54 protein-coding genes (1 of these 54 running past the window's edge) are annotated in these 57,671 nt (G+C 53.6%); 44 read left to right on the top strand and 10 right to left on the bottom strand.

Features of this window, described 5'->3' with window-relative positions:
* From DM826_RS07460 to DM826_RS07435, 6 genes are all read left to right on the top strand, one after another.
* Positions 1 to 483: the 3' portion of a hypothetical protein gene (locus DM826_RS07460; protein WP_120102778.1), read on the top strand. The gene continues 90 nt to the left of window position 1, outside the view; 483 of the gene's 573 nt are visible here — the last part of the coding sequence; the start codon falls outside the window, past its left edge; the stop codon is at positions 481 to 483.
* Between the two features lie 2 nt (positions 484 to 485).
* The gene (locus tag DM826_RS12855) at positions 486 to 1,238 is read left to right on the top strand and encodes a hypothetical protein (protein ID WP_133304662.1); all 753 of its coding nucleotides are present in this window, start codon (positions 486 to 488) and stop codon (positions 1,236 to 1,238) included.
* Between the two features lie 194 nt (positions 1,239 to 1,432).
* Complete coding sequence (locus DM826_RS07450) at positions 1,433 to 2,128, top strand: hypothetical protein (RefSeq protein ID WP_120102776.1); 696 nt, start codon at positions 1,433 to 1,435, stop codon at positions 2,126 to 2,128.
* Complete coding sequence (locus DM826_RS07445) at positions 2,128 to 3,162, top strand: carboxypeptidase-like regulatory domain-containing protein (protein WP_120102775.1); 1,035 nt, start codon at positions 2,128 to 2,130, stop codon at positions 3,160 to 3,162. The genes DM826_RS07450 and DM826_RS07445 overlap by 1 nt, the downstream gene beginning before the upstream one ends.
* Complete coding sequence (locus DM826_RS07440) at positions 3,152 to 3,340, top strand: twin-arginine translocase TatA/TatE family subunit (RefSeq protein WP_120102774.1); 189 nt, start codon at positions 3,152 to 3,154, stop codon at positions 3,338 to 3,340. Before DM826_RS07445 ends, DM826_RS07440 begins: the two co-directional genes overlap by 11 nt.
* Positions 3,341 to 3,348: 8 nt before the next feature.
* Positions 3,349 to 4,506, top strand: a complete 1,158-nt coding sequence (locus DM826_RS07435; RefSeq protein ID WP_120102773.1) for a hypothetical protein — start codon at positions 3,349 to 3,351, stop codon at positions 4,504 to 4,506.
* 108 nt (positions 4,507 to 4,614) lie between these two features.
* Here DM826_RS07435 and merA read toward each other — a convergent pair whose 3' ends face one another.
* Entirely contained in the window at positions 4,615 to 6,072 is a 1,458-nt protein-coding gene (merA, locus tag DM826_RS07430; RefSeq protein WP_120102772.1) for a mercury(II) reductase, read from the bottom strand.
* Between the two features lie 74 nt (positions 6,073 to 6,146).
* Between merA and DM826_RS07425 the strand changes: the two genes are divergently transcribed.
* Positions 6,147 to 6,494 carry a winged helix-turn-helix transcriptional regulator gene (locus DM826_RS07425; protein ID WP_120102771.1) on the top strand — a complete coding sequence of 116 codons (348 nt, stop codon included), beginning with the start codon at positions 6,147 to 6,149 and terminating at the stop codon, positions 6,492 to 6,494.
* On the opposite strand, the gene DM826_RS13035 is transcribed toward DM826_RS07425, so the two are convergent.
* On the bottom strand, positions 6,495 to 6,656 hold the full coding sequence (locus DM826_RS13035) for a hypothetical protein (RefSeq protein WP_165853272.1): 162 nt from the start codon (positions 6,654 to 6,656) through the stop codon (positions 6,495 to 6,497). It abuts the gene before it with no gap.
* A 105-nt stretch (positions 6,657 to 6,761) separates the two neighbouring features.
* Between DM826_RS13035 and DM826_RS07420 the strand changes: the two genes are divergently transcribed.
* The 11 genes from DM826_RS07420 to DM826_RS07375 all read left to right on the top strand — a co-directional run bounded on the left by DM826_RS07420 (position 6,762) and on the right by DM826_RS07375 (position 22,151).
* On the top strand, positions 6,762 to 7,184 hold the full coding sequence (locus tag DM826_RS07420; protein WP_120102770.1) for a hypothetical protein: 423 nt from the start codon (positions 6,762 to 6,764) through the stop codon (positions 7,182 to 7,184).
* A gap of 7 nt (positions 7,185 to 7,191) precedes the next feature.
* A complete protein-coding gene (locus DM826_RS13030) occupies positions 7,192 to 7,362 on the top strand; it encodes a hypothetical protein (RefSeq protein ID WP_165853271.1) in 171 nt (56 codons plus the stop codon).
* A 2-nt stretch (positions 7,363 to 7,364) separates the two neighbouring features.
* Entirely contained in the window at positions 7,365 to 8,495 is a 1,131-nt protein-coding gene (locus tag DM826_RS07415) for a hypothetical protein (RefSeq protein ID WP_120102769.1), read from the top strand.
* Between the two features lies 1 nt (position 8,496).
* Positions 8,497 to 11,265 (top strand): VirB4 family type IV secretion system protein, encoded by a 2,769-nt coding sequence (locus DM826_RS07410; RefSeq protein WP_120102768.1) that lies wholly within the window; start codon positions 8,497 to 8,499, stop codon positions 11,263 to 11,265.
* A gap of 118 nt (positions 11,266 to 11,383) precedes the next feature.
* Positions 11,384 to 13,024, top strand: coding sequence for a hypothetical protein (locus DM826_RS07405; RefSeq protein ID WP_120102767.1), 1,641 nt, complete (start codon positions 11,384 to 11,386; stop codon positions 13,022 to 13,024).
* Positions 13,024 to 13,566, top strand: coding sequence for a metal-dependent hydrolase (locus DM826_RS07400; protein WP_120102766.1), 543 nt, complete (start codon positions 13,024 to 13,026; stop codon positions 13,564 to 13,566). The genes DM826_RS07405 and DM826_RS07400 overlap by 1 nt, the downstream gene beginning before the upstream one ends.
* 82 nt (positions 13,567 to 13,648) lie before the next feature.
* A complete protein-coding gene (locus tag DM826_RS07395) occupies positions 13,649 to 14,176 on the top strand; it encodes a hypothetical protein (RefSeq protein WP_120102765.1) in 528 nt (175 codons plus the stop codon).
* A 124-nt stretch (positions 14,177 to 14,300) separates the two neighbouring features.
* Positions 14,301 to 15,080 (top strand): hypothetical protein, encoded by a 780-nt coding sequence (locus DM826_RS12850; protein WP_133304659.1) that lies wholly within the window; start codon positions 14,301 to 14,303, stop codon positions 15,078 to 15,080.
* A gap of 53 nt (positions 15,081 to 15,133) precedes the next feature.
* Positions 15,134 to 16,891 carry a hypothetical protein gene (locus DM826_RS07385; protein WP_120102763.1) on the top strand — a complete coding sequence of 586 codons (1,758 nt, stop codon included), beginning with the start codon at positions 15,134 to 15,136 and terminating at the stop codon, positions 16,889 to 16,891.
* Positions 16,892 to 16,893: 2 nt separating this feature from the next.
* Positions 16,894 to 18,711 carry a hypothetical protein gene (locus DM826_RS07380; protein WP_120102762.1) on the top strand — a complete coding sequence of 606 codons (1,818 nt, stop codon included), beginning with the start codon at positions 16,894 to 16,896 and terminating at the stop codon, positions 18,709 to 18,711.
* A 2-nt stretch (positions 18,712 to 18,713) separates the two neighbouring features.
* A complete protein-coding gene (locus DM826_RS07375) occupies positions 18,714 to 22,151 on the top strand; it encodes a type IV secretion system protein VirD4 (RefSeq protein ID WP_120102761.1) in 3,438 nt (1,145 codons plus the stop codon).
* Between the two features lie 4 nt (positions 22,152 to 22,155).
* On the opposite strand, the gene DM826_RS07370 is transcribed toward DM826_RS07375, so the two are convergent.
* Both DM826_RS07370 and DM826_RS12845 read right to left on the bottom strand, forming a co-directional pair.
* On the bottom strand, positions 22,156 to 22,851 hold the full coding sequence (locus tag DM826_RS07370) for a hypothetical protein (RefSeq protein ID WP_120102760.1): 696 nt from the start codon (positions 22,849 to 22,851) through the stop codon (positions 22,156 to 22,158).
* A gap of 330 nt (positions 22,852 to 23,181) precedes the next feature.
* Entirely contained in the window at positions 23,182 to 23,634 is a 453-nt protein-coding gene (locus tag DM826_RS12845) for a hypothetical protein (RefSeq protein WP_133304658.1), read from the bottom strand.
* Between the two features lie 631 nt (positions 23,635 to 24,265).
* Here DM826_RS12845 and DM826_RS07365 point away from each other — a divergent pair.
* From DM826_RS07365 to DM826_RS07325, 9 genes are all read left to right on the top strand, one after another.
* On the top strand, positions 24,266 to 24,541 hold the full coding sequence (locus DM826_RS07365) for a hypothetical protein (protein ID WP_120102759.1): 276 nt from the start codon (positions 24,266 to 24,268) through the stop codon (positions 24,539 to 24,541).
* Positions 24,542 to 24,773: 232 nt separating this feature from the next.
* The gene (locus DM826_RS07360; protein ID WP_120102758.1) at positions 24,774 to 25,184 is read left to right on the top strand and encodes a hypothetical protein; all 411 of its coding nucleotides are present in this window, start codon (positions 24,774 to 24,776) and stop codon (positions 25,182 to 25,184) included.
* A 5-nt stretch (positions 25,185 to 25,189) separates the two neighbouring features.
* Positions 25,190 to 25,471 carry a hypothetical protein gene (locus tag DM826_RS07355; RefSeq protein WP_133304657.1) on the top strand — a complete coding sequence of 94 codons (282 nt, stop codon included), beginning with the start codon at positions 25,190 to 25,192 and terminating at the stop codon, positions 25,469 to 25,471.
* A 68-nt stretch (positions 25,472 to 25,539) separates the two neighbouring features.
* A complete protein-coding gene (locus tag DM826_RS07350) occupies positions 25,540 to 25,821 on the top strand; it encodes a hypothetical protein (protein WP_120102756.1) in 282 nt (93 codons plus the stop codon).
* Between the two features lie 128 nt (positions 25,822 to 25,949).
* Positions 25,950 to 26,945, top strand: coding sequence for an ArdC-like ssDNA-binding domain-containing protein (locus DM826_RS07345; protein ID WP_120102755.1), 996 nt, complete (start codon positions 25,950 to 25,952; stop codon positions 26,943 to 26,945).
* 98 nt (positions 26,946 to 27,043) lie between these two features.
* On the top strand, positions 27,044 to 27,487 hold the full coding sequence (locus DM826_RS07340) for a hypothetical protein (protein WP_120102754.1): 444 nt from the start codon (positions 27,044 to 27,046) through the stop codon (positions 27,485 to 27,487).
* A gap of 105 nt (positions 27,488 to 27,592) precedes the next feature.
* A complete protein-coding gene (locus DM826_RS07335; RefSeq protein ID WP_120102753.1) occupies positions 27,593 to 28,402 on the top strand; it encodes a hypothetical protein in 810 nt (269 codons plus the stop codon).
* Positions 28,403 to 28,507: 105 nt separating this feature from the next.
* Positions 28,508 to 29,005, top strand: coding sequence for a hypothetical protein (locus tag DM826_RS07330; protein ID WP_165853270.1), 498 nt, complete (start codon positions 28,508 to 28,510; stop codon positions 29,003 to 29,005).
* Between the two features lie 136 nt (positions 29,006 to 29,141).
* A complete protein-coding gene (locus tag DM826_RS07325; protein ID WP_133304656.1) occupies positions 29,142 to 29,552 on the top strand; it encodes a hypothetical protein in 411 nt (136 codons plus the stop codon).
* Between the two features lie 119 nt (positions 29,553 to 29,671).
* Here DM826_RS07325 and DM826_RS12840 read toward each other — a convergent pair whose 3' ends face one another.
* Positions 29,672 to 29,899 carry a hypothetical protein gene (locus tag DM826_RS12840; protein ID WP_133304655.1) on the bottom strand — a complete coding sequence of 76 codons (228 nt, stop codon included), beginning with the start codon at positions 29,897 to 29,899 and terminating at the stop codon, positions 29,672 to 29,674.
* A 738-nt stretch (positions 29,900 to 30,637) separates the two neighbouring features.
* Between DM826_RS12840 and DM826_RS07315 the strand changes: the two genes are divergently transcribed.
* Genes DM826_RS07315 through DM826_RS07305 form a run of 3 tightly spaced genes read left to right on the top strand, consistent with a single transcriptional unit; the run spans position 30,638 to position 31,917 of the window.
* Entirely contained in the window at positions 30,638 to 30,937 is a 300-nt protein-coding gene (locus DM826_RS07315; protein ID WP_120102749.1) for a hypothetical protein, read from the top strand.
* 11 nt (positions 30,938 to 30,948) lie between these two features.
* Entirely contained in the window at positions 30,949 to 31,350 is a 402-nt protein-coding gene (locus DM826_RS07310; RefSeq protein ID WP_120102748.1) for a YodL domain-containing protein, read from the top strand.
* 6 nt (positions 31,351 to 31,356) lie between these two features.
* Positions 31,357 to 31,917 carry a zinc finger domain-containing protein gene (locus tag DM826_RS07305; RefSeq protein WP_120102747.1) on the top strand — a complete coding sequence of 187 codons (561 nt, stop codon included), beginning with the start codon at positions 31,357 to 31,359 and terminating at the stop codon, positions 31,915 to 31,917.
* 19 nt (positions 31,918 to 31,936) lie between these two features.
* Here DM826_RS07305 and DM826_RS07300 read toward each other — a convergent pair whose 3' ends face one another.
* Entirely contained in the window at positions 31,937 to 32,383 is a 447-nt protein-coding gene (locus tag DM826_RS07300; RefSeq protein WP_120102746.1) for a hypothetical protein, read from the bottom strand.
* Positions 32,384 to 32,469: 86 nt separating this feature from the next.
* The gene (locus DM826_RS12835) at positions 32,470 to 32,850 is read right to left on the bottom strand and encodes a hypothetical protein (protein ID WP_133304654.1); all 381 of its coding nucleotides are present in this window, start codon (positions 32,848 to 32,850) and stop codon (positions 32,470 to 32,472) included.
* Positions 32,851 to 33,322: 472 nt separating this feature from the next.
* On the opposite strand from DM826_RS12835, the gene DM826_RS07290 reads away from it, so the two are divergent.
* From DM826_RS07290 to DM826_RS07260, 7 genes are all read left to right on the top strand, one after another.
* The gene (locus DM826_RS07290) at positions 33,323 to 33,712 is read left to right on the top strand and encodes a hypothetical protein (protein WP_120102744.1); all 390 of its coding nucleotides are present in this window, start codon (positions 33,323 to 33,325) and stop codon (positions 33,710 to 33,712) included.
* Positions 33,713 to 33,735: 23 nt separating this feature from the next.
* Positions 33,736 to 34,374 (top strand): hypothetical protein, encoded by a 639-nt coding sequence (locus tag DM826_RS07285; protein WP_120102743.1) that lies wholly within the window; start codon positions 33,736 to 33,738, stop codon positions 34,372 to 34,374.
* Between the two features lie 1,319 nt (positions 34,375 to 35,693).
* A complete protein-coding gene (locus tag DM826_RS07280) occupies positions 35,694 to 38,999 on the top strand; it encodes an ATP-binding protein (RefSeq protein ID WP_120102742.1) in 3,306 nt (1,101 codons plus the stop codon).
* The gene (locus tag DM826_RS13400; protein WP_120102741.1) at positions 38,996 to 39,613 is read left to right on the top strand and encodes a DUF7680 family protein; all 618 of its coding nucleotides are present in this window, start codon (positions 38,996 to 38,998) and stop codon (positions 39,611 to 39,613) included. Before DM826_RS07280 ends, DM826_RS13400 begins: the two co-directional genes overlap by 4 nt.
* On the top strand, positions 39,522 to 42,494 hold the full coding sequence (locus DM826_RS07270) for a DUF1156 domain-containing protein (protein WP_233735706.1): 2,973 nt from the start codon (positions 39,522 to 39,524) through the stop codon (positions 42,492 to 42,494). The genes DM826_RS13400 and DM826_RS07270 overlap by 92 nt, the downstream gene beginning before the upstream one ends.
* Complete coding sequence (locus DM826_RS07265) at positions 42,494 to 46,123, top strand: DEAD/DEAH box helicase (RefSeq protein WP_120102739.1); 3,630 nt, start codon at positions 42,494 to 42,496, stop codon at positions 46,121 to 46,123. Before DM826_RS07270 ends, DM826_RS07265 begins: the two co-directional genes overlap by 1 nt.
* 72 nt (positions 46,124 to 46,195) lie before the next feature.
* Positions 46,196 to 47,251, top strand: a complete 1,056-nt coding sequence (locus DM826_RS07260; RefSeq protein ID WP_120102738.1) for a Cdc6/Cdc18 family protein — start codon at positions 46,196 to 46,198, stop codon at positions 47,249 to 47,251.
* A gap of 464 nt (positions 47,252 to 47,715) precedes the next feature.
* Here the strand turns inward: DM826_RS07260 and DM826_RS07255 are convergent, their stop codons facing one another.
* The 3 genes from DM826_RS07255 to DM826_RS07240 form a co-directional block, all read right to left on the bottom strand.
* The gene (locus tag DM826_RS07255) at positions 47,716 to 48,657 is read right to left on the bottom strand and encodes a hypothetical protein (RefSeq protein ID WP_120102737.1); all 942 of its coding nucleotides are present in this window, start codon (positions 48,655 to 48,657) and stop codon (positions 47,716 to 47,718) included.
* A complete protein-coding gene (locus tag DM826_RS07250) occupies positions 48,650 to 49,756 on the bottom strand; it encodes a hypothetical protein (protein ID WP_133304653.1) in 1,107 nt (368 codons plus the stop codon). The genes DM826_RS07255 and DM826_RS07250 overlap by 8 nt, the downstream gene beginning before the upstream one ends.
* Before the next feature lie 475 nt (positions 49,757 to 50,231).
* A complete protein-coding gene (locus DM826_RS07240; RefSeq protein WP_120102793.1) occupies positions 50,232 to 50,480 on the bottom strand; it encodes a helix-turn-helix domain-containing protein in 249 nt (82 codons plus the stop codon).
* Positions 50,481 to 50,731: 251 nt separating this feature from the next.
* Here DM826_RS07240 and DM826_RS12830 point away from each other — a divergent pair, with 251 nt between their 5' ends.
* From DM826_RS12830 to DM826_RS07205, 7 genes are all read left to right on the top strand, one after another.
* A complete protein-coding gene (locus DM826_RS12830; protein WP_133304652.1) occupies positions 50,732 to 51,175 on the top strand; it encodes a hypothetical protein in 444 nt (147 codons plus the stop codon).
* Complete coding sequence (locus tag DM826_RS07230) at positions 51,168 to 51,692, top strand: hypothetical protein (protein ID WP_120102733.1); 525 nt, start codon at positions 51,168 to 51,170, stop codon at positions 51,690 to 51,692. Before DM826_RS12830 ends, DM826_RS07230 begins: the two co-directional genes overlap by 8 nt.
* Positions 51,685 to 52,905, top strand: a complete 1,221-nt coding sequence (locus DM826_RS07225) for a hypothetical protein (RefSeq protein WP_133304651.1) — start codon at positions 51,685 to 51,687, stop codon at positions 52,903 to 52,905. The genes DM826_RS07230 and DM826_RS07225 overlap by 8 nt, the downstream gene beginning before the upstream one ends.
* Entirely contained in the window at positions 52,898 to 53,317 is a 420-nt protein-coding gene (locus DM826_RS07220; protein ID WP_120102731.1) for a hypothetical protein, read from the top strand. Before DM826_RS07225 ends, DM826_RS07220 begins: the two co-directional genes overlap by 8 nt.
* The gene (locus DM826_RS07215) at positions 53,314 to 53,568 is read left to right on the top strand and encodes a hypothetical protein (RefSeq protein WP_120102730.1); all 255 of its coding nucleotides are present in this window, start codon (positions 53,314 to 53,316) and stop codon (positions 53,566 to 53,568) included. The genes DM826_RS07220 and DM826_RS07215 overlap by 4 nt, the downstream gene beginning before the upstream one ends.
* Before the next feature lie 121 nt (positions 53,569 to 53,689).
* The gene (locus tag DM826_RS13155; protein WP_205738814.1) at positions 53,690 to 54,070 is read left to right on the top strand and encodes a ribbon-helix-helix domain-containing protein; all 381 of its coding nucleotides are present in this window, start codon (positions 53,690 to 53,692) and stop codon (positions 54,068 to 54,070) included.
* Positions 54,071 to 54,543: 473 nt separating this feature from the next.
* Complete coding sequence (locus DM826_RS07205) at positions 54,544 to 57,381, top strand: helix-turn-helix domain-containing protein (protein WP_120102729.1); 2,838 nt, start codon at positions 54,544 to 54,546, stop codon at positions 57,379 to 57,381.
* Positions 57,382 to 57,671 lie beyond the last annotated feature (290 nt).

Below are 57,671 nucleotides of genomic sequence, written 5' to 3'. Positions count from 1 at the left end.
AGTCCTGCGGCAATGCAGGCGATTCTTGATGCATTGGACGCTGAGACAGTACCAGCCATAGACAGTCTTGATGACCTCGAAAACGTCGAGGGTTCGGATCTCCCCTACGTGATCAAAGGCAATAATCAATCGCCGGGTGAGCTGCCAGATCAGGCGATTCCGACCGGCAAGCAACTCAAGACGTTATCGAGTTCCGTCTCCGATCAAGTTCAATCGGTTTCTGATGAAGTGCAGTCCGTCAACGCTCAAACGCTCAATAGCGTCGGGACGATCGCCGATATTTCAGAACCTGAGGACGGAGACCGCTACTTCGTCGCCGAGCTCGATACAGCTGTCCAATACGATGGGGACGGCGGGAAGTTCGAGATCGAGGGGCGGGCCACAACTGACGGGTCTGGGAAATCGGCTCTCCCGTCACCTGATCACTTCAAAACAGGCAGCGAAATCAAAACCCGTGGTGACGGGAAAACGTGGGAGGTCTAACTATGGCTGAATGGAATGAAAAAGAAACAAGCTCGACGGTTGGGCCTATTATTTCCGATACACAACCATCTAGTCCTTCGAAAGGTGATGAATGGGTTGACACGAGTTATCTGTCGCCAGCGAAAAAAATTTATTTGGGAGATAGCGGGTGGGCGACACTTATTACAGGTACTAATGTTCCGGATACTCAAACATACACCTCTAATGCTGAGGTTGATGTATCGGGTATAAATGAGACTGTTCGGATCGGAATAGTCGGAGAAAGCGGTGAGGGAACTGGACGTTGGTCTCCGGGAGGAGAAGCCGGTAGAGGTACCATCGAAGTCGATCTTTCTTCGTATAATACACTAAAACTACGACCTGGAAGTCTTGAAGGCGAGACTTCGAGCCAAGAGGATCAATACATTGATAGATACAGCTATTCAACCGGTGCGGGTGGTAGTGGAACTGCTATTCGGGATGGGCAAGGCAATGTGATAGCCATTGCTGGTGGCGGTGGAGGGGAAGCTGACTACGGAACCTACACAGATGATGGCTACGGCTGGATTAGGGGGGCTTCAGGTGGTGAAGGTGGGCCAACTGGGACTACAGCTGGTGGCAATGGTGGTTCGTATACAACATACTGGAATCGTGGGCAGAACATTAACACTCATGATGAAGCTGAAGATGGGGGAGTAATCACTAGACAAGACGCTGCGACTGTAGTATCACAAACCACTGGTGGCCCTCAAAATTCTGTTACGCTATTCAAATAATCACAAGAAGGCGTCCCATTCCCCCAAAATCGACCACCACGATCGAGGCGAGTGGGGTTGTTGAAATAAACTGCCTCAGTACCGGATTCTGAGGTGCTTCCCTCTGACTTTGAAAATACTCATATCATAAACTAACAAACAACTGTGTTTGAATACAGAAAATCGTTAAGCGGAATCTGTTTCGACCACCGGGCATGTCTGAACATACCCTCACCCGCCGGGACGCGCTCCGTGCGGGCTTCACCGCGAGCGTACTTCTCCCGACGGTCGCCACGCCGGTCGCTGCGGCCGACGACGGCCTCACTGCCTCAGATACGGCGACCTTCGATATCGAGCACCAACCTGAGCAGATGCAGGTTGCCGAAGATACGGCGATCTCGATAGAGTGGGGATCGATCCCCAGCAACGAGGAACTGACCGTCATCTTCGATGTCCGGCCTGCTGGATCGAGCGGGAGTTGGGAAACCCTCGATACCTACTCGTTCACACCAGGTGGCAGCAACGACAGCCGCACGGTGACCCACGACGAACTCTTCGCGAGCGGCGGCGACCTCACACAGCATTCAGAGATATCGACTGCCGATCTCGCGATCACCCCTGGCGTTGACCCCCCGTGTAAGGCCCGAACCTACGATGCCCGCGTTGAGGTGCGTGCGTCATCGCTCGGTAGTGTTGGGTACCTCACCGATTCCTTCCAGGTCCTCAATATTCTCGATACCGGGATGGGGTACAATCTTGGTGCCAACTTCGGGCTTCGCTACCCCGATTTCTCCCGCAAGGATCACGTCGATTTCGACGGTGAGTGGAGCGACTTTGCGATCCAAATCGATTCCTACAGTGCTGGGGTTGAAGCGATGAACGAGCTGCTCCCACAGGAAGGGGATAGCTGATGTCGGATATCTACACGCCCGAGGATATTGAGGCAGAAACCCGACACGAAATGGTCTGTCCCCGGTGTTTCGAGCAGGGTCTTGCGCCGTATCCAGCCTTCGCACGCGACTACGACGACCCACGCCAGCAGTTGATTCACGGGACGAAATGCCCGCAGTGCGATGAGCGGGTACCACCCGAAACGGTACGAACGATGCTCAAGCCGAAGCAATTCGGGATCGGGAGCCTCTCGTTTGACCTCAGCTGGCTTCGAGGCTCAGTTTCGCGTTCTGCACTCAAGTATGCAGCCGGCTTCTTTGCGGCGATCTTCGTGTTCGTCGTCATCCCGACGGTCGGGATGGCAGCTATCGACGGTGGCGGGGCGGGATTTCAAGATGGAGGTGATACCCCATACGACGGTACCCAAGTCGTGAGCACCGAGGGCGGCTGGAATGTCGTCGATCTTGGCGATAGGGCTGGCGGCGGCGACGGGTACATTATCGCCAACGAGACAGCGATTCTCTGCCATGATGGTGTTCGAGAGCTCCCTGAGAACCCAGCAGATATCGCGTCGGTCTGTACGTATGAGTCGCCTGAAGTTGGTGGCGACCGCTTAGAAGCGTACCTCAGTGGAACGGAATGGCAATTCAACGAAACCGACCTGAATATTTCTGACGGTGGCGAGCGATTGTCGACGATCAACTATCTGCATGGTACCATCGTCGACGAAGACGAGAATCCTTACTCCGGCGGCACCATCGTGTTTGCCGACGACGGCCGTACCATCGAGGCCGATAGCAACGGGGAGTACGAGCTTGAGGAACACTTGGAAGCCGGCACCTACGAGATCTATGCCTACACCGATAGTGCATCGACAGTCCCCTTCGAGATCGAGGTTGATGAGAACGGCCGCGTCAGCGTGGCCGGGAATCCAGACAGCGCGTTGTACGTCTCGGATGAAGATGGGACACTCGCTCAGAACCGGTTGAACTTCATCGCCACGTCACAGTACGATATCGGCGCGAGTGGAGGTGTTGAAGTCGATGTTGAGTGATTCGGTCGTGTTGTTTGCGGCTCCACCCGAGCTCATCATTGTCCTCATCCTGCTCCTGTTGCTGTTCGGGACAAGCCGACTCCCGAAACTCGGCCATGCTCTCGGGAAGGCCATTCCCGCATGGGAGGAGGGCCGATCAAACGCACCTGCTGGTGACACCTCGGAGGGAGAGGAGTAATGTCTTCCATGCCGTATCGGGTGGTTCTGTTTGGGTTGCTGGCAATCGCTGTAGCTGGGTTCGTGATGGTTCCTGCTGTCGCTGCCCAGTCTGAGAGACCCGTGTCGCTCGTCGATTCAACAACGCCTGACGATGCCACTGTCGGTGAACCTACACCAATTGAGCTGACCGTTGGGAATACACAATCTCATCCGACGAATGTCACGGTACAGGCCGCCGGGGCGACAAAACATACCGTGACAGTCGAACTCCGGCCAAACTCGGAGCGAACCGTCACGTTAGAACCCGAGGCCCCACCGAAACGTGGAGCCTTTGACGTGGCTGTCACTCTCTGGGAGCGTGATGGTGGGGTTCCCTTCGTCGCCGATCGCCTCACAGTGGATGCGACAACACTCCAATCAGGCAGCCAGCTTACTGTCCGTCCACTGACGGCGAGACAGGCAGTTGCCGCCGGCGAACCAGCGACTGTGGGCTTCGAAATTATCAATCAGGGCGACACCGAAACGACGGCCACGTTCGAGCTCGACGACGGCGAATCGACTCGCAAGCGAACCGTCACCCTCAGCGGTGGTGAGAGCACTGTCGAATCGGCAGCAGTGACAGCCCCTCAAACCGGTGAGACAACAGTATCGCTGACGCGGCAGTCGGGGAGTGACGGGGCTGAGGCGACCGTCATGGCGACTGAGGCACCTGTGACGGCGTCGATTGTTGCCTACGACCCATCCGATGACCAACTCATCCTCACACTCAAGAACACTCGCGAGGAGCCAGCACAGGCGTTCCTCCGACTCACTCGTGATCCTGGTGTCGGGGCTGCCACCACCAACGTCGCACAACAGGCTATCGATCTTGATCCAGGAGCTACAGAACGGGTGAACGTTTCGACCACCGATTTCGAGATCGGGCGTGGTCACTGGAGCCTGTCGCTAACGAATCTGATTGTCGACGGTGAAGCGGCTGCCTTTCCGAACACAACGACGCATACAATCCACGATACGTTCATTGAAACGAGCGACAATCTTGCGCCGAGTAAAGATCTCCCCCAATCAAATCCTCCTCAACAGGAATCCAGTGGAGACGGTTTTCCTGTATACCCGTTGCTGGGAGTCATGGTTCTGATTGGCGGATTCGGTGGAGGATATATCATCGGCTCCCGCGCTCTCTAATTGAGTGAAACAACAATCAGATTGGCGATATTGTTATTGGTTCACTTGCAAGATGGAAGGCGCGTATCTTGCACAGAATTAGTGGAGTGAGTAGTCGCTCCTGATACGCTATTCAACACAACAACTCATCGTGGACGTATCCCGGCGGAAGGCTTGACAGGCGTGTTTGAATGCCTCACTGAAACTCGGGAAAGGATGGATAGTGTCGATTATATCGTCAACTGTGAGCCCAAATTTCACAGCAAGCGTCGCCTCCGGTATCATATCGGCAGCCCGAGGCCCGACCATATGAACCCCCACAATTTCGTCTGTCTCGTGATGTTTGACGACTTGGAGTAATCCTCGCGTGTCTTTCACTGCTTTCGCTCTAGGTACATCCTCCATCTGAACCGTCCGGCATGAACACGTCCCATGTTCATCCATATATTCGAGTTCCGTTGTCCCGACCGCAGCAACCTCCGGACTCGTAAATACGACCGCAGGCACGGCGTTATAATCGATAGTTTTTCCCTCATTTCCGAAGGCATTCTTTATTGCGTGATTACCTTCTTTGGCAGCGACGGTCTCCAACTCTGGTTTTCCGATGACATCGCCCGCTGCGTAGACATCTGGATTCGCTGTTTGGAAGTGATCATCGACGACTATTGAGCCACGCTCGTTCGTTTCAATGCCGACAATATCCAGCCCGATATTTTCGCTATTAGGCTTGACACCAGTCGCAACGAACAATTCTTCTGCACAAAATTGTCGATTTTTACCATCAAGCGTTGTTTCGACAACCACACTTGTTTCAGTATCAGTGACGCCAGTATCCGCACTTTTGGACCGAACTTGTTGGAAATTAGTTCCGGTGATTACATTGATTCCTTCCTCATGGAAACACCGCTGTATTTCCCTGCCAAGTTGGCCTTCCATCTGTGATAGCACACGCTCGGAACGCTGGAGGATCGTTATATCGACGCCAACACGATGGAGAATCTGTCCCCACTCCAGTGCAATGTATCCCCCGCCGATAATAACAATACTCTCTGGAAGTTCACGACGCTCAAGAATCGTCTCACTTGTCTCATAATCAATACTGTCAAGCCCATCAATAGGGGCCGCCTGTGGGGAACTTCCCGTTGCAATCAATGCTTTCTCGCCTTCAATGCGGGATCCTTCATCTTCTCCATCAGTGATTTCAATTGTTGTATCGCCGACAAGCCTTCCATATCCCTCGTAGATATCTGTCTCGAAGTGCTCAGCGACGGAGACGTAGTTCTCTTGTCGGAATTGTTCAACCAGACGATCTGTCCCGTCAAGTGCTGCTTCCCAATTAACCGATGGTTCTCCCTCGGTATACTTGATAGCATCAAAGGGGTTGTGAGCCGGGGTAGATGCGGTCTCAGCCAGTGCGAGTAAGTGCTTGCTTGGAACACACCCAACGTTGACACACGTCCCACCGAGCGGGAGGCCTGTATTGACGAGCGCAGTCGAGAGGCCTCGTGAACTGGCTTCAGTAATTGCTGCGAAGGCAGCTGCTCCGCCACCGAGAATGATAAGATCATATGACTGCTGTTGTGTCATGAGAGGACTTTGGAGAGTGAAGTGTTTATACTGTGAAGTCCAAAGCTATAGAGTAGGTTCGAGGCCTCAAAGAAATGGCAGATTCAACCCCACAGCAGTCGCCAACATGTGATGTTGATGGAATGTGTTATTGTCCACTAACGGGGATTATCAACACATTAAGTAGGAAGTACGCAATGCAACTGATCAGCATTATTGGCGCACATCAAACTATGCGGTTTGCTGAGATCGAAGCCCATCTCTCAGATGCGAGTACATCAACGATATCGAAGCGGTTGGATGAGTTCGAAGAAGCAGACCTTGTGACAAGAACCCAGTACGACGAAATTCCGCCTCGGGTTGAATACGCCCTTACGAAGGAAGGAAATGAAGTGCAAGAGCGACTTGAATCACTCTTAGAGTGGGCCACAACCAGATCATAGCTAAATGGCAAATAGGCAGTTGTAGTAACCTGCTGATTTACCACACTCAGTCAGAATAACCAAAATTGGATTACTGTATTGATACTCTTCATCTTGCACAGCTTGATTACCCAAATTTGGAACAGATACAGCTGGTTCACTATCTTCGGGAAGAGCCTCCATCGGCTCTCGCGCTCTCTGAATTATAATATTTCTGTCTATTACATTTAGCCCCACAGAGTCGGCAAAAGTTCTTATATTGTATCATGGATCGCTGCTCCCAGAGGTATGATCCAATCCCAAATCAGTTTGTTCGCTGCCACAATTCGGTCGTGGCTGTGGACGCGACAGTCAATTACTCAGGTACGGTTCGGGACAGGGCTGCTTACCCTCGCCGTGGTTGCGGTATTCGCCATCGATCCTGCGATGGCAACAACTGCTGGCGAAGGTAGTGTCGATGTCTGTGATACCGACGTGGCGGCCCTGTTCAACAACTTCATGTTGCTCATGAGCGGGTTGGCTCCGCTTGGAACTGGGGCGTTTGTCTCGTGGCATATGTTCCGGGCTGGAACGACCAGCAAGAGTGATAAGACGAAACAGCACCGGGAGAACATCACTCAAGCAATCGTCTACGGCGCGGGTGCGACGCTCGTGTTCGGACTCCTAGCCCTTGGCAGTGGGCTGATCCCTGGCGGCGTCGCCTGCGTCTGATAGACAGATGGATGAAAGCCCACCGCACCGGGTACTGGCTGAGTTCTACGATACTGAGCGGTACCAAACGGTGTATGATCGCTACGAGGAGCTCGATGCTGGCTGGAAAGAGGTGCTGGAGGCCGGTGTCGAATCGCTTGCGACCGATACTGCACAGACAGAGTCGACTACCCACTGAGCATGAGTGCCCAACGGAATCAGACACAGCCGATCCCCCAAGAGGAAGAAGATTCATTCACGATCTTCAGGGGATACACGGTCAAAGACGCACTGTTGTTCGCCCCCGCTGGACTGGTGTTTATCGCGTCAGCTGTGTTCATCCCCGAGATCATCGCTCGGCTTCCGATCAGTGTCAACCAGTACATCCTGCTCGGGCCAGGAATCGGCGTTTCGGTTCTGTGTGCGCTCATCGGCGTGGTAACGCTCCTAACAACGCCATCGCACTATTCCCCGCGTGAGTGGGCTTCGCTGCACCTCCGACATCGGGTACGGCCGAGTGAGGTGATCCACCAGGAGGCCAACTATGATCAAAAGAACCGGGAGACGACTGAAGACCAGGAGATGGGCTTCATCGCAAGTGCGGTCGGGAGTACCCAACGGACACAGGATGTCACCCATGTAGAGGAGATCCTCCCCGCTTCCGTTAGTGAATCATCCGGCGTCGTTCGTCTCACTAATGGCGATGTCGCTGGTGCAGTCAAAGTCGAGCCGACGAATCTCTCATTGGCAACCGGGCAACAATGGGGCAGTGTCGTCGGCGAGCTCACTGGAATCGTCAACACTGTTGATCACTCTATCAAAATCTACCACACAACGCGGGATTTCGATGTCGAGGAGTATCTCGACCCGTTCGTCAATCGCCTCAATGATGACGATGTCCGCTCCTCACCAGTCCTTGATGCTGTCCTGCGTGATTTCCTTGAGTGGTATCCTCGAGAGCTTGAGATGCAGGGCACCAAGCAGTCAGAGTTCTACGTCGTTGTTGGGGTCTCCGAGGCTGAGGTCAAATCGACTGCTCGATCTGAGGGCGTCATTGACCAACTCGCCGACATGCCGGGCTTCTCGTTCATTTTCTCATCCGATGATGAGGAGCTCCACGAGTCGGTGATCCGCGGACGACAACGCGAGCAACTGTATCGCCGGTTAGAGGCTGTCGAACAGCAGGTACGAAAGATCGAGGGCGTTGAAGGAACGATCCTGCCGGCCGAAGATCACGCCGCATTGATCGCTGAATCATGGCAGCGAACCGACTACGAACCGGGTGGGGAACTCGAACCAACACCGACGGGAACGAAACTTTCGCCTGACTAATATGCACCTTCTAGCAACGATCCTTCCGGGTAGTATCGAGGCACTCCCAGTATCGCCATCGACGTTGTTGATTATCGGGTTAGGTGTCGTCAGTCTCATCGCTGGGATCGGGATTGCGATCATGCGTCAGTCCGATACGGAATCAACTGACACGCCGTCGCCCACTCCACCGTCGACGGACACACCCCAATTTCAGCATACCGAAGCCGATGACCAACCGTTGTGGGGTGACAGCCCCGCTAGTGATCCTGATAGTACGCCGCCCTCCGAGCAGCAATCTGAATTGGACACTGAATCTTCCGAGACGCCGGCGGAGACCACACCTACGGGTGAGGCAACATCACCAGAAGTCGTCGCGACCCCAACGTCTTCTGAATCCGGGCGCGTGCTTGACGAGCCAGCTGAACGGCATAAATCCGCACTCGCCCCAAGTTACGTCGAGGAAGATCCGGACAATCACGAACACCTCCAACTTGACCGGTCGTTCACCCGTGAGTATTTCATCGCCGAGTGGCCCGAACGTCTCCGCGCCGGCATCATGGAGGATTACTTCACACAGAGTGGCTTGGACGTTGATACGGCCATCCAAGTCGATCCTGTCGATAAGGAGCAGGCTCTTTCCGATCTCAAATCGACGATCGGCGATCTACGAGCTGAACGTGATCGACTTGACGACGACGGGAACAGAACGGCAGCGAAGGACATCAATCGGAAGCTCCAGGAATACGAAACCCTCCGCGATTCGGTGCGAGATTACGGCAAGCGGATGGTTGATGTCGGGTTCTACATCACCGTTGAGGCGTCGTCACTGGACGAACTTGATCGGGTCAGTGACGAGGTCGAACAGAAGCTCCGCGATAAAGGCTTCAAACCGGTTCTGAAAAAGAAGGATCAGGAGGCAACCCACCGGTCTGCATCGCCCGTTCCAGTCGATGAGATCGACATGAAGCGGTCGATGATGGACGAACACGTTGGGGCGTTGTTCCCCTTCGTTGGGTCGACGATCCTGCAAGAGGGCGGGATTCCACTCGGTGAAAACGCACAGAACCGGACGCCGATTCTCTACGACCGATTCACCCACGGCAATGGGTACAACTGGTTGACCATCGGGAACATCGGTGCCGGGAAATCATTCTCGACGAAGACCCACCACGTTCGTCGACGCGCTCGCGATGACGATACGATTCTCATTTGGCTCGATCCACTGGAAGGGTTTGCTGGGCCGTGTGAAGCCTTAGACGGCCAGCATATCCTTGTCGGCGGGAATCTCGGCCTCAATCCGCTTGAAGTTGAACCCGTCTCCGAGGAGAAACTTGAGGCGAACCCACAGCTCGATCCTGGTGGGGCCAAGCTGAAAGACCTCAAATCGTTTTTCACCTCTCACTGGGAGATGCGTGGCCGGGACAGCGGGCTTGGCGAGCTCTGGAACACGCTGGAGTCTGCGATTCGTGATGCGTACGCCCTCCAAGGGATCAACCTCGATGATCCGACGACCTTCGACAATCCCAACCCCACGATCAGAGAGCACCTGATCCCGGTGTTGCTAGATCGGATTGTCGACGTCAAAGACAACAGTGCTGTGCGAGATCTCATTGCTGGTCGTGAGGGCTACGACGTCGAGGCAATCATGGATACCGAGGGTGTGGAGGCTGCCTTGGACGAGGAACGTCGCCGAGCCGTCCAGCTCTTGCTTGGGATGCAACCCTTCGCCGAGGGTGGGGCGATGGATCATCTCGGCGGGGAGTCCGAGTTCAATATTGGCGAGGAGGACATCGTCTGGCTCGATCTCCAGCTCCAGGAGGGTCGAGACACCCTTGGACTGATGATGAAACTGCTGTTCTCGTCGGTCTATGAGCGGGCGAAAACCACCGACAAGAAGGTGATCTTCGCAATCGACGAGGCCCGCTACATCATGAAAGACAAATCCGCGCTCTCGTTTATCGAACAGCGGACGCGTCACTCCCGGCATCACAACCTCTCGATCCAACTGATCACACAGACTGTCGATGAGTTCTTCCAGCACGAGGAGGCGAAATATATCGCCGATAACTGTGCCCACAAGCTGATCTTCAGGACGGAAGGGCTCACCAACGAGTACGCTGATTTGATTGGGATGAACCCTGCTCAGGCCAACTTTGCGCGGACAGCAAAGGAGGGCGACGAGGAACGTGGGTACAGTGAAGGCGTCCTCGGTATTTCAGGGCATGGCTGGACGCCGATTCACATCTCAGCGAGCGATACCGAAGCGGCAGTCGTCGACTGGGAGCCTGGTCAACCGGCGAGTGAGCTACCGGGGATGAACGATGTTGACGAGATCCCGCCGCAGGTCGAGGAACTCACCAGACAGATCAGCGAGCAATACAGCGAGACAATTCAAACCCGTGTTCACAAGACTGAGGGCATCCCTGAGGTGGTCTTTACCGATGCAGACGGTGACGAAGTGGCTGTCGTCGACCGCGAGCGGATCTTCAATGCGGATGGGACGTTCGCCGAGATCGCTGACGAACTCGATGTGGAGATCGAGGCGGTCGAGAATGAGGTACCAGTCCCAGATGGCGGCCAGGATACACACGATGCTGATTCTGATCGATCTGCAGTTGATTGGACGGCTGTACCGTACGTCGACGATGTCACGGCAGCCAACCTTTCAACAGCCGGCTATACGACGCTTGAATCGATCCGGGAAGCGACTGACGCAGAGCTCGAAGCTGTCGACGGTGTTGGCCCGGCAATTGTGAGCAACCTACGGGAGTACAGCCGTGCTGGGTAATCAGCAGCGGCGACTTCTCGTCACACTGGTTGGGATCGCGCTTCTTCTTACGGTCACTGTCGGGGCTGTTGGAGCCGCTAATTCAGCGTATGTCCCACCGTCTGAGCCACGAAATGGCTTGAATGAGTCGGCGTTTCATGCACTTTGGTCGCTAGAGGCCGAGGGAAGCGTTGAGTCGCCCGAGACTGTCGCTGAAGAACGTCGCAATCAGACTGATAGCACGTTCGTCTCCCCGCCAGAAACGCCTGCAATCTGGAATCGAAACGAGATTGAGCGGTTCAAAGGCGGCGATGATACTGATACGTCGATCTACCCACCTGATGCAACGCTCACCGATGGACAGTGGATCAAAGACGGCTACGTCTCCGTGTTCGCGGTACAACCCTCGACGGTGTTACATCGTGCGACAGACCAGACGACACATTACGTCGGTGCTGAGGGAGAATTGCTCGCTACTTCCGACTACCGCATTGAGGTTCCTGACGGTAGCTCCTCACAAGAGCGGCGTGTGAGTTGGTCGATTGATAGCCACGAGGTCGAGACGGCTCGTATCATGATCGGTGGGAACGTCGACAATTCGTTCGGCCGCCAACGCCTCGACGACGCCACTCCTGGGCATACGATCCACGGCAATTTCACCGGAGCTGAGCGAGGAATGACTGAACTCGGTGTCGAAGCCGAGATTACTGTCACACTGGAGAAACATGTCGAAACCCGGAGCTGCAGTACTGACGACGACGGAGATACCACGTGTTCGGACTGGTCAAGCTCCTATTCGTATCCGTCCGAGAGTGTCGTCGTCGACGACTACGTTGATGCGACCTACTACACAGTGCAGTCGAACAACTACTACACCTACAACCCAATCGACCAGGAGTTCAAAGTTGTTACCGGAACCGGGACACCCTTCAACAGCATCCGGCTCCCTGAAGGTGATCGCGCACTCGGAGTATGGAATTACTACACAGCTCGGGATACGACGTGGGACGCATTGACTGTCTCAGATCGTGGCGATACGTCTCAGTTCGGGACGACAATCCTGCCAGTCCAAGTCCACGCCTACCCGTCTCGCAGTGGGATTGGCACAATCGGTGCCCATCACACGAACACGACGATCGATCCCGGTGAGGCGACTATCTACTATCGGTCTGGCGGCAGCTATATCGCACCGACGCTTCCAGATACCGTCTCTGTCGACGTTCCAAATGGAACCTACAACACGTCCAGTGAGATCGCTGTCTCACACCCTGTCAACGACCCCGACGCCGTCGAGATCGAGGGTATTGTGAGAGGGACAGACGCCGATCTCTCGCCTGGCGATACGTTCTACCGGGAGATACCGACGAAAGAACCGACGATCGACGTTGAGACAACAGCACTTGAGGAGTCCCCGAACGTCCGCCTCGATATTAGCCTGAGAGAGCCGGATGGCACGCCGATCCAAACAGATCTTACTGATGACTCTCTCACGGTCGCCGGCGAGGCCGTTGAGACTGACGCCAATGGTGAGGCGTCGATCACGCTCCCGCAGGGTCAGCTCCCGACCCAGGTCTACTACCAACCGACGTACTTCTGGGATCGTGGCGAGACAGCCTACACTGCAGCATCGACACGGGTCGGGAGTACGCTGTCGCTGTCGTTTTTTGTGAGCCCTATCATCCGGATTATCGGGCTACTGGTCTTCTTTTGGACGCCGTTTTGGCTCCTCGATCGAGCGTTTGCTGGTGACTATTGGCCGCCGTGGCGGGGGATCTGGTGATGTACCGAAGTGGCCATCTCGGCGTTGCGCTTGTTTTCGCGGCGGTGACCGTGGGGATCGCCCCGACGCCAACCGGTTTTGTGATCGCTCTGTTGATCGTCGCGACGGAGCGAATCCCCGACTACGACCTCCGAACGGATCTGTTGAGCCATCGGGGGTTCAGCCACACCGTGTGGTTCGCACTACTGGTGGCTGTGATCTTCGGTGCCATGGCTGCAGTTGTCGCCGCTGTTGGTGACATCTATCTTGCCGGCTTCCAGCGGGCCGAGTTCGTCACAGACCTTCGAGCGGTGTACCCTGAACCATGGTATCTGTTCGGTATCGTCGCCGGTGGGACGGTGCTCGGGATAGTGAGTCACTTGGTGGCTGATTTTCTCACTGTTGGCGAAGGGGAATATGGTGTTCAACCACTCTGGCCTGTCTGGCCGAACTATGAAGTGCCGATTCAACTGTGTCGGGCCGACAGCTATGTGGCGAATTTGCTGCTATTAGCGTTAGGTGTAATAACGACAGTGAGTGTTGCAGCTCTTCGATTGCTCTAGGTTGGGTAAATATATCAGCCGTATCGTTGTTGATTTATGTCACTGCAGTAGTTATTTTCCAACAAAACTCCCAGCTATATTCATGACTGACAATCCCCCTGAATCTACCCTCGACAAGTACCATCCCAGAGCCAGTGAGTATCTGACCTATTCTGGCGACTACAATGAGATTGACAAAGGTGTTCGTGAGTTCATGCTTTGTCTATGTGATCTTGAAGATGATTTGGTGGAGCTGGAAGCCGATGTATCAAAACACGAGCTCGATGCCACTGGATGGCGTGCAAGTAAAACGCTGTCTGCCTTGGAAACCCGCCAACTTTCTCTTGCCGAGGAGATTCGAGAAACGCATTCAGCGATCGTCAAAGGCAAGGCAAACCGCCTCGACCGAAATCCAGGAGAGGATTGGCACCACCGATCTCAACAACACCTCTATCGGCACCAAGACGATTTCATGAAGATTCACCAGCGGTTAGAGGAAGTTTCCGCGCGTATCGGACAACGAATCGACGCGAAACGGAATACGGCAAATACCAGGTTGGTTATTACAGTATCATTGTGTGCTGTCGTGATCTCGATTCTTTCGCTCGTCGTATCTCTAATCTACCAGTGAAATACTAACCAACATTCGGCAGTGACCGTTCTATTTTGTTGGTTAGCTTGTAGCTAAGAGAATGTGTGAAATAGCACACTATCTCTCCAGTGGGTTTTTGTATAATATATTATTTGAATGACGCATGAGTGACACAACACGTCGAAGCGTGCTCACTACTGTCGTTGCTGCTGGAACTGTCGCCCTTGCCGGCTGTTCCACCGGGGGTGGCGGATCGCAGGGAAGCAACGTTATCACTGGTACTGAAGTCGTTGAGGATGAGCAAATCCCTGATCAACTCAATCTTGCTGTCGATCTCGTTGATGAGCATGGTATCGATGAACTCACGCTACAATCTCCGGACGGTGATGTTGTCGCTGACGCTACTGTCGATCCTGCACAGACCCAAGCTGAGCTGTTCATTCACGGACAGGGCCGCTCAGTTCGTGATGATACGTACACAATCGTTGCCTACAGCGGGGACAGTGTTGTAGATCAGATAGAGTGGACACCTGAGACTGGAATCGATATCACTGGGGGTAGCGTTGGTAACTTCAATGAACAGCTAATTATCGAAGTTGAGCCAACCGGATCTATCCCTCTTACCCCAACCGCTGCATACCTTACTGATGGTTACGTTGTTGGTGAAGAGGATGACCGAGCTGGTGAAGCTCTTGGCCTTGCTGAGATTGATCCGTATCGAGACAACAATGTTGTGTCTATAACGGGGAGCTCGGGAACCCTACTTCGCCCACCAGAAGGCAGTTGTGATGGTTCTGACTACCAACTTACTGGTGCTATTGAGTTCGAGAACCGTAACCCAGTTACTTTTGAGGTAACCCTGACGATGGGCGGCGAAGTTGATCCCACCCCAAGTGGTGATGTCTGTTCTGAGGCAGCTGTTCAAAATATAACTAAACTGTGAAGTGGTACACAATCCACAAAATCATTTTAAATACTGTTTAGGAAGCCATCTCTATGACTGAAGGTGGCGAAGGGGGATTATACAAAGCCCTGACAGGGGCATTTGACGGTTTCTTGGAAACTGTCGTATCTGCTTTAGATACGGTTCTTGGCCCTATCATCAACTGGGCAGTTGGGATTATGACGGGCACTCCGTACCCTTCGCCCGCTAGCGGTGGTATCTTTGGAGCTCCCCCAACGGACAGCTCATTCTACAGCTTGTATAATATCTACCACGATGCTATTCTCCCGATCTCGACGCTGTTAGTGATGCTTGGTCTGGCGGTGTTCTTGTTCACTGGGATCTGGTCGGCGAAGAAAGAGCGGGTAACAGCAATTCGACGGCTAATGTTTGCGATTCCAGCGATCCTGATGTGGTGGTACATTGCGGGCTGGTATTTGCAGTTCGTCCAGGCATTCACTGATTTACTCATGCAGATTGGGATGCAACAATCCGCGACTGACAATCTGCTCATCAACGATCCTGGGGATATTGCTGGCGGCGTAGTCGTAGTCTTAGTTCTGTATGTCGTGGGAATCCTGCCGATCGCTGCTGTACTTGCTATCTATCTGATCCGTTGGATTTCGATCCATCTCTACATGGCTGGAATGCCGCTACTCATAGCGATTTGGTGTATTCCCGTTGGCCCGTTCAGTAATTGGGCTGAGAGTCTGATCAAGAAATTCGTCCCCATAACGTTGATACCGATTCCTGTAGCGTTTCTGCTCTCGATGTTTGCGGTGATCGATGTCTCTACCGTGGCATTTAGTGGCGTTCCCGGGGCGGGGGAGATCTTCGATATGATTATCGGATTGATCGTGTTGGCCATCGCGGCGTATCTGCCGAAATCAATGCTATCGATGAACCTTGGATCGTCATTGTCGACAGCAGCTCGTGGAGCCCGATATGCGGCTGCTGGTGCGGCTACAGGTTCGACACCTGGTGGAGCAACGACGTCGGCCGCAGGCGGTGGAGGTGGATCATCCACAGCTGCTCAAAGCGGATTAGGCGAATTCGGGGGTGGGTCTTCCGACGCAGGCGATGCTGACTCTGGTTCTGGTGAATCGCTTCAAGAATCGACCCACAGTAACACGTTCGCACACCCGAAAGCGAGTAAGTCTCGTCGACGGCGAGAACGGGCTGCGAAGGTGGGCGTTGGCGGTCGAAAAGCCGGAGCGAAGTTGCATGGTGCGGCCGCAAAGACCGTCAGTGCCAGCGGATCTGCCACCGAAACTGCAGCCGGAACCGCCTACAAGAACTATACGAAGGACGGGAGCACGGCGAAGGGGATTGCGAGCGATGCGAAACAAGGCGCGAAGCGGCGTGGCAAACAGCTTGGAAAGAAGGCAGCCGGCGCAGCGAAGTCACCCGTCAAAGGGATGAGCAAGCGAATGCAGCGAGCTCGGGATAACATGGCTCGCCGGAGTCAGGAGTTCACCGAGAAGTGGGGTCACGATAGTGCGACACAGTGGTCAAACGCGTCTGGTGAGCTTGCTGAGGCTGACCTCCCCGCGCTCCCGCCGGCTGAAACTGAACTCGGGGAAATGGCTAGTGGGGCGACCGGGTCTCTCTGGGAAGATGAATCAGGCGATGGTGGCCTATGGAGTGATCTAGACGGTGGCGGAGGTGTTGATGAACCAGCACCAGGAGAAAGCGACGCTAGCGCTGGAATGTTCATCGAGGACTATTCGAGCACGGATCAGATCAGTCGTGACACCACCTATGACCGCAACAGCACGGGTCGAGAAGTCGGCAGCTTCGGGAGTGACTGAGTATGTTTGGAGACCTCACAGCCGAAGACCTGATCGGATCGCTGGAACGCTCACTCAGTAACGCATTCACTGACGATGACCGACCCGAATACGAGACTGTCCAACACGATACACGGGTTGAGATTCCAGTTCGATCGCTTGATGGTGCTTTACTTGAGATTCAGCCATACGAGGACAACCCTGGAATCGAGGCGGCAGCGAACCTGCTGCAATCGCTGCATGGTGTTCGTATCCGTAACAACAGCAACGTCTCGTCGGCCCATTCCTTCGAGGTGTGGTATGACCCGCGAACGAGCAGTGAAGCCGGATTCAACTTCAGGCTGTATGCTGCCAATCCGCGGGCCCAAGAACGATTCCAGCGGAAGGTCGAAGCCAGCTACCCTAATACGGGGGTTGAGGCTATCGAAGAAGGTCACGCGCTCCCGCCGATCGAGAAAGGCCATCATGTCTCAGCGGCGAACCTGCGGTTGAAGAAACACACGTTCCATCCGATCAGACATTACAGCACCTCGGAGGGCTTCCCGCATGGCGACCCCTACGGCGATGTGTTACGGGAAATGCTGACGATCAAAGATTCACTCACTGTTCTCCAGGTCGTCTTCAAACCAGCTAGCGGACAGTGGTATCAAAACGGGCCAGATGGTCGCTCAATTGCCGAGGTGAGCGAGGAGATCATGCAGGGCGATGTTGAGTCACTAACGAGCCCGTCGTCCTGGTGGCACTACTTTGCCGATGGTGAGTTAGAGGTTCGAGAGCCACAAGAGAAGGACAAACAGGCCGCGAAGATCGTTCAGAACCAACGTGGCGAGCAGGCATTCCACGCCAACATCCGGATTCTGACCGCCTCTCATGATCCATTAGAAGCGATGGAACGAGCCTACGGGATCGGCGACATCTTCTCCAAATACTACAACACACCCGTCGAGCAGGGCTTCCATCATCATCCAGTCTCCCCTGATCGCCTCCCACGGATCTACCGCGAGATGGTTGAACGCTACTACGATGATTCAGTTGATGATATGATCTTGACGACCGACGAGCTCGCCGGCGTGGCTCACATCCCTGATAAGAGTACGAGCCTCCCCGAGATGCCGTTCAAGAAGACCCAGTCAGGTGGGCAGATCAGCTCCCAAGTCGCAGAGTATCAACCAGACACCAACCCGCAACGGGACACATCACAGTCACACGCCGATCTGCAGTCAGAAACGGCTGACACCCTCCACCAGGGTACTCGTGATCAAAAGCAAGCAGAATCCGAGTCACAACCGGAACAGCCGTCGTTTATCGACAGTTACGACGACGATGTAACCGAAGAGGGGGCTGAAGAGAACGCCCCGACTGACTCGCTCATTTCCGGCGATGGGATGGGTGCAGAGGCCGAACCGACGACTAGTTCGGCGGATGCCCCCGAACAGACCTTCACGCCTGCAGAGCCCGCAGCAGCTGCGTCACAGGAGACTGATCCACCGATTGACGGTTCAGAACCCCCATCGACGCAGTCCTCAACACAGGGTCTCATCCACAACTCCGAAGCGTTCGTCGAGGGTGCTGTCGGTGAGGGAACGTGGACTGAAACTCCACTTGTCGACAAGACACGAGCTGCCGAGATCGCCACGCAAGCACATGAGGAGTGGGACGGTGAGGGACATCCCGACGAAGAATATCTCCGAATGGCTGCCCGTGGACACCTGCCTACTGTCACCGAAGCAGACACCGCGAGAGGTCAGCCGGCAGAGTACGCTGTTGTTGATCAGTACAACAAACAGTACACTCCGACCAACGAGCGGCGAACGAATACTGGTGCTTTCGAGTACGTCTGATCATGTTCGGCTTTGGAAACTCCGACAATACCGACGAATCGACATCAACCGACGGCGAGGCGAAAGGGGCCACCGATTCGAGCGCGTCGAATAGTGCGCCGACGGTCAACTTCGCTGATGAGTTTGACGATGACATGGTGCGGGAGGTGCAAGCCGGAGCACTTGATGAACCAGAACAGCCCGAGTCAGACTACCTCCCTGACGGTCATGCCTATCAGGTTCGTGTAACCGAGCGTGAGTACGCCGGCGGTGAGCAGGTAAAATCGGAAACAGTGAGCAATGGCCCGATTGCGGGCAAAGACGCCCGTGAGGTCTGGGAGAGTGCCCAGTACAACTCCGAGAAGGAGTTTTGGTTCGGCTATGACGAAACCGGCCACGGTGGCTTTGCGGCCGCCCCGATCCGGCATGAAGCCATGCGGAAACACGTCTGGATCTCGGGAACGACTGGCTCTGGAAAAACTACGTTCCTCCAGAACAAGGCTGTTCACCATGCATTCGCCGGGCATGGATTCTGCCACGTTGATCCGAAGGCAGACGGTGATACGATTGATCTTCTTCGTTCACTACCGAGCCATCGGCTCAAAGACGTAGTGTTCCTAGAGCCCGGCTCATCGGATTTCGACCGGAATATCGGGATCAACATGCTCGATATGCCGCCCCTCGATGACGAGATGGAACGTGAGAAAGAGATCGAAAGCCGACTTCAGAACCTCACGGCGATTTTCCACAACGACGACTACTGGGGCCCGACAATGGCAGCTGTCACCGAGTCGATGGGGCGGGCAATGCTGAAACACAACGCCGAGGTCGCCGCTGATCCGGCGGCTGATCCCAGCGAAAAGTACAGCATTATCGATATGTTCTTCATTTTGCTGAATCAGGAACGTCGCGAGGAGTTCGCTGCTGACGTTTCTGACCCCTACGTCTCCGAATTTCTGGAGTCAATCGCCGAGATGGAAGATGAGAAGCTGTGGCCGCTACTCAAGCGGATCAAACGCTGGGTCGAAAACGGTGTTGTGCGAAAGATCATCGCCGAACGTGATTCCTCAATCGACTGGGATCAGATTGTCGACGAAGGGAAGATCCTCTTAGTTCGGATTCCTGTCGACAACGAGGACGTCCACCAGATGATTACGCTGACCGTCCTGCGTAACCTCTGGTCGGCGAAAAAGCGGCAAGTGCGTGACCCTGACCGTGACAAAGAGCCGTATTTCCTCCATCTCGATGAGTTCGAGAAAGTCGCCAACGACAACCTTGCAATGGAGGATATGCTGGTTCGAGCGCGGTCGTTTTGGTTGTCAGTGACGATCGGGACGCAGTACCCCGGCCAGATCGGTGAGAGTCATCCGAAGACACTCCGGGCGATGGACAACAACTGCAACACGATCCTCTCGATGCGAACCCCCGGCCGAGAGGATGCGAATATCTTGATGTCCAATTACGACGGCTACGACAACAGCGACCTCCAGTCACTCGATGCCTTCCGGACGTGGACGAAAGTGCTGCTCGAAGGCGGGAAAGAGGGCGACCCGATCAATGTCAAGACCTTCCCACCGTACCCGCCGCTGTGGGATGAACAACAGGCCCAGCAGGCTATCGAACACTCGCTCCAACAGTATGGGACGCCGACCCTCTCCGAACAGCAGATCCGCAATGAGCTCAAATTCGGCCATATCGGCGACCTCGTTAACCCCGCAGCTGCGATGGATGGTGAGGCCCCCGAAGAGATGGCTACTGACGCTGAGATGGTCTTGGAGATGGTACCGGAGGACGTCTTCTTGGAGGCAATTTACGCTGCTCAAGTCCAGCACGCCGACACCGAGACGGCCGTTCCGAAGTCACTCGTCGAGGATGAATTGGAGAAACGTGTCGGTGATGTCGGCTTCTCTTCGGAGATCAGCAACGCCTTCGAGTCCAACAACATGGTCAAACGCGAAGGAAAAGTCGATGGTGAGTTAGCGGTCAGCCTCACCGATCACGGCCTGAACACCGTCTTGAGCCACGACACTGGATCATCAGCGTCGGGTGGCGGTGACGACCATCGACGAATACTGAATGAATCCTACCAGGTGTTCACGAAACTCGGTGCGCTCACATCCCTGCCGACACAGGAGGGTGACGAACTCCCCGATGGGGTTGCCGATCTCCCCCGTGACCCGATGGATGAAGCCGACACGGTCGCCGAGGCTAATGAGATCCGCGAGCAAATGATCGAGGACTACCCCCAGCTGTGGGAGCTCTCGAACGGTCGGGATATCTCGATTGAAGCTGAAACGTCGACGATCAAGAAACCTCAGCAGACGCTCACCAACCTTCGGAAAGCCATCGAAGCCGGTCGCACCTGCATATTCACCTGTAAGGATGCCACCAGCGACGACACAGAGAGTCACGGGATCACCTACTGGCCGAAGCGTGGGGAGAAAGTCATCTACGATACTGACGGGCAAACCGTCGACTACAGCACGATCACCTGCGTCTCGGAGACCTTCGATACCGGCGAGCGGGTGTTCTACAACAAGACGAACAAACTCCGGTTTGACAGCGGTAATCGGATCGCTGTCGCCCCTGATCACGACGATCACCAATCGCTTGTCTGGCGTGAACAGGGGAATGTCGTTGCTGTCGTCTCGAAACGATCCGGCAGCGAGGACAAAACCATCACCCAGTTCAGCGATCCCGAACTTGCCGTTGACCCACCGGTCGAAACGACACTTCATCGCGAGAAGGTCAACGACAAGTGGGTGGTCAAGACTGGTGAGGGTGACGATGCGGAAGTCGAAGACGTCTACGACGAGCTCGATGCACTCCAAGAGGATTATATCGACCTCTACGAGCCGTTCATCCCCGAGGTAGAGTTCCCCCGACCCGTCGAGGACGATGACTTCACGTTCATGGTGTTCCCTGACGACGATAATCAAGACCACGACGAGCCCGTCATCGTCGAACACGGTCGGGCGACGAAGCTCTCAGAGTACGTTGAGGATGATGTGGAGGCTGTCGAAACCAACACACAGTCTCCCGATACCGAGGACAGAGCCCCCGAGTCTTCGGAAGAGCCGTCTGACCCGACACCCACCCCCGAATCGAGTCCCGATCCTGCCGAGTCGTCGACGCAAACCCCACCTTCAGAGGCGACGATCAACCCTCACGAGCTGACCGACGAACTCGATAGCATCGATCTCGGGATACTGAAAACGTGGGCAAGTGGAACAGCTCTCCCCCGTGGTGATGGCTTCGAGAAGTTCGTCGACGCCGTTGAGAATGTTACTCCCGCGGCTGCTGATTATCTCGATCAACCCGAGGATATCCCGACCGTCATGGGCGTCGGGACTGCTGGGAGCTCACAATCTCCTAACCGATCCAGTGACAACGGAGATGATACCGAGACCGATGATGAAGTGGGTGACTCCGATGGGAAAGAGGATAGATGGCTAGCGTAGGGCCCTAGTCGTTGGTGAGCAAGCGGCCGCGTTCTGAAAGTGTTTCTCGAACATCAGCCCGCTCCTGTTTGACTCGTTCTTCTCCATCTTCAATCTCTTCTTCGATAATCCGGCGACAAGCGTTCATTGTTACCAACATAGCATCGAACCCTTCAGCCGTTTCTGTGGATTGTATGAGAGGGTGGGTCTGGGTTTCTTCGATAGTGTCCCGCATATTGCTCATCTTGGCTTGGAGCCGATCTACGTTCTCAGTAAGCTCCGTTACCCGGTTGGTTACTGCTTCAACACCAGATTCTTCAATTAACTCTTTCAATTCCCGGTTTTCCTCGCGAAGTTTCTGATTCTCCTGTCGGAGCCCATCAACTTGTTCTTCTAACCGTTGTAGTCGATCAGCGATACCACTACTTGCAGACTCTGAATTAAGATCTTCTAACAACTCTTGACCTTCTTCTGTGAGCCTCAATATCTTAGGTGGAAACTTCCCCGGCTCAGGGTCTGGTTGGTGGGTTTCTATAAGCCCTTCTGGTTCTAAATATTCAGTAACTCGATAATTAAATCTCGACCGTGCTGAATCATCACTCATCCCGAGATACTTTCTCAGTGCAGTGCTGTCAGCTTCCCCATCATGGTCGACCAGTGCTGTTAGAATATCAATCCCCAACTGATCCAGCGTACTCAATCGACTCTCAGATTCAGACATAATTACTATCAGATTTTAGTGCCTAATAAAATTATCCAAAATTATCCTGAACTATATTGCCCTGAAGGCTAACTTTCAAGATAATTATTCAGTCGAATTATCCGAAATTATCCGCATCGATACCGCACTGCGTCGGAAATAGAGGGGGATCGAGTAGTTCTAACAGCAGTGGCTGGATACCCACCCGAGGGAGGCAAGGCCGACAAACAAGCATGAAAGCAAAGTGAGAAAAGCCGCGTAGCGTGGTGAGCCCGACAGACTACTCTTCGAGGCGATCCCACCAGGGAAATGAGCCACTCAAGGGTGGCCCGATAGGATTACTGCCGAGTACTACTGCCGACAGTGGCCAGCCAACAACACACAGCAAGCCGGCTGTGTCGACACCGACCTATCAGGAAGTGTATATAGCGACCACAGGGCTGTCGACCCCGAAGGAAGTGGTGGTACCGCCGGCTTCGACGACCACAGTCTGGGTGTCCCACCTGGCATCTCAGCGTGGCCCGCTGCGGCGTCGACGACGAGGTCAATCCCGACGAGCTCTCTGGTGTGGACAGCGGCCTCAACGATCGACTGGGCAGGACTCCTGGTGGCGACAGTGGGGTGTCGATCTTGCCAGCGACAGGTGTGGGTGTCGAGTGCCTCGACAGTGTGGACAGCGGCGGCGTCGACGATGCCGACAGCCCGGTGTGGCCGACAGGGTTGATAGCGGCGTTGGTGACGACAAGCCCCGGTCACGATTTCTGCGGTGGCCGCCGGCGACAGCAACAGCTCAGCCCAGCTCACAAACCGACGACTCCTCACACCGTACCGCGACAACAACAGCAACAGCGACAGCACAGCACCGCCTCACAAACCGACGACTTCTCACACAGCACTGCACCACAGCCAGCCACCCACCAGCACCGAAACAGCTCACTGACCGACGACCCCGTCACTGCCCGACCTCCGCAGTGTGGCTGCCACAGTCAGCGTCGAGGCCCGCCAGGCCGGTTCTTTCTGGCGGCCAAGAGTCAGGCCGGTCTCAGGCCGACACCCGTCTCCACAGGCGTCGTCGACGACAGGGCCGGTATCCGAACTGACGATGTGAAGCCCGATCCCCGACTGAGCTTGAAAACTGGTTTGACACCCGGTGTCGCTTCCGGTGGGACACCCAGTGTGGACGATATTGTTACTCTCTGTTGTTGGAGTACAGGCCTGACACCCAGACTATCGACGACAGAACCGACACTCGCCCGTGCGATGACCAGGTGACACCCCACTGTCGACGACGATCGACACCCCATCAGTTGCGCTCTAGCCGGTGTCCCCACCGCCGAACGCGGGCCGCGGTGCCGCCGGCGACCATACGCCGCACGCCAAACCAGATCGGTTGGATAATAATCGGGTTTATATATCAACATACATTAACATGTTTATGAGCAATAACTATGACTGGGATCAGATATTCCAGACCGGTAGACAACTAAGGTTGCACGAAGGGGGAGAGATTGTCCCGGGAAATGCATACGAAACTCCTCAAACGATCGAAATTACCGAAGTGAGTGGCACTGATGCTAACGGTAACTGGCCACAGGCTCTGAATTTACGTGGTACTCGTAAAAATAAAAAAACATCTGAGACAATGACTGACAATATCCACGTTAGAGAGGCCATAGAACGGGGCGATGTCTCGGTGATAGATAACATTTAGATTTTGTAATTAGCTATCAACTGTTTTTGCTGCTGTTTCCGCTGTCACGTCAGCAACTTCTGTTGTAAGATTGCTCTATTTCATATCGAAGCTCTCACCTGATCTCCTGAGTGTACCGCCGGGAGAAGACTCAAAACTCCTTCACAGCATCGGGATTGACTCCAATAGATCAATATCCAAAATCGGAACCTTTTTACCACTACATCTTATACTAAGATGTAAGGAAACCACAATGGCAATCAGTTCCCGACGTAGCGAAAACAACGAGTCGGACAGCAACCCCGAAGCAGTCGATCTTCCCGACCGCACTCAGCGGGCCCTAGAACAGTACATTACGATTACGCCGGACATTGGCCGGGCGGCAGGAGCCGATGACCTCGTCTTGGCAACCAGTGAATCCGGCAGTAGCTACCTTGTCGATCTACAGTCGAACACTTGTGAGTGCCCGGATAGTGAACACCGTGATCCAACGCTCGGATGTAAGCACCTACGGCGGGCGCGGTTTGCGCTCGGTCGGTGGCCGATCCCGGCGAACGTGGCCGAACGGTACGATATCGATCCCAGTCTTGGGGAACACACGGACGCGGAAATCGAGATTACCCCAGCCGAGGGGGTTATCGCCGGCACCCCTGACATGGAGTGATCGAGATGTCGGCAGTCCACCAGCCCGAACGAAATCAACCAACGGGCCGAACAGCCACAGTGAAAATCAACGCCGCCGGGCGGGAAACGTACCTGCGATATCTCCGCCCGGATGAACCGATCTACCAGAAGATCGCCGACGCTGGTATCATGGACGAAATCACGGTAACAGCCGCGGAGGTCGAGCGACTGATGGAGGCCGTCGGCGACGTGGAATCGACAAATCCCCACTGGCTCAATACGGCGAGCCGGGTTCGAGGGGCCGCGGTGAAGCTCGGCGTGATCTAGGCCAACACCCGCGGCAAGTCGAAACACTTTTACAACTACATCTTATACTAAGATGTGAGGAAACCACAATGGCAACTAACCTCACTAGCGAACGACGCGAAACAACGACCGCATTTACCGCAAACCAGCCGGCAGCTGCCCCACCAGCAAAACCTGACGAAATCACCGTCGCCGACACGGGTGCAGGCCTGCTTGTTTTCGTCGAGGCCGACTTGCCGGGGAAAGAGCTAGCCGGATTCGCCGACGTAAGCGACTGGGGAGCGATCCGTGACGCACTCCGAGCCCGCGGGCTTGGTGTCGGAGCAACGACGAACCTACCAGTGTTCGATATCGACGAACTACCCGCCTAAGACGGCCGGCGGCTAGTCGAGCGATCCGTATTTTTCGAGCGATTCCGCAGCCAGTAATCGAGATCACCATCCCAATCCGAAACACTTATACCACTACATCTTATACTAAGATATACGAGGAAACCACAATGGCAACGAATCAGGCAACCCTCGAATCACTCAGTACGGAAGTCGAACAGCGGTCGCCGGTCACCTTCGAGGACACGGACAGTCGCGACGACGAGATGGAGGCCGAAATGGGGGCGATGATCGACGACCTCATCGCCGCAGCTGACGAGGCCCGAGAGTCCGACGTGTTCCAGCAGTGGCTTGATGCACAGGCCGCTTTCCACGACTACAGCAGCCGGAACGCGATGCTCATCAAGATGCAGAAGCCCAACGCTACGCGGGTTGCAGGCTTCCATACGTGGCAAAACGAATTCGACCGCCATGTCAAGGAAGATGAATCCGCAATTTGGATTTGGCGGCCCAATACGGTTACATCGCACAAGTGCCCGCAGTGTGGCAATGCTCCCAGCTACCACGAATGGAACGATGATCTAGCGTGTGACCGCGCCGGCACCGACCCCGAGACGTGGGAGATCGACCCCAACGAGGAATGGGAGAAAGGCGAGATCCTTTGCGGATTCAGCCCCGCCCCTGTGTTCGACGTGAGCCAGACCGAAGGCGAGCCGCTGCCGGAGCTACCGACGGACGCGACCGGCGACGCCGGCGAGCTGTTCGAGCCGACCATCGCCGCCGGCGAAGCCCTCGGCTACAACGTCGAGGCCGTTCCAGCCAGTGAGTGGAACCGACCCGAAGACGGCTTTTGTCGATACGACGATCCGGCGACGATCCGGGCGAAGGTCGAAACTCACGCCGCGGCTGTCAGTATCCTCGTTCACGAGATCGCCCACGCCGAGCTGCACAGTCCCAGCATAGATGGCCAGGAGGAGGCTGCACGAGAGCTTGAGGCTGAAGCTGTTGCCTACGTCGTCAGTCGCAAGCTCGGCCTTGACGCCTCTGGCAGCGCGTTCTACGTGGCTGCATGGACCGACGACGAACCGGAAGAAATCGAAGAGCGACTAGATCGTATCACGTCGACAGCCAGCACGATTATCGACGCTATCGAAGCCGAACGATAGGTTTGGTTCCCCTATCGGTGGGATTCGGAGTTGGTCGGTAGCTACGAGTCGAAACACTTTTACCGATACATCTTATACTAAGATGTGAGGAAACCACAATGGCACCCGACCTTACCGAATCCACCGACCAAGAGCAGATCGCTGAGGCCGTCAAGGCCGTTATCACCGAAGAGGTACTGCAAGAGGCTCAGCTAGCCGCCGAACGGAAACGGAACGAACTCATCGACACGGAATTACACGCACCAAACGGCGATATCGATACAAGTCCCGATGTCGATACGCTGAACGAGGAAATCCGATGGACGGCGGAGGATGTCCTACTTGACGCAGTCGAAGAGGATCAGGCACCCGACGACTTGGACGGACACGCCTATGATCGAGCTGCTGAGATAGTCGATTCCTACGTCGACAAAATTATGGCTGATGTGGAGCTGACCGAACGCGGGCTTCACCAGCAAATCGCAGAACATGATGCCCGGCGGCGTGACTATGTCAATCCCGACCGCCTGTATGAACAGAAGAAGGAGGCCCGCCGGCTGTAATCACGGAAAGGGCCGAATATGCTCCTGAGTAGATTCTTGAACATCTAACAAATATAAGATCAGTGGACAGAAATGTTTTGATTCTCGACTTCACTGTTATTCTATATGTATTGGAGCGAGGAAGAGGTTGAGGACTATATTCGCTACCCGAGTGAGGGGAGTTCAAAAGAACTTGGTTCTCTAATCTACTTTATTGGGCAGAATGAGATCGGACAGGATGATTTGATAGAAGATATACTCAGCGATCTTGAGAAAGAGGGATTCGATTACGCACCGCTCAGACCTTACAATTCTCGCGAATACTATGAGGTAGAGACCAGAGAAATCCACCCTATCGATGAAGATCAGTACGTCAGGTACAATCAAATAATGCTGTACTGCATTAATATCTTGACTGAACATCCATTTGCGTTAGCGACACATCCCGATAGAGATTCTTGGCGGATTGTCACACCTGCAGATTTGAATACAAGGACTGCGAAGGAATTCTTGTTTACCTATTATGCTGAGATGGCGAAAGCAGTATCCGAATTGATTAGTGAGCACTATGATATCGATGAAATCGAAGAAATCTACGAAGAGGCCCGTCCAAGAGGGGGCGCAATAGACAGATGGAGTAACGCAGTCGACGAAAACGTGAATCTTCATCCTGTTGAGTTTATGTCTATCGCGGATCTGAAAGAGGTAGTTAGAAATAACAAAGATCTCCTAGATAAGCTAGATTTTCCCTCGAAGACACAATGTAAAGAAGCGTTTGACACGGTTGAGAAGTACCGAAATAAGGTGATGCACGGGAACCGAACCGTAATTTCTAGCAAGGAAGATGTTTCAGCTCTCGTTGAATCACTTGAGATAGCCTGCGATATCGCAGTCCGTGCTGGCGGTGATGGCCCAGGGTTAGATATCCCTCCATGAATTACATATTTTGAATTGGAGAGCACCAGCTCTCTCTGTGAAGAGAGTGGAAATCAAAATACTTATACCGATACATCTTATACTTAGATGTACGAGGAAACCACAATGGCAACCAGTTTCACAAGTCGGCAGGCTGCATTAGATCGGTTCGAATCGGTTGACAGTCAAACCCGGAATCAATTCATTGAGCACTTCGACAACGACGGCACGCTATCCTCACGGGATCGGGTACCGGGATGTGCAGTTAACGAGGCTCACACTGCGATGTGGGTTCCCGAAGACGCCGACCTCCCGATCATAATGTCGGTCGAAGAGTACGCAGAACGGCCGGTCGGCGATTGGTGGCGCGGGATTGAGGAAGCCGACGGCGACGAGATCGACGTATTCGTCCTTACGCTGGACGACGTGGCCCATGTCCTCAAAGCCGAGCTGGTCGAACGGTTGGCCGACGCCGGCGACACGACCATCAAGCCGATCCTTTCCCAAGCCCGGATGCACAACTCGAAAAATGAGGCCCCTGTTGTCTTCGAGATGGACGACGGCCGTGTATTGCTGGCCCCGCGAGCGACCGATCCCAACGACATTACAGAGGAGGAGAACTAATGGCTCTAGCTAGTGTACGACCGGGATATGACTGCCCGCAGTGTGGTGACACGGAACCGGTCGGCTACGAAAAAGATGAGGGGCCACGCGTGAAGGTCTGTCTCACCTGCCCGAAGTGTGGAGCCGAATGGATTAGATGGGAAGATCACAAGTAACGATGAGCCATCCAACGATCACCGACCCACCCGCCGGCTGGGTTACGTCGACAGCAATCGATCACCACGTTTCGTTTGTCGAATCCGACACCGGCCGGTCGATTGCGATCATGACAAGTGAGAATCCAGCAGCCGGACAGTGGAATGTGCTTGGGGTCGCCGGTTTTGAGAATCCGAGCCCGATCTTCGCAGAGAACGTCGACCGCGAAACCGCGCTGTCGACAGCTAGCCAGATCATGGACGGCGACGACGTCGAGCCGGTAGCCTACCGGGAGCCCAACCGACCCGATCCGGATGCTGAGCATAGCGATGACTTCAACGACGAGCCGAACAACGACACGACTGACGCCAATTCATCCGGACAGGTAGACCTCAGTTCCTTCACCGAATAGCTGCTATCTCGTATCGCTTGCAACCGAGGCTCTTACCGAAGATGTGAAACAGCGATACCTGTCTCAAAACTAAGAGTTTGAGCTGTGCAAGATAAGAGATTAAATCTCCCAAAGTGACACTACCGTTTGTTTCCTACTTTACGATAGATTTTCCTTTTTCCATATGCAGACCCCAGCATCCAAGAGACCAATACACCAATTAACACAGGTGGTATTATACTCAGTTCAGGCCCCAGAGCTGGTATACCAAGCAAAACACCTCCAAGCAAGAGCGGTATTAGAAATGAAATAATCAAGCTGATCGACTTCTTTGCCAGTAGTCCGTCGATTATATCTCCTGCTGTCATAGTTCAAGATCGTTCTTATTGAGAATTAATTCTTTTCATTGATATACTGTTAGACATTATCTGATATTATTTATAGAATACAACAATCTCGCTGTTTATTGCTCATTACTGTGATGGATTTAGACATGAGATTCGAGCGACTACAAAAATAGGGGATTAGTAAGCAGTGCCATCCATCATTCACTTCTCATTCTTTCACTCGTACTATACCAGCGGAGATTTTCTCTCCGGGTTCGGCACGTGTGCAGATTCCAAATTTACTGTTGATTCGGTTTTTCAGATTGATTAGTAACGGTACTATCACGATGACCCAGGGGATCGTCTCACTAATCTCTCCCGTGGGGCTAATCTGATTGAATAACTCAAGCGTTGGTATCGATATTTCTTGTGAGGGAATTGGCAGGTCAGACCACCAGATTTGAATCTTACTCAACCAAATTTTGACAGCGTTATGAATTTCCAACGGCAATCGGATATGGATCTTCCCGTTGAAAAAGACAAGGCCGAAGGCCCATGACCCAATTGAGCGCATATTAATTATCACAATTCGCTATTTAAAAACCCTCGGAGGATTACATACCTAACCGGGGGATTAGAATGGAAAGACGCACATTGTGTGTCAGCTATTAATAATATAGCCAATCTGATTGTTGTTTCACTCAGTTAGGTTAGAGTCTCTCCTGATTCCGAAACACTTTTACTGATACATCTTATAATAAGATATACGAGGAAACCACAATGGCACACAACCTCACGGTCAAGGCCGACAACTACGAGAACGAGCTTCAGCCGGAGGATCTACTCGGCTACCAGATTTTCCATCCCGGTCGCGGGCTCGGACTTGGGATCGTTCGAGAACGAACGACCATCAAAAACGGCTACGGCGATACGCGGGACGTGTTCGTCTGCGATACCCCAGCGTTCGCCGACGACCAAACGCAGGTTTACCGGAATGTCAAGACCATCATGGATAACATCGCCAACCTTGGCTACGAAGTGTTCGACGAATCGGGCGCAGTCGACCCGACCACGGAGTGAGGGAGCCAAGCATGACGACACTAACACCGACACTCCCGACGGCGACACCACCAGCCGGTGCGGTTACAATCCACCAGTTGGATCGGAGTGCGTTCGACAGCGACCGTGAGTACAAGTTTACGAAAGACGACATTCGCCGCGGTGACCAGGCGGTTTCGCTAGCGGATATTGATACACTCTACCGCCCAGTTGAGAGCATCGTCGGTACGACCGACATAGAAGCCGCCTATCACCGCGCCCAAGGACAGGTCGTTAACCGTGAACAGCGGGCCCGCCACGGTGTCCCCTCAGCCTCTCCGACTGATGTCTTCGAGGTGATCGAGGACGACGGGACGCGTTCGTTCCACATCGTCGAGAGGACGGGCTTCTCTGAGATCGAGCTCAAGCCCAAGCAAAATAGCCAGCGAGAGTAGGGCATCATGGTCGAGATCGTTCTTGAATACGAGTGTCACGTTACAGGCGACAACCACGCCGTCCCCGGCCCCGACGTACGGATCATGCGGATCGGCGACGGTGGGTTCGTAGTCGGTTGCAACTGTGTTGAACCACTTGTTGATGTCGACGACGAACCACACGAGACAGTAGATCACTTGGTAAACATCTACGCCAATGATCCGAGCCCCCGGCAGTGGCTTACGCTAGAGAGAGCCGCCGACGGCTGGTACGGAACTACCATGTGGGAATCACCAGAGGGATTCGAAGGAACAAACGGCAGCCGCCGGGCCGAGTTTCGAGACCGCGTTGCAGACATCGTCGACGAACAGGATGGCCGAGATCTCCAACCCACAGAGGATGAGCTACAAGCTCGAAAAATCGCCTGTCCGCACTGTGGAGCCACACCTGGCCAGAAATGTGAGCGTCCAAGTTGTCACCGAATCCGAAAACCTCACGCCGAGCGGATCGAGGCCGCCAAGATGGAAGGCTTGATTGACTGTGAGACAGCCACCTCCACGCAGACAACAGTCGAGAAATGGGCGTAGCACTTCAGCAGATCATCGACTAAACTAGATCGGCGACACCGCTCGGTGTTGATACGACAACATCGCCTTCGATATCCTGACACAGCTCTTTCGCAGCCTCGGTTGCTCCGGAAGGAACAACCAGCACACGCTTGTAGCCTTGCCGGGCGTAGCCTTCGAGTTGATCGATGATGTGACCTGGATTGTTATCGAGAACATCCGGGGTTTCGACCTCAGCAATCAGGTTTGTTGCCGAGAACCCTTTGACGACGAGATCCGGGTGACCATCGATCTCATCGAGATCTCGATTCCCTTCGTCACCACCGATCCCATGTTCAGCCCTCACCTCAGCATCGTCGGCGGCCCGGCTGGCCTTCTTGTACGCTTTCTTTAGCAGCCGGTCATGCTTCGAAGTAGTCCATCGTCGATACGCTTCTGCCACTCCGATAGCCCCGGCCGCACCGAGGATCAACCGTCCATACGACATATCAACGCAGAGGGGTTACAGGGAAATAAAACACCCAGAAGGGTATAGAGTAACAGCAGAGACGGTGTCTTTATACATCGGCCGAATCACGCCATCGGTGGGGAAGCCAACGAAGCTTCAACAGCCATTGTGGTTTCCTTGGCTTCTCCTACTTGCAGAGTACGTCTTCGAATCGGGAATTTAGGGTTCAGATTCATTAGCCACATGTAGGAAATCACTGACAAACCCGCGTTCAACACTCCGAAATGGTTGTAAGGAGAGATATTCCTAATGGAAGCCCAGACCGATACGAAATTGATTGTGGTTAGTTTTTGTTTTACTTTCACTACAGATGGCGAAATTTGAATACCATTCTGGTTAATCACACCTACATGAGCGTTTATCTCATCACATACGACCTCAATGACCCGGGACAAGATTACAGCGATCTCCATGACGCCATTGAGAGCTATGGGGATTTCTGCCATATACTTGAATCGTGCTGGTTAGTAGACACGGATGATTCTGTCTCTGACGTTCGGGATGAATTGAAAACGCATATTGATAATAACGACGAGCTGTTTGTGTTCAAGAAGAGTGGTGTATGGGCCACCACATTTTCTGATAACTGCACCGATTGGCTGCACGATCATTAGAGTAGCCAATGATAGAGACTACCTACGGCTAGACCACCTGAATACGGAGTGGCCAGATTTACCCCTCAAATCTCATTTAGTACTTTTCGGACGTTATCAACACGAGCCAACAACTTTTTCCCATTGCATCTTATAGTAAGGTTTAGAGGGAAACCACAATGGCATACACTTGCTCCCGCTGCGGAGATCCAGCGACGACCCTCACCGACACCGGTGACCTACTGTGCGACGATTGCAACACCACCAGCCGACACAGCGGCCAGCAGCGCGCGAGTGCTGTCGTCAGCTCACCAGGAGGATTGTGATGCAGTTCCGCGCTGTCGACGGCCACCTCCCGGTCGGCTCTCGTGTTGTCGACAGACACGCCGAGCTGCCAGAGAGCCCAGATTCAATCGAGGAGTGCCGACCGATGCGCGTCGTCGACGATGATCTCGGCCCAGCCAGTGAGGTGATCGTCGACGAAACGCCAGTTGCCGAGATACCCCCGAACGATCAGCATCCGGCTGACGACCGTGTCATCGCGGTTGTCTTCGAGGCCGACCTCAATGCCCGCACACCCGACTGGACGGATAATCTCGACACGCTCGACGAATATCTCGCATGGTTCAAACGCGAGTGGAGTGTCGCTATCCAGAAGTACCGATATCCTGTCTCCCGGCTTCAAATCCCGATCGAGACAGCAGCAACTAACTAACCAACAGCCGTTCGATCCCTATAATGACCAACACACCCAACGAGACGACCGAACCAAACGACGAACCAGTCGAGATACGTGAGTACGGTACTGTCCCAGTCTACCTCGCTCGGGACGGTGAACAGGCCGTCATCAACATTTCCAAGGCGATCCAAGACGCGACGTTCCCTGACGAGGATCCAAAAGACGCATCGCTGTATTTCATTCCCGAAGAGTACGATCAGATGGGACTGATCCCCGTCCAGCTGATGTTCGGCGAGATGGCCAAAGACGGCCGCTCCGGTGGCCGCTGGCGATCTGTCGAGCAGACCGGGACGGACGAATACTCCTCGTTCCGCGTCGAGCTCAGCGATGAAGTGCTGGAAACGCTCGATATCGATCCCGACGATCCCGAAGGTGGGCTCGTCAACCTCTTCGCCGGCGATGGCGTGATTGCACTCGGCAAGCCCGAAGTTCGAGAGATCACCATCGACGCCGACGTCGACATCATCGAGCTGCTCGGCCCGGAGGCCGGCCGCGACTATCGCGAAGTCGTGATCAACGATCGCGATCCAGCTGACGTGGCCCAAGAGCACAACCGCAGCCAGGAGATGGTCGAAAAGAACGTTCGGCGAGCGAAAGATCGGAAACGAGACCTCGAAGAAGCCGGTATCGAGACGTGACCCGCTCTGTAGAGATCGGGCCCTGTCCGGAATGCGGGTACACGTGGCAAGGACATCCAAAACCCCAGACAGCGATGTGTCCTCGATGTGCAGACTACGGTGTTGGAGCTGACAACAGTGACACCCCACGCGTCGAGGTGCCGGATGCCGGTGAGATTTAGCTAACCAACACTGAGCAGGTTATAGTTTAGATTGTTGGTTAGCTTTGCACAGAACCCGTAGGTGGGAGTCTCCGAGAGTTTATACCGGGAGCCGCGGCCACGTCGCGCCATGGGAACCCACGACCCGTGGATCGAAAGTACAGCGGATGCACTACGAGCTCGAATGCGACGGGTTCGACCTTCCAATGGTGTTCGTCGATCGGAATTGCTCGCTAACCACCACCTCGAAAATTGTGAGGGGATCGTATTGAACAGCTCTCACGGCAGGTATGGTCAACAGGCATCCGAAAACACGCCGATGAGCCGGTGACAAACGAAGAGAATACGACGCGACGTATTCACTCGCGTTGCGCCCCGGTACTTATCATACGGCGTGTCAATCTGCCAGTCGAAATGAATGCGATCCGTGCCGGTGCGATTTGGGTTGCAGGACGAATTCTCGCCGCATTAATCGTATTCCAGATTCTCGCAGTTGGTAGTCCGCTTGATTCGAGTCTCTCTCCCTTGCTACGGCTGGTCGCAATGATAGCGGCTCCAGGAACTATTGAATTAGCTGTGGCCGGAGGGTTAGTACTGGAAGAAACAAACCGGTTCTAATTCACGTCGCCGCCGTTGGCACGTGCTTCGGATGTCCCGACGCGCTTGGAGAGCGATGTCGGAGAGATATAGCTAACCAACACTGAACTGGGTATGGTCGATAATGTTGGTTAGCTTTGTATGGGTTCTGAACTCGTAGGTAGAGCTTCCAAAAGATTATATTGGAGACCGCGACCACGGCGAAATATACATAATTTTCACCCACAGGATCGGATTACCATCATCGGAGCACTAGCCGTGTACGATCTGTGGCGAGATCGAGACGACGCCCACGTAGAGCGAATTTACGCGATATTATGTGAGATCGCGGCAGAGCGTGGGTCTGATCATCCGAGTGAATTTCTGCTGCAAGACGATTCACCCCAATAAGAGAGTTAACGCGTGATCTTGGGTTGTAGCTTCACTAATACCACATGACTAAGTTGGTCGTATCTCTACAGCCAGATATCCAAGAACGCAGAAAACTCAGAGTAATAAACAAGTCATGAGAACCATATCATATCTGTATTTGCATCAATCAACTGAACAGCAGACAGACACGCAGCACCCCAAAATAAACGGATGAGTGAAACACCAACAACGGCTGGCGCGGCGAATCAACCTCCAAACGTCTTTGACGCCTGTGAACCCCGTCAAGATGTTCTCACGGGTGAGCTGGCTGAAGAACAATTCGCAGCAAGTCTCGCAGATGTCGCCCACAGTAGTGATGCCCCGGCTGTCTACGCTGATCCGCAATTGTTCTTCGAGAAGACCTATCCGACAGGTGGCCTCCAAGATTTACTGACACGACTTGCAACGCGGTTTGTCGGTGCCCATACCAACGATTACACTGGGACGAACGGCATTCTTCGCTTAGACACCAGTTTCGGCGGTGGGAAAACGCACAACCAGATCGCAGCCTATCACCTCGCTGAATCGCCGACAGCCGTCCCAGATCTTTCCGAATTCATCCTCGACGACGATATTGCGGCCGAATACACCGATGCAGCTGCGCTCGGTTTAGATGTGAATACGGCAGTGTTTGTCGGAACCCACGTGGATGCCGAAGAAGCGCGTTCAAACTACGAGGATCCAGATGCACCGGCGACGAAGACGATGTGGGGCGAACTAGCCTACCAGCTCTTCGGCCGGGACGGATACGAATTCCTCCGGGAGAACGACGAGAATCGGACACCACCAGGAACGACGAAACTCGAACGGCTCTTTGATCGAAACGACAACCCCTCGCTCATCCTCATCGACGAGATCGCCGCCTATCTTGAACAGGCGGCTGCGGTCGAAATTGGAGACTCAACGCTCGCAAAGCAGACGAATACGTTCTTGATGTCGTTGCTATCCGCGACGCAGAACAACGACAAGGCGACGGTCGTACTCAGTATTGCAGATACAGCATTCGCAGATCAGGCCGAAGATGTCCGTGGTCTCGTATCGGAGACCATCGCCGAGTTCAACAGTATCAGTGACCGGGTCGAGGGCTCGATCACGCCGACTGAAGACAACGAAATTGCAGCAGTCCTCCGCCACCGACTGTTCGAAACAGTCGAAAAAGAGGGTCGTGACGCTACTGTAGACACATACATATCGTTCTACACAGGGGATAACGATTCCTTCCCAGACAGTGCAAGTAACCCAGAGCATCGGACTCGCCTCGAGGAGAGTTACCCGATTCATCCGACCGTTATCGACACGCTCACCGAAGAGCTAGACTCATTGCCATCGTTCCAACGGACGCGTGGCGCGCTGAAGCTACTCTCTAGGGGCGTCTATCGGCTCTGGCAAGAACAAAGCGAGAGTCAAGGGCGACACTTCGTACGGTTATTCGATCTCCATCCAGCAGATGGTGACGTTCGATCCCAGCTCCTCAGACTGTTTTCGTCGGTCGATATGGACTTTGAGGCCGCGATCAAGGCCGATATCTACTCTGAAGATGGGACAGCCAACGCAGAAGAGGAAGATCGCAACTGGCTGCCAAACGGCCATCCCCCACTGGGAACACAACTGACAACCACTATTCTCTGGAAGAGCATTGTCAAGGGTGCCGATGGGCGGGGCACCACCAGACGGCCATTGCGACATGCAATTGCAAACACGGGGGTAGAATTAGCCCACTACGATGACGCCCTCAACAACCTGCTGGGAGAAGGGCGTCGATCAGCCTGTTTCTATCTCCATGGTGACAACGGCGAGAAAATCCAATTCAAATCCGAACCGAACCTGACGAAACTCGTCGACTCCGTCGTCGAGCAGCTGCAGGACGGGTTGTCCCGACGACATCTTGAGGAAGCCCTCGACGAAGCACTCGGACAGGGGAGCCTCAATGTCATCGTCGGCCCGGAGGAGCCCCACGAGATTCCCGACACAGCCGATGAGGCCCATCTCTGTGTGATGGACTTTGATACGGTCACTATCGACGATTATGAGACCGTTCCAGACACCATCCAAACACTATTCAAGAATACTGCGTCCTCCAGTGGCGGCCAGAAGACCCCCAGAGTGTTCAAGAACAACGTTGTCTTCCTTGCTGCCAGTGCGAACGACGTAACTGACGCAAAGCGAACGGCCGAACGCGTCGCTGCGATCAAACACATTCAGGCGAATCTTGGTGACCAATACGAGCTGAACGGAGATCAGCAGGACAAGCTCGGCGAGCGGCTTGACAGCGCGAAAGGCACGCTCGATCAGGATATCAAGAAAGCCTATACACATCTCTATTTCCCAGCGGCAGATGGCCTTGCCCATCGTAACGTCACGACCGATAGTACGATCCACCAGAGTGTAATCGAGAAACTCGATGAAGCAGGCGCGATCATTCCCGAAGGGGAAGATGCCTATGGCGTCGATTGGTTCGAAGCAACGATCTGGAACGTCGGCGCGAGCGCAATGACAACACGCGCCCTCGAAGAGCAATTCGGGAAGCGGCAGGACGCAGAAATCTTACTCTCGCCAATTCCACTCAGGAAAACGATTGCTCAGCTCGTTCGTGACGACGGGTATGCCTACTGGGATGAGGAGCAGAAGACCGGGTACTACTCGTCCGAGGCGACGCTCACTGCGACTGATCACGAACTCGACGACGCGAAGAATCTGCACGCAGGCGTTGGATATCAAGATGTCAAGCTCTCACAGTCTCAGACGCTGTATACCTCTATCGACGAACTGGTGGCGGATATCGCGAACGAAATCGACTGGGAAGAGCCTGAAGAGCCGGACGAAACAGAGGATGACAAGGGGTCAGGTGAGAGTGGTAGTTCAGATACGGGTGGTGGTTCAGATGATGACACCGGCCCCACAGAGATCGACGAGCCAAAGCCGTTCAGCAAGCTGATCGAAGTCCGTACCTCTGAGCCAGCTCACGTCTCCCGTGCGCTGCAGGAGATGCGAGCCGATATCGCTGATTCGCTTACCGAAGCGCGTGACGAATATGATGGTCATCCCGATGAGCTAACGCCGATTGTTGAAGGGGTATGGATCAAGATCGACGGAGCCGACGCATGGAAAGGAGCATGGTTTACTGCGAATAAACTCAGTAATGAAACCGCATTTGCAGACGACACGGCGATGGAATTCGATTATGAGGCCACTGATGGAGCAGATTCAACCTCGCAGTTCGAAGTCGACTTCGAGGGGCGACCAGACGTATTCGCAAGCCATCTGCGATTTAATATGGAGCCCGAAGATCTCGCAACTCCCGATGGAGGCCGGACTGCAGAAGCCGAATTCGCTATAGAATTCGCAGATGACGACAATCGGCTTTACGGGGATACCTTCGACGAGCTTGATGATCTCCTTGCAGTCGACAATGCCTTTACCGTCACAATGCACGCACAACTACGAGTTATCGAGAGTAGTGAGGTAACTAACATATGAGCCACGGGATAACAGAGGGCAACTCGTTTGCCTTTACCACTGGAGCCTACGGAAACCGGCCTACATTCGTACTAACCCGCCGGCGAGTTGACGACCAACACGAGATCACACTGTATGAGTTGGTGCCAGAAGACATTGCCACCGCTCGCCAGGAACGTTTCGATCGGGCCCAGAAGTCAGTGAAAATTACGGTTTGTGAGCTGTCGGAGACGATTATCGGAGACCATACACCATCTGAGCTACCAGGTGCGGACGACACAGCCTATGACTGGGATGGGTGGTCTGGGATTCGAATTGCGACGCTACGTGGTGGGGCCTTCAATGAAGTATCATTCTTAATTGAATCGACGTTCCGGGAGTTAGATCTTGATCCCGAAATCGTCTGTACGGGCGATCCAGCCAGTGTGAGCCTTACAGAGGCGGCTGGCGTGCGCCTATCGATTGCGTTTCGGGCGATGAAGCCGATGCGACGACGAGATCGGTTGCGAGCCATCGCAAAGGGGGTCGATCAAATGAGTCTCGGTGAATGCTATTATTGGCACGCTAAAGCTCGATCACCGAATTCCCCGGGAGGCTGCAAAGCTCTTCGAGTATTGCTTGCTGATCATATTTAAAATAATAATGACAATAAATAGTAATGAAAACATAGACGATCCGGAATCTAATGTACCAAACAAAGTAGCCATAGAATCGAATTTGCCTTTGACTCCGATTGACATCGAGAGTCAAAAAGACATGGAATCTGGAAGATATCATAAAATACAGAGTCTACAAAAATGGTTCGCATCACGACCCACACCAGCTGTCAGATTAGCCATTCTTGCATCAGTTTATCCAGGTGAAATAGATCCAGATCACCTTTTGCAACTTATGCAGATAGGGCCGAAGGAAATCGACTCAGATATATCATCATACGTGCAGGGAAAATTCGCGGAGAAAAGAACCAGTGGTACTGTCGATGACCACTATGGTTATCCTAATCCCAATACGCAATCACCTACTCAAGCTGAAATAGAGAATCTACACGCTGAATTGGCAGAAGGTTGGGGTGGAAAAGTTCCAACAGTACTTGATCCTACAGCTGGTAGGGGGGTTATTCCGTTCGAGGCGATTCGATACGGCCTCCCAGCAAAAGCTAATGAACTTAATCCAGTACCTTCAATCATAATACGTGCTGTTTTAGAATATGCACCAGAAGTAGGTTCAATTGAACCAGATATTAGCGAATGGTGTAACAAAATCCATGATAAAGCAAAATCAAATATTAAATCCTACTATCCTACCAAAGAAAAAGATAGACAAATATTGAATTCAGCCTGTAGTTATATAATACGATGTGATTCTTGCGGTGGTAGTATTCCACTCACGAAAAAATGGTGGCTGAATAAAACATCCAAAGGAGGTGATGCAATTAAACCAAAATATATTGATGGAGAAGTGGAATATAAACACGTTAAAGTAGAGGATGTATCAGATAATAAATACGACCCGAATGATGGCCCTGTAAAAGGTGGTAGTGCAGAATGTCCACACTGTGGAGTCCCAACAGAAGAAGAAACCATCCAAGAGAAGCTGAAACAAGGCGAATTTGAATATACTGTGTATGGAGTAAATTATGAATCCGTAGATGGGGAGCAGTCATTTCGCGCCGGAGAAGATATTGATATTCAAGGAATCGAAAAAGCCGAAGAACGAATAAATTCTGACTTCGAATTACTAACTTTTCTTAGTGAACCGATTGAGGCTAGCAGTAGAATCAACGATCCGAGAAATTATGGAATGGAAGAATGGCGCGATATTTTCACACCAAGACAACTTGTTGTGCATTATGAATATCTCAAAGCCTATGAGCATTTTAAATCTGAAATTAAAACACGATATGAGACAAAAAAGGCCGAAGCAATTCTCACGGTACTTTCGTTTATAGCTACAAGATCTATTAATTTCAATTCACGTTTAACTCAATGGTATGATAAAAAAGGAACTGGAAGCAATATGTTTGCAGAGAATAATTTTGCTCTTAAGAAAATGTTTGTTGATAATAATTTAGCTGCTCCACGGCGGGGATATAAGAAATGTTCAAGCCATGTTATAGAATCATACGAAGACTTAGCCTCATACGAAACATTTGCCGATGCTGAGACCACCTGTCAAGATGCTGCTACACTTACTAACAAATGGGATTATGAGAGTATAGACGTTGCAGTAGTAGATCCACCTTATTATAGCAGTGTAATGTATGCAGAATTGGCTGATGTGTTTTATGTTATACAGAAAGAATATCTAGAGGATATTCACTCTGACCTGTTTGAATCCAAATTGACTAATAAAGATGATGAGGCTGTGGCAAACCAATCTCGATTTGATGACATAGCACAAGGAGAGGAATCAAAAGAACAACTCGCTGATGATTTTTATGAACAGAAGATGGAGGATATATTTTCTGAAATATTTGAATTGCTTACTGAAGGAGGGATTATGACAGTTATGTTTACTCATCGAGACATGGACGCCTGGGATACGTTGACAACAGCTCTAATAAATTCAGGGTTTAAGATCACAGCCACACACCCAATAAAAACTGAAAAATCAGATAGAATCAGCATGAGAGGAAATGCCAGTGCTGATAGCTCAATATTCCTGGTCGGTCGAAAACGTAGTCATAATTCAGATGAAAAGGCTACTCTATGGGAAGATGTAAAAGATCAAATCAGTTATGTGGCAAAACAACGAGCTAAAGAGATTCTCGACTCTGGTTACAATATCTCAAAAACGGACACCGCTATCTCCGCATACGGGCCTACCCTTCAAAAATACGCTGAGGAATATCCAGTTGTAAACAAGAAAGGCGATGAAATCAGGCCGAGAGAAGCACTCAGTGAAGCCCGAAAAGCGGTTACTAGTGTATTAGCAGAACGATATTTGGATACCGAAGGGGTGGACGAGCTTGATCCTCTTACACGATGGTATGTGCTTGCATGGCTTGTTTATGAAAACGATACCTTCCCTTATGATGAAGGTCGACAACTCGGTGTTGCTGCTGGAATAGATATTGATAAAATTAAACGCTCTACCAAGATTTGGGGGAAATCTAGAGGCGACATTCAAATTAAAAATCATAATGACCGGGTTCAAGATATTGTCCTCCTTAGAAACGAGAGCGCAGACAATCCCTCTTCACGAAAATATCCTGTAAACCCAACAGACACCCGATTTACTTATACTATTGATACAATTCATGCGTTATTACATGTCTATGAGCGTGAGGGGCCAAGATTCGCCTGGGAATGGATGAGAGAACGTGGATTAAAATCTGATGATGCTTTTGAAATTGCTCTAACTGCACTTCTAGAGGTTTTGCCTTCGAAAACAGAGATGCATTCAACGCTTTTAGATATCATCTCAGGTGAAACCGGGGAGTATCTAAATATTAATACGAGCCACATCGACATGTCTGGAGCTGACAGACAAACCGAACTCGGTGATCACCAGTAATGTCACTGCAGGATGTCTCTTGGGAGCCGGTGTACGAGAGCAAGTTCGAAACAAATCGAACGCTCATGGAGACGTTTTACCGGCCATTCCTTAACGAGGTCATCCGCTATGATCGGCTGGCTGGCTATCTGAGTCTCCGAAGCTTGGCACACGCCCTCGAAGGAGTTGACTCCCTTCTAGAGACAGACGGGACAGTACGTGTGATTGCTGGAGCCGATCTCCAAAAGCGTGAGAAAGGCGCGATGTTTCCCGATGCCGATGAACCGCTTGAACCGTGGGTTGAATCACAGCTCACCATCATCGCGACACTCCTCGACCGTGGTGATCTCAAAATCAAGGTCGGCGACCCGAAGGGTGGTGACGGGCTCTTCCACCCAAAGCTTGGGATCGGGGTTGACCGCAAAGGCAACAAGATCAGCTTCGAAGGAAGCATCAACGAGACGCTCAGTGCGTGGCAGTACAATTACGAACGCTTCAAAGTGCATCGCTCGTGGAGCCGCGGCGAAGCAAAGTACGTAGAGGAAGATGTCTCGACGTTCAATGCACTTTGGAACGGTTTCCACCCCTCTGTCGATGTGTACCAACTTGATGAGGCAGCCCGTGAGAATCTCATCGACTGGAAGGACACAGATGGGTCACTCGATGACCACGTCGAACGCGTCAGAAACCACGATCCCCAGACGACTGTTCCTGAAGACGATACTGCTGGGGTTATCTCGCTAGCCGGGCGAACACCTGGCGGAATACATCTCGCGGAGGAAATCAGTACGGTCACCCCCTGGCCCCACCAGCGGACGATCTCCGACACAGCGGTCAGTATTTACCCAAACAATCTACTCTTTTGTGACGAAGTTGGACTCGGCAAAACCATCGAAGCCGGGCTGACATTGTCACGACTCATGCAGGTCGGCGATGTGGACACCGCCTTATTTTTGGTTCCTGCTGGGCTGGTACAACAGTGGCAGACTGAGCTCTTAGAGCGGTTCAACATTCACGCGTACTACCACGAGCGATCTCACGACGGTGATTACATGGTTGGCCCCTTCGGGAGTAGCGAAGACAATCGTATCCCGACACGTGGGGGTGTCGATGCCGAAAACTGGGCGAACACACCAATCGGCTCGTTTGTCACTGATCGAGACAAGCCCACCGTCGTGATTGAATCATGGCATACCGCCCGTCGGGAGGGTAATCAAACACATGTCGCCCCGGCAGTAGATGGAAATGCCTGGGATCTCACCGTCGTCGACGAGGCACACAGTGCTCGCGAGGAGACGAAACTCTATGAGCTTCTGGGCCAGGTCGAAGCTGTCTCAGAGTGTCTGTACGCGCTTACCGCAACGCCGATGCAGCTGAACGTGGGCGAACTCTACGACCTACTCCGCTTGTGTGATCTCTCTGAGGGGTGGGACGATAAGGAACGGTTTGAGGAATTCTTCGAGACACGGCAAGCACTTGAAACGAGTCTCAACAGTGTCGGGAGTCGGTACCAGAACCTACAGGACGGACGAGAGCAAGTCCTCCAACAGTTCCAGAAACAGCTTGAGCTCGAAGAAGGCGAAGGCCGTCCGAAAATCGAACGGTTCGGCCAACTGATCCATGAGCACCTCACGTCTAATCCCGGCTATGACGATCAAGCTGAATCCCTCATTGAGTCAACTGATACACCAGGGATTCAACAGCGGAAGGCTCTGGAGAAGCTCCTCGGCGTGCGTGAGACATCTTCACGGTTCGACGATCCACGCTCGCTAACGTTTGATTGTGGGCCTACAAGCTGGCAAGCTCTCGTCGAGGCCTCCCAATGGGCCACCCCTGTCCAATCACGTATCTTCCGGAATACACGGGCTGTCTTAGAGAAATGCCAGGAAATCGGACTCCTCAAAGATACCGTCCCGACACGGAATGTGACCACCAAACGGATCGAATTAGGAGACGCGAAACCACTGTACGAGCAGGTCGAGAAGTATATTGATGAGACCTACAAGCAATCTCAGAAGGTGCTCACTGGAAAGGAAAAGCTCGCCTTGGGGTTCGTGATGACCACCTACCGACAACGGCTCACGAGTAGTCTCCACGCAATCACACAGAGTCTCCAACGGCGCCGCGAAAAACTCGACCAACGGGTTGCAGATATGACTGACGAGGTCTCCGATCTGAGTGATGATACCGGTGTCATGGAGGCCACGATCGACGAGGCGGTTGGGCAAGCCTCACTGGATGCATACCAGCCAAGCAGTCAGGATGCGACAGATGTTGTCGAAGCCGAGCGAGATGCCCTCGACGCGTTCGTTGACGATCTTAAGCAAGCACGTGCTGATCCGAAGATTGCTCAGCTACGGCGAGATATTCGATCACTCCGGCAAAGTGCCCGAGACAACGTCATCATCTTCACACAGTATCACGATACACTTGAGCACATTCGAAACACCTTGACCGACACCCATCCGAATGTCGGCACCTACAGTGGCGGTGGGGGAATGCAATACGATGAGGCAGCTGACGAATGGGTAGATGTCGGAAAGGAAGCGATTAAACGCGATTTCACCGACGGCGCGACCAATATACTCATTTGCACTGATAGTGCCAGTGAGGGACTTAATCTCCAGACTGCAGACGCGTTGATTAATTTCGATCTTCCGTGGAATCCGATGCGGGTTGAACAACGGATCGGCCGCATTGATCGAATTGGGCAGAAGAACGAGGTCGTCAAGATCATCAATTACGCCTACACAGACAGCATCGATGGCGATATCTACGAGGAACTGGAGGATCGATTGAAACTCTTCGAAAATGTTGTTGGGCCAATGCGGCCGGTGCTGAATAGCATCGAACAGGATATCAAAAGTGCAGTGATGGGTAGCACAGGTGACGCAAACTCGGATGCTAGCGAGCGGGTTGTCGAAGAAGCAGACTCACGGGCAAAACAAGCCAAACAGAAGGCTGAGGAGACTGGGTTGACAGACAGTGCGGAGGATTCTGCCACGGAATCTGAGATCATCGAAAGTGCTGGGCTTGAGGGATGGGAGCCACATTGTCATCCCGCATTCGATGAGATCGGAACCGGTGGGAAAGCATACGAACCGCTGGTGAGTCTTGAGACGATCGAGACGCAGCTCACCCAGAGTGAACCATTGGATGATGCTGGCTGGACGTTTACTGCACTCCGCAACCACCCCCAAGCAGAAGCGTTCGAGGCTGTCGTCGATGACACATATGTCTTAGAGCTCCCAGATGTAGATAACATATCGGTGCCAGAATCACTCAGTAACACAGCTCAAGCCGAACTTGGTGAAGGAGAAGGTATCGTGGTAACGTTTACACCGGAGATTGCCGAGCAATATCCCTCAATTCGATTGTTACTCCCGAACGACCCATTATTCGAGCTCCTAGTGCAACAGGCGACACCAGAGCAGTTGGAGAGTCTGAAGCTTATTTGTGGAAAACACGGTGAAGGCGGCTCTACAGTTACACGGAGTAACCGTATAGTAGATAGCAACGACGCTGTAGTCGTGGAACCAGCAGTTACGACTGATCAGGCACAAAATTTGCTCGGTGGGGATACTGCGATTCAAGATGTTGAGACCGCTGAAGAGACTGTTCTCACATGGTTGTCAGCAAAAAGTCATTAAACTGTTATTGATCAGCTTCGCTCCCGGAAATACAAGCTCCATTTATATACTCTGACGTAGCAACTCGCTATTGTGATTGTCGACGAACACGTCTTCACTGATGCCTATCTCCCCGATCGGCTCCTCCATCGCGACGCCGAGGTGAATGTCCTTGCTGACGCGTTCGAACCTGCAGTCGCCGGCGACCGACCAGCCGACGTTGTAATTCACGGCCCCAGTGGCGTCGGGAAAACAGTCCTCGCACGGCATACCTTCGAACGACTCCAACGGCGAGCAGCCGTTGAATGGGCACATATTCGCTCACTCGGGAAGTCGCCGGCGGGCATCGCCCGTGGTGTCCTCGAAGCACTCGGCGGTGACCCCGCAACCACTACCCCCGAAGAGGAGCTGTGGCGACGACTCCGCAAACGAGTTGACCGACCGCTGATTGTTGTCCTCGACGAGGGCGACGATCTCCATACTGACGCACTGTCGAAGCTCGTCGAGATCCCACGCTTGGCGGTCGTGGTAATCGTCCACCAACCCGAAGCCCTTCTAGCACGCGTCGACGATGACCGGATTCACCAGCGACTTGTTGGCCAGGAACTCGAACTATCGCGATACGCCAACACCGAACTTGCCGATATCCTCGAACCGCGGGTACGCCACGGATTGACTGTCGACGTGGAACGGACGTATCTGGAGTCGATTGCCGACCACGTCGGCGGTGTCGCAAGAGAGGGCATTCAGACGCTGCGGGCGGCCAGCGAGATCGCCAGTGAGGAGGAATCTGCAGTTGAGTCGGTGGCGATTGCGGACGCCTACGACCGAGCAATGCAGTGGATTCGACAGTCGAATTTGGAGTCCCTTCCGCTGCACCACCAGGTGTTGTACGAGCTGATCCGAGAGTCGGGATCGGTGCCACCCCAGGAACTGCATCAGCGGTATGAAGCTGTGTCAGAAACGGTGTACGAGAATCGAGATCGAGTCCCGATTGGAAAGCGAGCTCGCCGAAACAAGCTCCGGAAGCTCGACGAATACGGGCTGATTACAATAGTCGGTGCAAACCGGCATCGGGAATATCGAGTGGCTGACGAAGCGGTCACTCCAGCGATGACCTTCGATTTTCCAGAGCGGTTCATTGTGTGAGATATTTTTGATTGCGAACAGTCTAAACGCTTCCAGCAAGACATGGGAAAATTTCAAATAGTCACTTGCTATTTTCCTAGTGACCGCAGACGATTCGATGAGCTAGCCAGTAGACGTGAACTTTGGTACTTTCGAGGTTCAATTCCTCGGGGGGATATGGTCAAACCGGGCTAAAGAGTAGCGTTCTAAATCTAGTTCATCAGACTATGTTAGCAATAATAACCTCTGGCCTATCAGGAATCGTCTTCGAAAATGCCGGTGTGGTGCTTCCGGTTATCCTAGCACTCATCACGTACATTGGATTCATCCAAAGAACGTCCGTCCCCCACCCTTTGCCCGGAAACAGCTGAGATGCATCTGTAGTGAATAGATAATCCTGGCTAGATACACTCATCCGCTTTTACTAACCAACAAATCCCCCAGGTTCGAGATCCTATGTTGGTTAGATTAGGAACTATTTTGTTTTAAACAGTATCGCCCTCATTGTCAGAATCATCTGTAGATGACTTCCAAGCGTCGCTGTCCAGTCGGCTTTGCGGAAGTCGATCCATCACTCTGTCAATGTAGTAGTCTGTTCTATCATGAATAGCCTGCATCGTGGCCGATATTTGTCCCCATGCCTGTTCATTTGTGCCCGCGATTTTCTCGACGTGCTCATCAAGGCCAGCTTCCAATAGTTCGGAATGTATAGTTTCGGTTCGCTGCAATAACTCATCTTGTTTATCAGAGCCAATTTTGTCCCAGAAGGGATGGGCTTGGTCAAGAACCTCTTCAAACGTATATTGCCCCTGTTTCATAGCAAGAGAAATTATAGAATTAAGAATGCTTGAGACCATGGCCTCTTTGTCCGCTTCATACACATCAAAGGGGTAATACCCAGTCGGCAGCGGTTCACTCGGTTCTACATTGATTGGAAAGCCTTCTCTAGTAGCTTGATCAATAAATTTATGATTTTCAGGGTTCCAAATCGCCAACCCACTATGAGGATTATGATCAAAGTGGACGATTGCAATATCCTCTGGCACCTCTTGTTTGCTCAAATCATTGAACGAAGAAAGTGTGATATCTGTTGATAGTTTTCCAGCGGAAACCGTATCAATGACATCTTGAGTGACAAGCTGTTCTTCGTGATCGTAGACAGTCAGGTAACGCATCAACTGATCACTTTCCAACTTCGAGCTTTTACAGTCAACAATCAGAGAGTGCTCTGCATCAACATTAGTGAGAACCACATCGGGATGTATGATGTTTGAACCTTCAGCATCTGTAATAAAGAACTGATCCTCAATTACATCACATACATACCCCAACTCACCGAGAGTTTTAGAGAATGAGGGCTCGAATTGAGAGAGAGCAATCCAGAGGTTGATCTGATGAGTGTGTGACGACAGGTTCAGACTACTCATTTCTGATCACCAGTTCTGCCGCTGGATCGTAATAGTGTTGCAAATTTGAGAACAACCTGAGAGCAGTATTCCCGCAAGCATCACCGTGAAGATAGATACGAAGCCATTCATTAGCAACCTCAAGTGTTAGCCGGTCACCGTTATGACCATCAACAGCATCGACTTTACACGCATTTTCACCGACTGATCTAATATGTCCAGTTAGTCGGAACGGATCCTTAGCATTCACAACATAGGAAAGAAATCGTTCTACATCTTCGATAGGGTGACTAAAATCAATAACAACGGGCCCTCCCCTAGCTCGAGCTCCATGGTCGCGATCTATCGCATTGATCCGATGGTGAGTCTCAATCTGGTTGAGTAATTTTTCGTACCTTTTCTTAATCTCCTCAACTGTAGAAAGATGAAGTCTGATACTGTCCCCGCCACGGGTCGTGAATTTTCCGTCGTTGGTCACCCGCTCGCGGACAAAGTGTCCATCCCGTTCACGACGAATTTGAACACGAGTGAGAGAGATATAGTCAGCCACCTCCTCTGTTTGACGTAGAATATCGTATAGCTCCCGAGAATTCCGCCCAGAGCCATTGATATTCAAATCGGTGAAGCGAAGACTTTCGTTGTCGTTTAAGAATTCTTCAGGGAAAATATTCTCTGCCTCAAAGCTCATTTTAACACCCTCATATTTCCCCATATCTCCGATTGTTTCAATATGACCACTCGGTAGCCAGAGCCGATCTAAACCTCCTCCCTCGCTTTTCAATAGATCATCTATCGATTTTTTGAAAAAAGCTGAGGATGTTAGTGAATAAATTGACCATAACCGATTGTCATGCACATCAACGAACAGCCACCCTTCTCCCTCTCGGTTTATTGTCTTAACCATCAACAGGTCATTATCAATTTCAAATATCTCCTCAAGTACAGGCTTCTCAGAGAATTCATCTGTTGAAAGATTAGTTTCTATCAGGGCAGTTTTCAACATATTCCTCCCAACATCCAACCGGGTATTTTCTAAGAGATCAGAGTGAACGTTCTGGAGACGCTCCTCAAAGATTTGGTGCATCTCCGAACGGCTGGAAATTGGCTGGGAGGTGGACATGAACCTTCACTTGATAAAGCCTGTTAGTGGATTAAGTTAGTTGTTTCTGCTCAATCAGCATTATTGGTAGATGTCGCAATTGCAGTCGCGTCATTATTGTAAATTGCCACCTATATTCGAACTAACCAACAGATCAAATCAGATTGGTTATAAAGTTGGTTAGCCTAATTCTCGCGGAAATGTAAGGGGTTTTTAAGCAGATATCGACCCTCGGCAGTGATTGCATGCCTCCACAAACAAGCATCCCCACGTATGGTGGTGATCGGGCTGACGTACGCCACCTAGAACGGACAGAAAGCGGCCCTCGCGTCAAGGTCAGCCATGACGACCGGGAGTGGATCTGCGTCGTCGACGTCAAGAGTGGTGAGGTGAACGTCGAGATTGGACGGCAAGACGGTTCACCGGCAGATCTCGAAACGCCAGACTGGCTAACCGATAATCTCAGTCACCTTGCTACGCCCGCGTGAAAATGCAATCAAGAGTCCGTCGAGTCGATCGGTTCGAGTTCACTGGCGTCGAGCTGCTCGTTCAGAAACAGCTGGCCGTCATCAGACAGTCGATAAAGACCGCGAGAAATGCGCTCGACGAGCCCATACTTCGCCAGCTTCGAGAGCCGATCACTCGCATGGCTCTGCGAAGTTACATCGAACTCGGCCACCGCTCTGGGCGTGAGGTTTCCCTCATCTCTCATCGTCTCAAGGATGCGCTCATCAACTGGACGCATCCATTCAGCCCGTTGGCGAACCACGCCATCCCTCTGGGTCCTAAAACTCATAGTAGTACCGATAGGTGGTTGTACGGTGCTATACTGTATATATTTATGGCTATATCAGCATCGTATAGTGCTTAGTTAGCACCAAAATATTAGTAAGAGCGGTTTGAAGGGTAGAGTGATCCGGCCCCATCCGGCCAAAGACCGGCGTGCTGGGACACGCCGGGGTCGGGTCAACTCCTACGAGAGTATCCAATCCGACCATGCGAAAAGTAAGCTCACGGGGTAAAGAGCCTTTACCTCACGAACAGCGACAGCAAGCTCACTCACCGACCAATCTCATTCGCACGGACGGTGGTCGAGGCAGCATCGACTCTATCGCGATTATCGACCCCAAGACCGCCCACCACATTTCCTACGACGGCCCCTTCGCTCGCGAACGCGACGGCCACTGTGTCGAGGTCACGATCCCAATCGGGGATGGGCGCACCGAGATGTGCCGGGAAACTGCCACACACCTTTCGCCGGCCATCATCGGCCATATAGCCGTGACCACCTGGGCGACGACGATCGCCAAGACCGGGCGTATCGTTGCGGCCGAGATCGAAGAAGAATCTGTTGTCACCATTCGGTTTGACGACGGCGGGTACAGCGACGCGGAGACGGACGCACTGCTGGAAACCGCGGAGGTGACCGCCAGTGAGTGATCCCGATCCCAACCGTGATCCAGCCGCCCAGATCCGGGAGACGATCACACAGAGTGACCACGAAGAACTGCCGGTCAGATCCGTCATCGGTCGGACATCGTTGAGCGAACGAGAGGTCGTTGAAGCTGCAGATTCGGACGAGGCCTTCGAATTTGATCACGGGATTGGCCTAATCAGGCTCATCGACGCCACTGGCAACGAGATCCGCAGCGACGGCGGACAGGGAACAGCCGACAGCCCGGATACAGAGGCCGAATCCCCCCGGCTGTCGCTCCTGTTTGATGATGGGTCAGTCCGGGTGAATTCGCCTGATAAGAACGCGACCGTACAGGCACGGCCCGATCACGGACAGGTGCGCCTTGAAGCAACTGAAACGGGTGACCGCACTGTCGACGCCGTCATCGAGGGCAGCCCTGAAGTGATGGCCGGAATCGCCGATCAGATCTATGAGGCTGCCGCGACGGCGGCCCACGAAAACGACGATATCGACCCACTGGACGGTGATCGGGATGTCTAACGCCGCTGATTCCACTGGGGTGCCACAGCCGATCATTGATGTCGCCGTCCAGCTTGACGACGATACGAAAACGCGGCTCAATCGGGCGGCCACAGTCTCAGAGTTCGAGTCCGCCGAGGCATTCGTCGAGGAGGCAACGAAGCGACTGATCGACGAGACACTTGACGAAGACGGCGAGCTCGACTGTCCACACGACGACTGTGACCGGACATTCCCTACGCGAGCGGAACGCCGCGGGCACCTTGGATCGAGTGAACACGCCCTCGATGTTCCTGAGGGCAACTTTTGGTGTGGCTACTGTGGGTACGGCCCGACCAATTGGCGTGGCATCAACGCCCATCACGGTAGTTCCGACCACGAGGGCGAGCCGATCCGACTGTCGGAGGTTCCCGATCGGGAAGATCTCGTTGCGCCCGACAAACGCCCAGACCACAAAGATCCCGAGCTACTCGCCGAGCTCTACGACGAGCACGACGGGAACTACACCGCGATGTGTCGGGCTCACGATTTCGAGGTATCGCCTGGCCGGGTGCGGCACTACCTCGTTGAATTCGGGATTCACGACGTGACACCGCAAGCGAGTAGTGATGGAGACGGCCCAAAGTACCGCGATCGTGAGTGGCTGCAAGAGCACTACGAGGCGGCTGGTGGGAACATCTCGGAGATGCACCGCCGAATCGAACGCGAAGACGAGGTCGATGTGGCCTACACAACGCTCGTCAACACGCTGAAAAAAGTCGGAATCCACGATCCCGAGCAGCGCGAATCAAACGAGACGGATGGGGAAACCGACGACGCCGGCGAGGAGTCGGTCGACCCCGACGATCCAGGTGTCGACGCGGAAGACACCAACCCCCACGACGTAGGCACCGAGCAGCGGGATGACGACGACAGCACAGAGAGCGAGCCCGACGACGAGTCCCCCGAAGGTGCCCGAAGTAGTGAGTCCGATCCCGACCAGTCCATGGGCGCCGTCGACGACGACCGGATTCATGACGTGATTGTCGTCGACGATCCAGAGGATGCCACCGAGTTCAGCGACCTGGCGACCCCCGATTGGTTGCTAGCGAAATCGTTCCACATCGCACTGGAGCTGTCCGACAGCAGCGACGACTTCGCCGAGAACCTCGGGTGGGGAGATCCCGAGGAACTCCGGCTGATGGTCGAGACGATCGGCCTGGAAGACGAACTCGGGGGTGAGCCAGATGCCTGAGCAAGTCGCCGAGTTGTTCGTTAGGCTTGCAGAGCTCGCCGCAGCTGCCGGCGCGGCCCCCGAAGATGGCTCTGGGATCGACGGTGTGTGGACAACGACGGTGCCGGCACCCAATCGTGAGTCCGATTGGAACGTCGCGATGAACTGCGATACTGGTGCCGAACACACAATCGAGGACTTCCCAGCGCAGGGCGACACGCCATCATTGCGAGCCGGCAGTGTGACCGTCTGGCTGGGTACCGTCCCCGCCGGCGTCTGTACGCCGTTCAGTGGGACTGTTGTTGTCCAGGAGACTCTCGACGGCCCGACGAGCATCGAGGATGAGCTGATCGCGGATATCGAACAGCAGATCGAGGCCGTCGACGCTGATCGCGAGGAGGCCCTCCCAACGACGGGAGGTGAGCCACCGTGATCGAGATCTCCAACCATGCGCGTCGACAGTGGCGACGGCGGGGGGATACACCCGGTCTCGATCCCCAGCTTGCGTGGGAAGTCGCCACGCCACTCGAAGCGGTCGAAGATTTCGATGAGGGCCGATACCATCGGCAATCGGAGACCGTGCTGTTCCGCCGTGGGACAGTGTTGGTCACCGTTTACGACGCGCGTGATGTGACGGCGGATCTCCGGGCAACGATAAACGCGTGTCGGGAGGCCACAGCATGAGCGCGAGGAGCCCACCCTCCGACGGGCATGGTGAGTGCCCCTGTTGTGGAAGCCCGGCAGGGAGCTGCTATCGCTGCCAGCACTGTGGCTATGATCTCGTCGATTCGGGAGGTGTCGGACAGTGAGCGAGACAGACGACTCACTCACCGAGCGAATCACGCTGCGGCTCTCGACAGAGTATGTTGAGGCTCTTGATGCGCTTGTCGACGCGGGCCACTTCGAGCACCGGTCGGCCGCGCTGCGCGCCGGCGTCGACGATGTCCTCGAACAGGGGGCCGTGTTGATCTCCAAGAAGTCAACCGGTGGCAGGGAACGGAAGCATCTGCCCGATGGTGACGGTGGCACCCTCTGCACGCGTGTCGACGACGAGAGAATGATGTCAGTTCCAGCCGAGCGCGTCGCTCACCTCAATCTTTGCCGTGGGTGTGATCCGGGAACTGAGATTAATCACGCGAGTGGATCGGGCTCGTCAATGGCTCGGTCTTTGGAGGGGCGAGGATGATCGAATACAGCTGCAAGCCGCGCGCGCCCGTCAGACATCCCGTCGATAAGGGTGCAGAATCGGTAGTGAGGTCGCCGTTTGGAGATCAATCCGCGGGGTGTTTCAGGTCATTGGGGCCCCGATTACCCACAGACAGCGGGGAACTACCCGCAATGATTAAACACGGCCGAGCTAGTGGTAACAGGTATGACAAGCTAACCGCGATACGCATCGCTCGCCGATGTGACCGCGACCGCAGAAGGGGATCGATTGGACATCATTCCCTTCTTCGGCCGGTTACTTATAGTTTGCTCCCTCAGTCAGAGGCTTCTCTGTCCTTCGAGGCGAGCCTGAGCGGTGCGTGTTCCATTTCGGAGCACGCCCATGACCAACAAGACACATAGCCGACCCAATAGCGGTCGGATCGCCAGAGGCCAGTTTGCAGACGCCCACACAGCTGTCAGTCTCACACCTGGCTTGGGAGTGATCGCCCCGTGACTGACGACGTGGGAGATCGCCCAGAGCACCTGAAGTGGGAGACTGGCGAGGTCGTCGACGAACGGGTTGGCGAGCTCATCCTTGACGATCAGTACCCAGCGTCGACAGCCGCTGAGATCAGCCTCGATGAAGACACGACGGTATCGAGATCCTCAGCTGACAATCCCGGCATCTGGGCTGACCTGCTCCGAGAACCGGATGTGCAGACAGCACTTGTCCAGGGCATTCATCGGTTCGCCGATGGACGGACAGCAAGCGAGTTGCAAGCCGCCCTCGAAGCTCGTGGCGTCGCCGACACGCTGCGGGGCGTGATCACGCGGGTTGTCTGGGGAGTCGAGCGCGATGATCCCGACGACGAGGAAGCATATATTCGGGAGCTGTTGTACGGTGGCGACGACCGCGATGGGTTGCTGTATCTGGCCCGGCGGCTGGGTACCCAACGCGCCCCTGCTGACCAAATCCTCGGCACCGCGAGGTTGATCGGGTGGGCTACTAGTGACCAAAAGATCGATCCACCGACCATCGCGGTGAGTGTTCAGCAAAGCTTCCGAGAACAAACGCAGAAGCGACGTGAATCCGTTCTTCAACTGCTAAGGCAGCTCGCCCGAAACTGTGAGGTCGTCATTGTTGGTGCGCCGGTCGATCTCCGATGGCTGGCAGTGGCCCACGATGTCGACCGGGCTGCGTTTAGCGAACGGTGGAGTGGACCGGGTAAATCAGCAGCTATTGATGAGCGTGTCGACCAGGCCCTCGACGTACTCGACAGAGAGTGCAAAGGGACTCAGATCCTTCGGCATCTCCACAACCGGCCTGATGAGGTGATGAGCTATCATGCGCTTGCTAGTGCCCTCATGGTCTCTACAGCCACGATCTCGAATTGGGTGCATCGCCGTGACGACGCGCTCGCCGAGCTCGGACTCGTCGAAACGATCGACGTTGGTCGCCAGACACATGTCGAACTCGGGCCGGCCGGGAGAGAGGCTATTGAGACTATCGAGACAGAAACCACCAGACAACAGCGGCTTGATGAAGCGTTTAGCGATCCGTTGCATTCGTCAGAGCATGGACGTGTAGTCCCGCGCGAGCACGGGGAGCCCCCCACCGGAGATCCACGGCGGAAGGGTGATGGGTTGGCCCCGGTTGCCACACTATCTCGTCGCGATGCCTACGGAGCCATCGCCTCACGCCGTGAGAACGGCTTTAGCTTGGTTGATCACCCTGTTGAGAAGACCGACGACTACCGTGTAGCCGGCATCTGGGTCAATCCTACCGGCAGCCGCGTCGTCACATCAACCGAGTACGTCAACCCCATGCAGTACTGGGTGTCCACCGCGAGATCGTTAACCCACCGTCGGATCTTCGAATACTGTCTTACTCCGGAGCGGTTGGAGTCGGCCGACCACTCCTTTATCGATCTGTTCGAGGAGCATCGCGAGGTGCTTCGATCGTCCCGTTGCTTGGGCCATCTCCCTGACGACCATGATACTGTCGAGGACTTTATCGACGCCCTGCAGGATGCCCGCAGCGACCTCGAAGATCTCACATCGCAACTCCACAACGGGGACTTTGACGATGAAGATCGGTTCCGGGGTGATATTCTCCGTGAAGCTCTCGGGTTGGCCGGGACGATGGTTCATCTCATGGATCTCGTCGACGTCGACGTTGTTCGTGAGCTCCGACTCCCGACGTTCAGCTCTGATTTCGACGCGGATCGGTGGGAGGATCTAACTCAGACACTGGCTGTTGGTGCCGCGATCCAGAGCCGATATGGTCAGTTCTCGGCGTACCGACAGCTGTTCGAGCAGCGAGAGCAGAAGCTGGACTGGACGATCTTCGTCGACGTTGATGCTGCCGACCCGGTTGGTGAGATGATCGGGTCGTTCGTCCTGGTGGGTAATTTCGGCGACCGCGATGGCGACAAACGGGCGGCGTTCGTCGAGGATCTAGAAACCGAACTGCAGTCACCGTCTGAAGTTCGAGATGATGCCCCCGAGTTCACCGTCGATATCCCGATTCGCGCCTTCGAGTTCGACCGAGAGCAGTTTGCCCTTGCCACAGCGAAGATGGCCGACGTGAAAAATCTCCGACCAACTCGTGAAGCTGTCTCCCTACTGCGGTTGTTCGTCGGGAATCCATACGATGCGGCGACTGCAATCAACTGGTTGGGAAGTGAAAGTCATCTCCGCGATCTCCGGGTGAGCGAGATCCGCTATGCTCTATCGAAACTCCCTACCGACCGACTGGTGCCGCACTGTACGCCAGGGGCTCAGGCTATCGTCAAGACGTTGCTTGCCGTCGACGAACCGTTGTCGACAACCGAGCTAGCCGAAGCTGCTGACATTGCCCGATCGACGATCTCCCGTGGTGGGGACGCTGCTGGTGACCGATTGCAGGCACTCGGCCTCTTGGAGCAAACTGACGACGGGTGGCGACTCCCGATAGCGTTCAACAACGATGAGGAGCGTTACGACGAGACTGTACCGTGGGTCATTAACGAAGCTGAGCAGGTCGCTGTCCGAGACATCTTCTACGAGGCAGCACAGGAACTCGTCGACGATCCGACGAGGTGGGGCGATCCCGGTGATCCTGTCTGTGGCTGCTGGCTCTCGCTGACGGACAAGGGGTTGCCCGATCTACGACCGCTGATCGATTATTGGGAATGGCTTGATCCCTGGGTCGATATCTTCGAGGCTGTCCTCGATGAACGGTCAATGCTTGCCACTGTCGAGGAGTCTCATCCGTCTGAGGCAACTGTCGCCTTCGGTACGCCCCCAAAACAGACCAGCATACAGTCACCAAGAGAAACTATCCAACAACGAGGTTATTCAATCTGATTGTGTTGGTTAGATAGAACCTATCACCGAGCCGTACTGAGTATTACTAACCAGCCACACGAGTTTTCCTGACGAGTGAAGCTGATTAGTGAGACCGATTAGTGAGACTAACGATTCATTCAGTAGATGGCTTGAGAACGCCGAAATCACTATTATCGTTCGGTTTCGACGGTGGTGTATGTCGATATCAGACGAGGAGCTTGCGGCAGTGCTCAAAACGCGGCACCACACCGACAAGATCAACACGGAGATGATCACACCCGGCGACCATATCGATCCCGAGCTTGTCG

It is taken from the genome of Halonotius aquaticus, assembly GCF_003605575.1.
GTDB classification, from domain to species: Archaea; Halobacteriota; Halobacteria; order Halobacteriales; family Haloferacaceae; genus Halonotius; species Halonotius aquaticus.
The sequence above is the reverse complement of the archived record's forward strand: the minus strand, read 5'-3'. Positions and strand labels throughout refer to the sequence as shown.

Excerpts from the sequence above, each read along its gene's own strand:
- DM826_RS12855 (WP_133304662.1), top strand. The coding sequence starts at position 486 with ATGGCTGAATGGAATGAAAAAGAAACAAGCTCGACGGTTGGGCCTATT.
- DM826_RS07450 (WP_120102776.1), top strand. The coding sequence starts at position 1,433 with ATGTCTGAACATACCCTCACCCGCCGGGACGCGCTCCGTGCGGGCTTC.
- DM826_RS07445 (WP_120102775.1), top strand. The coding sequence starts at position 2,128 with ATGTCGGATATCTACACGCCCGAGGATATTGAGGCAGAAACCCGACAC.
- DM826_RS07440 (WP_120102774.1), top strand. The coding sequence starts at position 3,152 with ATGTTGAGTGATTCGGTCGTGTTGTTTGCGGCTCCACCCGAGCTCATC.
- DM826_RS07435 (WP_120102773.1), top strand. The coding sequence starts at position 3,349 with ATGCCGTATCGGGTGGTTCTGTTTGGGTTGCTGGCAATCGCTGTAGCT.
- merA (WP_120102772.1), bottom strand. The coding sequence starts at position 6,072 with ATGACACAACAGCAGTCATATGATCTTATCATTCTCGGTGGCGGAGCA.
- DM826_RS07425 (WP_120102771.1), top strand. The coding sequence starts at position 6,147 with ATGGCAGATTCAACCCCACAGCAGTCGCCAACATGTGATGTTGATGGA.
- DM826_RS13035 (WP_165853272.1), bottom strand. The coding sequence starts at position 6,656 with ATGGAGGCTCTTCCCGAAGATAGTGAACCAGCTGTATCTGTTCCAAAT.
- DM826_RS07420 (WP_120102770.1), top strand. The coding sequence starts at position 6,762 with ATGATCCAATCCCAAATCAGTTTGTTCGCTGCCACAATTCGGTCGTGG.
- DM826_RS13030 (WP_165853271.1), top strand. The coding sequence starts at position 7,192 with ATGGATGAAAGCCCACCGCACCGGGTACTGGCTGAGTTCTACGATACT.
- DM826_RS07415 (WP_120102769.1), top strand. The coding sequence starts at position 7,365 with ATGAGTGCCCAACGGAATCAGACACAGCCGATCCCCCAAGAGGAAGAA.
- DM826_RS07410 (WP_120102768.1), top strand. The coding sequence starts at position 8,497 with ATGCACCTTCTAGCAACGATCCTTCCGGGTAGTATCGAGGCACTCCCA.
- DM826_RS07400 (WP_120102766.1), top strand. The coding sequence starts at position 13,024 with ATGTACCGAAGTGGCCATCTCGGCGTTGCGCTTGTTTTCGCGGCGGTG.
- DM826_RS07395 (WP_120102765.1), top strand. The coding sequence starts at position 13,649 with ATGACTGACAATCCCCCTGAATCTACCCTCGACAAGTACCATCCCAGA.
- DM826_RS12850 (WP_133304659.1), top strand. The coding sequence starts at position 14,301 with ATGAGTGACACAACACGTCGAAGCGTGCTCACTACTGTCGTTGCTGCT.
- DM826_RS07385 (WP_120102763.1), top strand. The coding sequence starts at position 15,134 with ATGACTGAAGGTGGCGAAGGGGGATTATACAAAGCCCTGACAGGGGCA.
- DM826_RS07380 (WP_120102762.1), top strand. The coding sequence starts at position 16,894 with ATGTTTGGAGACCTCACAGCCGAAGACCTGATCGGATCGCTGGAACGC.
- DM826_RS07375 (WP_120102761.1), top strand. The coding sequence starts at position 18,714 with ATGTTCGGCTTTGGAAACTCCGACAATACCGACGAATCGACATCAACC.
- DM826_RS07370 (WP_120102760.1), bottom strand. The coding sequence starts at position 22,851 with ATGTCTGAATCTGAGAGTCGATTGAGTACGCTGGATCAGTTGGGGATT.
- DM826_RS07365 (WP_120102759.1), top strand. The coding sequence starts at position 24,266 with ATGAGCAATAACTATGACTGGGATCAGATATTCCAGACCGGTAGACAA.
- DM826_RS07360 (WP_120102758.1), top strand. The coding sequence starts at position 24,774 with ATGGCAATCAGTTCCCGACGTAGCGAAAACAACGAGTCGGACAGCAAC.
- DM826_RS07355 (WP_133304657.1), top strand. The coding sequence starts at position 25,190 with ATGTCGGCAGTCCACCAGCCCGAACGAAATCAACCAACGGGCCGAACA.
- DM826_RS07350 (WP_120102756.1), top strand. The coding sequence starts at position 25,540 with ATGGCAACTAACCTCACTAGCGAACGACGCGAAACAACGACCGCATTT.
- DM826_RS07345 (WP_120102755.1), top strand. The coding sequence starts at position 25,950 with ATGGCAACGAATCAGGCAACCCTCGAATCACTCAGTACGGAAGTCGAA.
- DM826_RS07340 (WP_120102754.1), top strand. The coding sequence starts at position 27,044 with ATGGCACCCGACCTTACCGAATCCACCGACCAAGAGCAGATCGCTGAG.
- DM826_RS07335 (WP_120102753.1), top strand. The coding sequence starts at position 27,593 with ATGTATTGGAGCGAGGAAGAGGTTGAGGACTATATTCGCTACCCGAGT.
- DM826_RS07330 (WP_165853270.1), top strand. The coding sequence starts at position 28,508 with ATGGCAACCAGTTTCACAAGTCGGCAGGCTGCATTAGATCGGTTCGAA.
- DM826_RS07325 (WP_133304656.1), top strand. The coding sequence starts at position 29,142 with ATGGGAAGATCACAAGTAACGATGAGCCATCCAACGATCACCGACCCA.
- DM826_RS12840 (WP_133304655.1), bottom strand. The coding sequence starts at position 29,899 with ATGACAGCAGGAGATATAATCGACGGACTACTGGCAAAGAAGTCGATC.
- DM826_RS07315 (WP_120102749.1), top strand. The coding sequence starts at position 30,638 with ATGGCACACAACCTCACGGTCAAGGCCGACAACTACGAGAACGAGCTT.
- DM826_RS07310 (WP_120102748.1), top strand. The coding sequence starts at position 30,949 with ATGACGACACTAACACCGACACTCCCGACGGCGACACCACCAGCCGGT.
- DM826_RS07305 (WP_120102747.1), top strand. The coding sequence starts at position 31,357 with ATGGTCGAGATCGTTCTTGAATACGAGTGTCACGTTACAGGCGACAAC.
- DM826_RS07300 (WP_120102746.1), bottom strand. The coding sequence starts at position 32,383 with ATGTCGTATGGACGGTTGATCCTCGGTGCGGCCGGGGCTATCGGAGTG.
- DM826_RS12835 (WP_133304654.1), bottom strand. The coding sequence starts at position 32,850 with ATGGCAGAAATCCCCATAGCTCTCAATGGCGTCATGGAGATCGCTGTA.
- DM826_RS07290 (WP_120102744.1), top strand. The coding sequence starts at position 33,323 with ATGCAGTTCCGCGCTGTCGACGGCCACCTCCCGGTCGGCTCTCGTGTT.
- DM826_RS07285 (WP_120102743.1), top strand. The coding sequence starts at position 33,736 with ATGACCAACACACCCAACGAGACGACCGAACCAAACGACGAACCAGTC.
- DM826_RS07280 (WP_120102742.1), top strand. The coding sequence starts at position 35,694 with ATGAGTGAAACACCAACAACGGCTGGCGCGGCGAATCAACCTCCAAAC.
- DM826_RS13400 (WP_120102741.1), top strand. The coding sequence starts at position 38,996 with ATGAGCCACGGGATAACAGAGGGCAACTCGTTTGCCTTTACCACTGGA.
- DM826_RS07265 (WP_120102739.1), top strand. The coding sequence starts at position 42,494 with ATGTCACTGCAGGATGTCTCTTGGGAGCCGGTGTACGAGAGCAAGTTC.
- DM826_RS07255 (WP_120102737.1), bottom strand. The coding sequence starts at position 48,657 with ATGAGTAGTCTGAACCTGTCGTCACACACTCATCAGATCAACCTCTGG.
- DM826_RS07250 (WP_133304653.1), bottom strand. The coding sequence starts at position 49,756 with ATGTCCACCTCCCAGCCAATTTCCAGCCGTTCGGAGATGCACCAAATC.
- DM826_RS07240 (WP_120102793.1), bottom strand. The coding sequence starts at position 50,480 with ATGCGTCCAGTTGATGAGCGCATCCTTGAGACGATGAGAGATGAGGGA.
- DM826_RS12830 (WP_133304652.1), top strand. The coding sequence starts at position 50,732 with ATGCGAAAAGTAAGCTCACGGGGTAAAGAGCCTTTACCTCACGAACAG.
- DM826_RS07225 (WP_133304651.1), top strand. The coding sequence starts at position 51,685 with ATGTCTAACGCCGCTGATTCCACTGGGGTGCCACAGCCGATCATTGAT.
- DM826_RS07220 (WP_120102731.1), top strand. The coding sequence starts at position 52,898 with ATGCCTGAGCAAGTCGCCGAGTTGTTCGTTAGGCTTGCAGAGCTCGCC.